Here is a 51,928-nt window from a genome sequence, read left to right as displayed (position 1 = left end):
CTAGCGGCCTCAATCTGGTAACGGCTGCCGTCGTGTTGTGGAACACGGTCTATCTGGAACGGGCTGCGCACGCGCTGCGTGGCAACGGCCATGCCGTTGATGACGCGCTGTTGCAGTACCTGTCGCCGCTCGGTTGGGAGCACATCAACCTCACCGGCGATTACCTCTGGCGCAGCAGCGCCAAGATCGGCGCGGGCAAGTTCAGGCCGCTACGACCGCTGCAACCGGCTTAGCGTGCTTTATTTTCCGTTTTCTGAGGCGACCCCCACATAGAGACCTTCCCGGTCATTCACTTTGTAGAGTTTGTCCCTGGGCTTGAGATTGCGCAGCTTGGTATCGGTCAGCATGTACCTTGTCCTTCTTCGTCTCCGATACCATGCTGAAAAAATCTCGAATTTATCGTATTTTTTCTTACGAAACAGTAACTTATAGAATATTAATACCATGAACACACAAAAGAACGCAGCATGGTATCGGCATCAATCATGGCATCGCCAAACCATAATACCAGCTTTAATGCCATGCTCAAACGGTGCTTGGCGCTTCCTCCCGTTGCCAGATCGTGCCAAACACAAACAAAAAAAAGCCCGCAATTACGCGGGCTTAGCGGCATTTCATGCCATCAGGTGCCTGGCTGTGCCAGACGCGGAATCATTCCCACTCAATCACCGGGGCCCAGTTAGGTGCTTGCGCCCAGACGGTGCTGTGGACCGGCCAGCCTTTCGTAGACATCCGGTTGCCATAATTGATGGCAATGACCGAGGTGTTTATGGGCAACAGCAAGCAGTACACGGATGAGTTCCGGGCCGAAGCGGTGAAGCAGGTGATCGAGCGTGGCTTCACGGTGGTGGACGTCGCCTCCCGGATCGGGATTCCCAAGCACACGTTGTATGGCTGGGTGCAGGCGGCCAAGAAGTCGATGCCGGCCGCTGGAGCCACGGTTGCGCCGAGCGACTCAGCCGAGATCCGCCGTCTCAAGGCCGAGCTGCGGCGGGTGACCGAGGAGCGCGACATCCTAAAAAAAGCCGCCGCGTACTTTGCCAAGGGGTAAGGGCGAAGTACGCGTTCATGCGCGCGCACATCCGCGAGTTCCGCCTGGTCGCGATGTGCCGGGTGCTGGGCGTGCACCGCAGCGGCTACTACGCCTGGTTGCGCCAAGGCGCCAGTGCCCGCGAGCGGGACGATCAGCGCCTGCTGGGGCTGATCAGGCACCACTGGCTGGCCAGCGGCGCGGTGTATGGCTATCGCAAGATCACCTTGGACCTGCGGGAAGCCGGCGAGCATTGCAGCCGGCACCGCGTCCGGCGGCTGATGAAGGCCGAGGGCCTGCGGGCGCAGGTGGGCTATGGCGGCAAGCCGCGCCACCGCGGCGGCCCGGTCGGTGCCGTGGCGAACGTGCTCAACCGGGACTTCACGCCGCACGCCCCGAACAAGGTCTGGGTCACGGACATCACCTACATCCGCACCTACGAGGGCTGGCTGTTCCTGGCGGCGGTGATGGACTTGTACTCGCGCCAGATCGTCGGTTGGGCAACCGCATCCACGATGACCAGCGACCTGGTGCTGCAGGCGCTGATGGCGGCGGCATGGCGACGCAAGCCCGGCCCGGGCGTGCTGGTCCACTCCGACCAGGGCTGCCAGTTCACCAGCAACGACTGGCAGTCGTTCCTGAAGGCGCACCGGATGGTGCCGAGCATGAGCCGTCGCGGGAACTGCCACGACAACGCCGTGGCCGAGAGCTTCTTCAGCGTCCTGAAGAAGGAGCGGATCAAGCGGCGGATCTACCCGACGCGAGCCACTGCTGCTTCGGACGTGTTCGACTACATCGAGATGTTCTACAACCCGATTCGCCGGCATGGTTCCGCTGGCGGCATGTCACCGGTAGAGTTCGAAAAGCGCTACGCGCAGAGCGGCGACTGAGTGTCTATGGAACTCTGGTCGGTCCACTGGCGAAGAATGTGCTGACGGCGACTAGGGCAAGGTGACAGCGAGTGAGGCGAAAAGCAGGTGTGTGCATGGGTCATCCAACTGTGATTTAATGGTGTATGGGCTTGAGTATACCGACATCTTCAGGCCGCGCCGATCCCCTCTAACCAAAAAGATTAAGCCATGCCGATACAGCCCACCTTACCGCTAGCGTTTTTACGCCATTTGAATTCAGATCAGCCTATTGAATGGCAGATGGATGAGGTTGGCCTCTCTAGCGCTCAAGTGTGGCGAGGGGCGTCGCAAAAAACGGCCGCGGTTTGGTATTTGAAACAGCAAGCAACGCCTTGTTTACCGAGCGATTCATTGTTATTAGAGGCGCAGAAGCTACAGTATTTTTCTGGGTTGCAGCTGGCTCCGCGTGCGGCGTTGGTGATGGCCGCAGCAGGCCAAGAGCATTTATTATTGCCATGTGCTGAAGGCGTGCTGTTGGAAGACATGGTGATGTCTGCTGCGGATACTGCGTCTCAAACCACCGCCATCCAAGCCTATGCCCTGATTTTGCGGCAGATTCATGCCTTGCCCATTGATGCTTGTCCGTTTAGTCAACGTTTGGCCGATAAAATACCGCTGGTGCAGGCCAGAATCGAGGCTGGTTTGGTCGATGCAGAAGACGTGGCGGCAGAAAATTCAGGTCATGATGTGGCCAGCCTGCAGCGTGAATGGCTGAGTTTGCGCCCTATGAATGAGGACTTAGTCGTGGTGCATGGAGACTACACGCTCAGCAATGTATTTTATGCGCCCAAAACCGGGCGCGGCCAAGTCATTGATGTGGGACGCTCGGGGGTGGGCGATCGCCATCAGGACTTGGCCATTGCTTTACGTGAGCTGGCGGATTTAGGGCCCGCAGCGCAGACGTTGTTTTTACAGGCTTATGCTTTGGCACCATTAGATGAAGCAAAACGACACTTTTATCATCTGATGGATGAATTTTTTTAAGCTTTGAGCTTCATCAGCCAGCGCCATTTGGCTCTTTAATAAGTGCTGCGGGGGCCTTTGGCTGCGCTGCTTTTGGGTTTTGGTGCGGCTGCTGGTTCGCGAACAAGCCAAGCCCTCTGCAGCATCTTCAATCCTTTACTTTAATCATCCATCAATGGCGGGGTTTTACTTTCGCCTTCTCGACGACCGATCTGCCAATAGGCGCAGGCATAGCACTCTTCACGCGTCCATCCTTGCTCCTTACGTAAGAAGTTGCGGCTGGCGCGTACGGTGGCGTGCTCGGCGGCAATGTGGGCAAAGCGGCTGTCTTGTAGCCGTGCTATGTCGGCATGGGCCTTTAAAGCCGTGGTGATGGCGCTGCCCTGGCTCGGGTCGGCATTGTGTAGCCACTGTATGTCTAGCTGGGCTGGACTACTGAGCGCTAACTCATCTTCTGGGCCATGTACTTCGGCGATCACATAGGCGTGGGCACTGGCTGATAGCCGCTCCAATAGGGCGGCGGTGGCGGGAAGGCCAGAGGCGTCGCATAAGAATACATAGTTTTGAACATTGTCTGGCACTAGGCTAATGGCTTCGGTGGCCATTACCACGCCTAACTCATCGCCGAGCTGGGCAGCATCAGCCCAGGCGCTGGCCGTACTGTGGCCGTCGTGTAGCGCAAAGTCTATGGTGAGGGTTTGTTTGTCGATGTCGATGCTGCGATGGGTGTAGGTTCGCACAATCGGGCGCTGGCGTTCGTCTTGCACCATCCACTTCATGGTGGTGAAGTCAAAATCAGGCAGTTCAAAGTCTTTTTGGCCTGGTGGCGGCAGGAAAATTTTATTGTTGCTGCCTAAGGTTGTGTGGGCAAAGCGGGCAACGTCATCGGCAGTAAACACGATGCTGACGTAGTGTGGCGTGAGGTGGTTTTTGGCCACCACGCGTAAACGGGTGAGTATAGGAAGAATAAACGCCGTTTTTCTCCAAGTCCAGCCACTGTAGACCGCGAATGACGGCCTGCTTTGCCAGTGGGTGATTCTGAATCCGGCCCGTGTAGCCATCGATCCCGCCGAAAATTTACCCGTTTTTCCCGACAGCCGGGGCCAACCCAAGCCGCCGGCATAACGCATCCCTGCCGCGGCTGAATTACCGCAGCATCGTGATCGGAATCGTTTGGGACGGGTCAGGTAAACAGACCCGGCGACAGGCCAGCCGGTGGTGCCCGGCTCTCGGGCAACGGGCTGGACTCGTTGGTTTCGGCTTTTTGCTTCAGATGGTCGAGGATCTGCTTGATCACTACCGGATCTTCAATACAGGCAATCACCTTCATGGCACCGCCGCATTCGCTGCAAGTCTCGATGTCGATTTGGAATACACGCTTGAGCCGCTGTGCCCATTTCATCGACGCTCGCCGCCCAGCGGGTGTTGGCGGCTCATCCGATACCTTGACCTTTTTGCTCCCCTTGCCCCTCATGGCAGGTGTAACCAGGGCGCGGTGCTTGCTGTTGGGCGCAAACACCCCATGAAACCGGGTAAGGTTCACACGTGGCTTCGGCACCAACGCCGACAGTCTTGCGATGAAGTCCAGCGGCTCAAAGATCACATGCGTGGTGCCGTCCCGGTACGGCGTCTTAAGCTGGTAGCGCACGTTGCCATTCTTCGTGAGCGACAGCCGTTTCTCAGACACCGCCGGGCGGCTGATGTAGTGGCACAGCCGTTCGAGTTTGCTGCGCTCATGGGCCTTGGCCGCTACGCCGGCATGTAGCGAGAAACCGGCAACCTTACCGGGCATGTCACCAAACTGATCTTCCGGGTCGCAGGCGGGCAGCGTCTGCAGGGTGAACACCTTGCGCCCTGCCTGTGGCCCCACGGCGATGCGATACGTGATGGAATGCCCCAGCAGTGGAGTCATCGCATCTTCATCCACCGCATCCAAGGCCAGGTAACTGTTTTCAGCATCCCGCTCCAGTAGGCCTTGCCGCTCCAAATAGCGGCCGACCCGATGGGCGATGGTGTGCGCCAGTTGGGTGAGTTCGGCGCTGGTCGGCGCCCTGACCCAGAGGAAGGGGTTTGGGGAGCAATGGAACCAAAAACCAACGTAAGCTCTGAATCCCACCGTAAAGGGGCTTTCCGATCTCCAGCTCACCCGCCAGGCATTACTCTCTGATCAGTGCCTCGATGATCGGGCAGATCGTTCCGCCGTCTCCCGCATCACATTGCTGCACCAGTTCGCCTAACAGTTGCTGCATGACGACCAAGTCGGCCATCTTCTGCTCGATCAACGCGAGCTTGCGTGCAGCCCGTGCTCGCGTTTCGGCACAGGCGCACGACTCATCCAGCGTCAGCAGTCCACCGACTTCCGAGAGCGTGAAACCCAGCGCCTGAGCCCGCTTGATGAAACGCAGTCGCTTCACCATGTCCACCGGATAGCGCCGATGGCCACCCAAGGGTTTGGCTGGTTCATCCAGCAGCCCGCGTCGCTGGTAGTAGCGGATCGTCTCGACGTTCACCCCGGCGGCGTCTGCCAGCTTGCCAATGGTCAGCTCTGTGGCCATCACTTTCTCCTTGATTCCGTACTTTGGTACGGAGTTTAGAATAGCACCTAGGCAATCAGGCTCAGGAGATGGGAATGGGGATGCAACTCACCGGGAAAGGCTCGCTGGTCGCGAGTTCGCTGACCGCCATCGGTGCGTCGGTGTGCTGTGTCGGGCCACTGGTGCTGTTGGCACTCGGTGTCGGCGGTACGTGGGTGGGCGCTCTGACCATGATGGAGCCACTACGCCCCCTCTTCATCGGGTTGACTCTACTGTTCCTGGGATTGGCATTCCGCAAGCTCTACCTGGTGCCACAGGTTTGTACGCCAGGTACACCCTGCGCCGATCCGCGCACGCTCGTGCGACAGCGACTCGTGTTCTGGATCGTCAGCGTGCTGCTGCTCGGCCTATTGGCCGTGCCGTGGCTCGCCCCGCTGTTCTACTGAAGGAGATTAACCATGCGCAAACTGCTGATCGCCGTGCTTTTCGCCTTGCCCTTCGTGGCGCTGGCGGCTCCCCCGAAAACCGTCACGCTCGACGTGCAGAAACCGACGTGCGGACTCTGTCCGATCACGGTCAAGAAGTCGCTGGAGAAGGTGTCCGGCGTGAGTGACGTCCAGGTCAATTTCGACCAGAAGACGGCGACCGTCACCTACGATCCCGATAAGGCCCAGCCCGAGGCACTGACTGAGGCGACCGCGAACGCGGGATACCCCTCCACAGTGCAGAAGTGAGGTCACGATGAGCGCCATTGTCCTTGAGTCCGTGCTGACTTGCCCGCGCTGCGGCTTCGCCAAGCCGGAAACCATGCCCACGGACGCCTGCCAGTTCTATTACGAGTGCAGCAACTGCAAGGCGCTGCTGCGCCCCAACCCAGGGGATTGCTGCGTTTTCTGTTCGTTCGGCTCGGTGAAGTGCCCGCCGATCCAGCAGCAGCTTGGGTGTTGCTCATAGCGTTTAGGGGGATCACAGGTCGTCGTCTGGATTACGCAGTGGCCGCAGCTCGCCGCGCGCAACTTCTTCCGGTACCGCAAAGGAATACCGCCCGAGCATGTTGATGTGCTCGTAGATCAGCGGCGATAGCCGGGCCAAATCCTCTTCCAGCACTGGATAGCCGTGCTGCTTGAGCCGTTCCACGGCCGCCGTCATGTAGAGGGTGTTCCACAGCACGATGATGTTCACCACCAGGCCCAGAGCACCGAGCTGGTCTTCCTGGCCTTCGCGGTAGCGCTGGCGGAGCTCGCCGCGTTTGCCGTGGAACACGGCGCGGGCCAGGCTGTGCCGGCCTTCGCCTCGGTTCAACTGGGTCAGGGTGGCGCGGCGCTTGGACTCGTCGTCGATATAGGTCAACGTGTGCAGAGTCTTTTCGATCCGCCCGAATTCGGCCAGCGCCTGGGCCAGCCGGGTGGGTCTATCTCCCGTTTGCAGCGTGCGCATGATGCCAGTCGCCGGCACCCGGCCGAGTTTGAGCGAGCCGGCCAGGCGCAGCAGGTCGTCCCAGTGCTCGGCGATCAGGTCGAGTTTGACCGACTGGCGGGCCAGCCCGTTGAGCTTGCCGTAGTCCGCGTCCGGGCGCGTGCGCCAGAAGCGGGTACCGCCGACATCGGCCAGCCGCGGACTGAAGTGGTAGCCAAGTAGGCGGAAGAGCCCGAACACCACATCGCTGTAGGCCCCGGTGTCGGTCATGATTTGCGTCGGCTGCAACTCGGTCTGCTGTTCCAGCACGACCGCCAGCAACACCAGGCTGTCGCGCAGCGTGCCGGGCACGGTGATGGCGTTGAGGCCGGAGAATTGGTCGGAAATCAGGTTGTACCAGGTGACACCCCGGCCGGTGCCGAAATACTTCGGATTGGGGCCGGCATGCACGGTGCGCACCGGTACGACGAAGCGCATGCCATCGGCGGAGGCGACCTCGCCGCCACCCCAGACTTGGGCCAGTTCCAGTTGGCTTTGCGCTCCGACCAGGATGGCGTTAGCCGCTGACAGGGTGTCGTCGCGGATATAATTCTGGCTGACCCAGGACAGCCGGTCACGGCGCAGCGCCGGGTTGTCGGTGCGGATCAAGGGCTCCAGGCCGGTGTTGCAGGCCCCGCCCAACAGCACCGCGCAGAGGCTGGTGACCAGGTTGTCGGCGCGTGCATTGCGTTCGGAGACATGGGTGAAGGCCTCGGAAAAGCCAGTGCGGGCGGCGATTTCCAAGAGGATTTCCGGCAGATCGACACGCGGCATCAGGTCAGACACGGCCGCCCGCAGTTGCAGCAACGAGCAGGGCTCGTCCAGCTTGTCCAGCGCCCCGAGCGACAGTTCGGTCTTGCCCTCGGTGTTCTCGCTCAGTTGAATCGCCGGGTTGTCGGGCAGGCGCGCGGCTACTGCCAGCCAGGTTGCATCCAGCTCGACGGACAAGGCGTCCAGGGTGGTTTTGGCGTCGATGGTCAGGCCCAGTGACCGGCAGATGATCGGTCGCGCCGCCAGCCATTCGGCACCGTCGAGCAGGCCAAGGCGCGGGTCGGCATAGCGCCAACTGGGCGAGACGAAGACATCGCGGCGGCGCAGGGCCGTGCGCAGCGCATCGAGCGTGCAGAACACATAGGCACCCATGTCGAGGGAGCCATCTTCGCGGGTGATGTGCTTCTGCCAAGCCTTGGCCACGATCTCCTGCGGCGCGTCATCCTCTGGCTTCCGGCGCGGCAGGTTCAGTTGCAGCCACTCCAGACTAGCCGCCACGCCCTTGCCGGCCGGGCTGAAGCCGAAGCGGATGTGCTTGAGCAGGTCGGGCAGGAAGCGGCGCACGCTGCGGTAGCGCGCTTCCAATGCAAGAAAATAGACGTCATCTACCGGGCGGATCAGCGCGTTGACCTCTTCCAGGGCCTTTTCCAGGGTGGTCCTCGGCAGGTCGTTGAACAGCCGGGCGCGCACGTTGTCATCGCTGATCGAGCTGTCCAGCACGACCTTGCACGCGGCGGCGAGCGTCGCGGCCGACCGATCCAGGTCTTTCAGGCTGCGCATGCGGGCTTTCTTGTCGGCCTTCTCCGCGTTGCTGAACAGGTCGCGCAGCAAGGCCTCCAGGACTTCCAGTGCGTCGTCGTGCGCAGTCGCCTCCAGGCAGAGTGCGAAGGCCACCAGTGTCGCCATCCGCCGCGACGCCGGCAGCCGATTAATCGCGGTGACCTTGGCCGTGTTGGCGAAGCGGGCCAGGGCGGCGATACGGCTGGGAGGGATGTGCGCCGCCGCCGGCAAGGTGATGCCGATGCCGCGCACGTCATCGAGCCGGCGCAGTGCCCGAATCAACGCGGGGCCACTGACCATGACCGGGCCGGAGCGCAATTGATCCAGCCGGGAGCTGCGGTTGCCTTCGGCCACCGTCAGCAAGTCTTGCAGTTGCAATCGCTGTTCCTCAGTCACGCTGCGGCCCAGCGTAAACCAGAGGCGTTCTTCGACCCGACTGCGCAACTGGGCGATAAAGCGCTCTAGTTGAGACACACCAGGCAGGAGGACTTTCTGTGTGAACAGCCACGAGGTGGCTCGCTCAAACAGCACTCCCGGCCGGTCGGTGCCCGTCCAGCAGAGGGCATACAGCCAGCGGCTCAAGCGAAAGCCGATGCCCGGATCGGTGAAATGACGATAGCCAAAGCGGTTCTGAATATCGGTGGCATGTATCCAGCGGCGATGATCGCTATAGCGCTGGAGGCAGTCGGGGTCTGGAATCGCCAGTTGTCGGCAAAGCACCTGCAGGACTTCCACCGGCACGGCGGCGGGCTTGTCCGGCAGAACGCCAACGAAGCGGACGGTGGTCAGCAGAACGGCATAACCCAGACGGTTATGGTTACCCCGCAGCACCTGGATGGCTTCACGGTCTTCATCGCTCAGGTGGAAGTAACGTTCCAGCTCTTCACGGCTGGGCGAATCAACATAGCGGCCAAAACCGTCGCGTTGCTCTTGAGTCAGAAAACCGACCGGCATTGATCACAGCACCTCGACGCAGAACACGGCGGGCGTGACGATCCGCGTGCGTTCGATGTGCCCGCGTTGCAGCAGGCCGGCGCGGCGATCACCGGTTACCAGGTAGTCCGCATCGCCCGCCAAGGCCATGGCCAGCAAAAACGAGTCATCCGGATCATCGGCTTCGACCTCGATGGTCAGGCGCTCCAGTACCACAGCCCGTTGCAGGTTATTGATCATGGCGCCCACCTTGGCGGGCTGTAGGATGGCCTGAAGCTTGGGATAGCGGCTGGCTCGACGAATTTCATCGAGTTGCATCCGCGAGGTCACCACCTCGAAACGCGCCGCCCGCCAGGCACGGTAGATCGCATCGGGCGCGCCATGTGGCGAGATCAGGGCGCTGAACAGGATGTTGGTATCCAACACGACCCGCATCAGCGCTTACGTGCCCAGTCGAGCGCTTCGTCAACCGCGTTGGTCAATTCTGCCTCACTCAGATGGGCGTTAGCGGCCTTGGCCTGCTCAGCGCTCAGCTCCAGGATGTGTGCCCGTACCGCTTCTTCGATGAAGCGCGACAGGTCGCCCTTACGGCCGCCGCCCTGGCTGGCCAGAAACATCCGAAGCGACTGGTCGGTGTCGGCCGAGACGGCGACATTCCAGCGAATGGTATTCATAGCGTTCTCCGCTAATAGGTGTTTGTGTGTTTATACGCCAATCACAAAGGGCGATGCAATGGTTCGACAAAACGAAGGTTTTGCCGAACTCTATCGAGGAATGGCTCGGTTCGTTAAGCTCCCCGCGCTACGGTTCAAATAACTGGTACGCTTAATCAAAGTTCAACTATTACTAACGTAGTCGAGTAAACAGTACTTTTGATGAAGATCGGTTATGCGCGAGTGAGCACTCGGGATCAGAAAGCCGACCTACAAGTCGATGCCCTGAAACAGGCCGGGTGCGAACGCATCTACCAAGACATCGCCAGCGGCGCGAAAAGCGCCCGGCCGGAGTTGGACAAACTGCTGGCCAACGTGCGGCCGGGTGATGCCGTGGTGATCTGGAAGCTGGATCGCCTTGGGCGTTCCCTCAAGCACCTGGTCGAGTTGGTCGGCGAGCTGGCAGAGCGCAAGGTCGGCTTACAGAGCCTGAATGACCCCATCGACACCACCCACGCCCAAGGCCGCCTGGTGTTCAACCTGTTCGCCTCGCTGGCGGAGTTCGAGCGCGAGCTGATCCGCGAGCGGACTCAGGCGGGTCTGTCGGCCGCACGGGCGCGTGGCCGGATCGGTGGCCGTCCCAAGGGCCTGCCAGCCAAGGCTGAGGCCACCGCCATGGCGGCCGAAACCCTCTACCGCGAAGGTCGCCTGAGCGTCAGCGCGATCGGCGAGAAGCTGCACATCTCCAAGAGCACGCTGTACAGCTACCTGCGCCACCGTGGTGTCGAGATCGGCGCGTACCAGAAGAGCGCCAGGTCACGCGACCAGCAGCCTTCGGCCGCGTCGCCGGCAGAGCCGCCCGCCGCCGAGCGGGTGGCCACCGTCACCCTGCGCCTCGCGGTGGTGAATAACAGCAAGTTCGTGCGCGGCCGGAAGCGGGCCACGGAGAACATTGAGCGCTACTGCCTGGAGCCCTATGGCATGAAGCGGCTGGATGCCGGCCACTATGAGTTGACCATTCCGTATCGGAGCGACGATGAGCTGGACAAGAGCGTGCATGACCTGCTGACCGAGATCAGCCAGGAGGCCGACATGCGCAACTGTTTTGTCGAGATGGGCGCCTGGGAAGAAGACACCGAAAAGCGTTGGTAGGGCTTACGTTGGTTTTTGGTTCCATTGCTCCCCAAACCCCAAGTTCAGGCCGCTACGACCGCTGCAACCGGCTTAGCGTGCTTTATTTTCCGTTTTCTGAGGCGACCCCTAGTGGCCTCTCGGCAAAACCAGCCTGTCGTAGAGCTTGTCCATAACATCCCCCTGAACAATGCGTGCCATAGGTTTTGGGCATATGGGCCAATCATTGCTCCCAGCATTGTTGTCGTACTGGCCAGCCTCATTCTCTCACAGCCGGTCCAAACCAGTGCCCAGACGAGGATGCCAGGCTGCTAACGGCTAGCGGGGGCGCAATACCCAGACGTGCGAAACAAGTCTGACAGGGAGGGGAAGCCTCAAGTCACAGGGAGCAGCCTAGCTGCCGCTCTAGGACGGTCTTTATAGTCAATTATAGAGTGATTATAGAATCATTCATTCCGGCTGCCTGATTTGCCGCGACCGGTTCAACTGAAGGATCTTCTGAGGTTGTTAATCGACCTCATTCCTAAGCATCAGGGAACTGTTTGTTCCTACACCTGTAACCCACGTCGGCACCAACCATGTTTTCCTCGCCGTGTAGCAGCGATCGACCTGGGTGACACACGTCAGAATCGCCGCATCGCGATACCCATGTGGTTTTTTAAAATTGTGATATTAATCATATGGATAGAGGGGAAGTGAGTGAATTTTCCCCTTATCTCGGCATGACCCCGACAGTAGGCGATGCCGCAACGCGCTTCATCGACCTATGTAAAACGACTCCTTTATCGAAATAGTGCACTCATCGCTCTCCACGGCGATCCCTTCATCGCGAATTGCACCGCCCAAGACGATCTGCACTGAAATCAATACTTTCTGATGCCTCTTGATTAGAGATGCCAGCCATAATAATCTCATCGCCAACGCATACGGCGTTCGGCAGCCAACACACTCTCACTCACTACTGGAAGCTCAGACATGAAAACCATAGGCATTGAAAACTCGAAGTCCAGCGTACAGGCCCACTTAACGCTTGGAACCAAAACTATGGGGCTAGGTATCTATGGCGCGTACTTGGCTCTCGCTATTATTTACTTCTGGTTCGGCGGCATGAAATTTACCCACTACGAGGCCGAGGGCCTGGTTCCACTGGTGAGCAACAGCCCGCTTTTGGGATGGGTGTATAGCATTTTTTCGGTCGACATGTTCTCCAGCCTGCTCGGCATACTAGAGATTTCGATCGGCACTCTGATCGCAGGCCGCATGCTGTCGCCCAAACTATCCGTGGTAGGAGGCGCTCTGTCTGCAGGCCTGTTCTTCACAACCCTTAGCTTTATGTTTTCCACTCCGGGCGTCATTGAGCCTAGTTTAGGGTTTCCGGCGATTTCCGTTGCGCCAGGTCAGTTTCTGCTTAAAGACTTAGGGTTGCTTGCTGTTTCGATATTTGTGGCAGGCCATTCGCTGGTTGAACTGGAAAAACGTAAAATTAATGCATAATTTTTTCAATGGCTTAAGGCAGTAATGCCTTAGGCCTTTTTGCCATCATTTTCCCCCGCCAGATCTTTCAACCAGTCACGAGGGCTCAACCCCGTCTTGCGTCTAAATGCGCGAGACAGCGCCGAAGGACTTTCGTAGCCGACTTGAGCTGCAATCAGCGTAATCGAGCGCCCTTCTCGCATCAGCTTCTGAGCCAGGCTAACTCGCCAACTCAACAAATAATCAGCAGGCGTCTGTCCGATGACACTCTTGAAATGCACGGCATACGCAGCGCGTGACATATTTGACTCACTGGCCAGCTCTGCTATTGACCAGGCATGTTCCGGGGAGTTGTGCATCTGTAAAAGCGATCGGGCAAGCCGCATGTCGGCCAGTCCAGCCATCATTCCGGTGCGCAACTGGTGATGATCGAGCAGGTAACGGAGCAACAGAATGATTAGGAGCTCAAATAAGCGCTCAAGCGCGGCTTCCCTTCCACAATGCACATTTGCCGCCTCGGCAAACATCCACTCCAACGTGTCTGCCAGCATGGGCAGATCATCGAGTGCGAGCACCAAACAGTCCGGTAATGAAGCCGACAAAGGATTATCAATTCCGCCCTCAAACTCCATGGAAGCACACAACAACTTTGCGCCATCGGACTCACCCGCAAACAATTGATGCTTGGCGGGGCGTGGCATAAAAATCAAGCTAGGGCGAGTGAGCTGCAAATCCTTGCGATCGGGACCAAGCAACGTCACGCTGCCGGCCTGAAGCAGATGGATATAACCTCGCCGCTCGGCGCCATCGTAAGATGCAGAGCCGCATAGGTCGCCGTCATAGAACAGATTGGCCCGCACGCCGAACCGCGAGAGCAAATTAGACAAACGATCCATTGGCCGATCCTTGACGAGTCAGAACGCACAGACCATACCATCTGCGTTGTCGTTCAGTGCCTGTAGCGAACATGCCGGCGTAAATCAGCCAACGGATAAAGTGATCACTGAGCAGCTCAGCCTCCCTTTCCAGTTCGGCTGTTAAAAAAACAACACCGTTGTTTGAAAGCACCAGCAAATCAAGTGCTCACTCTTCTATTTTACGGGGTTGTACGCCGGAATCCCAGAAATTTCCGTCAGCCCAGCTCCAGTCCCGCCACGAGCGCATCCAGGTCGATGAACTTGCCGTCAGTCTGGAAGGTGTAATGCCCGTTCAGCAGGATGTGCCGCCAGGCCGCTGGCGACATCTGCGTGATCAACGCCAGCGCCTTGGCATTGCCAGCTGCCTCCTACTTCGTCAGCAGCAGGGACAGGATCGCCGAGTTGTAGAAGATGATCGCGTTGCCGATCAGCCTGGCGCACTGGTTGCTGATCTCGATTTCGATGTCGGTGCGGCCGGTCAATTCCTTCTTCCCACCGACTTGGGCGATGGTCGAGCGTAGCTGGTGATAGGACTCAATGCGGTTCTGCGAGCGGTGAACATTACGCTCCAGTTGCGGGTCGCGCAGGTAGCGCAGTGTGTAGATACTGCGGATGAGCTTGTCGAACTCGAAGATTGCGCGCCGCGTCGGGTTCGGCGCCGTATAGGTGCACAGCTTGCGGATCAGCGTGCCCTGCGTCATTTCCTTCAGGCCCAGTGTGGCGACGATTCGGTCGATGTTCGCCTTCTCACCGACGATGAGTTGCCGGTCGATCTGGCCAGCCGGCCGGATCAGGCATTTCTCGTACAATGCCAGATCATCGGCGCAATACAGCTCCTGCAACTGGTCGTCGAGGTCGGTGAAGCGCGGCTCGAAACGAAGTCCGAACCAGTGCAGGATGGCGAAGTTGGCCTTGTTGATGCTGTGCATGTCGCCGGTGATCGCGCTCGGCACGATGTCCGACGTGTTGCGGTACCAGATGTCGAACACGTGGTGAGCCTCGTACTCGTGTGCGCCTATCAGGTAGCCGTTCAACGGCACGTGATTGCACAGCAGCGTGTAGGCGACGACGCCCTTGCCGCGGCCGAAATATTTGCGCGAGTAGCGCGCCTTCACAGTTGGTCGCTCGACGCCGAATTTCTGCCCATCAACGGCACCGTACAACGAATCGAGGTCGAACGAGTAATGCGGGAAGATCGGCAGTGCGGCGATGGCGTTGCTGATGCAATCGTTGGCCACATGTAGCGTCGCCTGGCGCAGGTACTGCTGGTAGGTACTCTCCAGGACGTGGTACGGGATGTCGCTGGTACGTGCCATAACCTGGTTGCCGTGGTTCATGGCTTGGGCAATGATCACCGCCATCAGACTGTCGGCGTCGGCTACCTTCTTCGCATAGCGTGGCTGCAATGGTGTCAGCGCCGACAGGAACTGGCACTGGCCGTTGACGAAGCGAAACACGTCGGCGACATCGCAGTATGGCAGTTGCTCGTAGAGAGCTTGCTCGCGCGCCTTCTGGTTCTCCCCCTTGGGCTTGCGCCAGGTCAGTCTCTGCGTGTCCTTGTCGTATTCCAGGTGCGTCAGCTTGCCCTGTTTCAGCTCGCGATTGAACGCCACCCATTGCGCACGCAACTCGGTCGCCAGTGCATCGAGCTGGGCACTGACCGGCTGCCGCAGGAAGGGGATGTCCATCTGCGCGAGCACGGCGGCTTTCTCGTCCATCGAAACCAACTCGTCGGACAAATGCCGGTGCTGCAAGCTATCGTCAATGTAGAGCTCGCCCGCCTGGAAGCGTTTCCTGACCTGACGGTAAAGCCAGAATTCGTAACGATCGGCATGCAGGCCTGTCGGCGTGCCTTCGGCATCGAACATCAGCAGGTACGGACGCAAGCGTTTCGGCAGCGTTGCCGCCGGACATTCGTCGAGTGGCCGTTGTGATAGGCGCTGCTGCTTGGCGAACACGCTCTTGGCCCAAGTCAGCGCCGCGAGCCATGGGTTATCGGGGGCCGTGCCGGCGAAGTCGAGCGCGACGTACAGCGGCCGTAGATGGCGTCGAATGCGTTCGGCCAGGCCGTCCACCGCCTGCCAGTGCAGCGCCAGTTTGTTCAGTGGCTTGACGCTCATGCGCTGCGCCGTGTTTTGCAGCAATTCCCTGGACATGATTTTGTAGGCGCGTTGGCGCACCTCGCCGAACGGCGTCGGATCGGCCACGCTGTCGTCCACGTACAGCGACAGCAGGCGGCCAACCTGCGGCGTTTCCTGATGGCGTCGCAGCTGTTCGGCGACAAAGGACTGTTTCGCACCCGTGCGGCTCTCGTCCTCAAGTTTTTTCATGTGGAAGGCCATCGCGTCGACCAGGTTGTCGGTGAGCTGCCGGTAACGTACCCAGGCATAGCACAGCAGGTAGAGCCGGGTCTGCTCCGCCTTCAGGTGGCGCAGGTCATGGACGGTATAGAAGTTCGCCAGGCTCGCGTAGTACAGCAGGTTCTGCTGCGAGATGCCGAGCTTGGGCAGCAGCGCCTTGGCGATCCCGTGCAAGGACTTCAGCGTGGCGCGCTTCTCGCGCTCCCCTGCCATCTGACGCCAGCCGAAATCTTTAGCGTCCTGCTTGAGCGCTGCCAGTTGAGACAGGGTGTCGTCACGCACCAGGAGCTGGCCCAGCGCAGCTTTGGCCGATTCGTCCAACACTTCTGCCAGCAAGCCGCCCAAGCGCCTGCGTTCGGTGGACAGGGCTTCACTGACCAGCTCTTGTAAGGTGGTGTGGCCGGGCCGGATGATTTTGTGCTCGCTGAGCCAAACGATCAGTTCGGCGGCCACGAATCCTGGCATTACGTCGCGCCGCACGATCTGTTCAGCCTGCTGTGCCAGTTGCGGCAGGAAGCTAGCCGCCCACGACCGGTAGCCGAACAGTTCGGCGATCTGACCCCTCTGGCTGTAGTGCTCATGCTTGGTGATCGCCTTGCGTTCGAACGCTTCGCCGTGGAAATAGCGACTCAGCACGAAGGCGCAATCGTCCTCGACCTCATGCCAATCGAAGCGGAAGAAAGCATGCTTGGCCTTGAAGTAGCCGATCTGCAAGACGCAATAGACTTGGGCCTGCAGGCTAGGCCGGCTGCTGGCGAACGCCAGTTCAGATTCGGCCAACGCCAGGTATTCCAGCCGCTGAGCATCGTCGAAGTCCGGTAGGCCGTACAAGGCTTCCTGCTCTGCGTCAGAAAAGACGGTGAGTAGCTTATTCTTGTTGCTCATCGACCGTCCTTCCCGCACCACGCCAACCTGCTCGCGTCAATGTTTCGATCAACGTAGTGCGCTTGACATTGAAGTTGCGGCACACCGCCGCCTTAGACATGCCGCCATCGAGCGCGGCGACGATGGCGTCCAGCTTCTCACCAGTGATCGCCTGCGGCCGGCCGCCGATCCGGCCGCGTTTGCGTGCGGCGGCCAAGCCCGCGACGACGCGCTCCTGAATCAAGGCGCGCTCGTACTGCGCGAGCGCACCGAACACCTGGAACAGGAATTCGCCCGAGGGCGTCGTAGTGTCCAGGTTCTCTGTCAGCGAGCGGAACGCCACCCGCTTGTCCTTGAGCGAAGTCACAATGGCGAGCAGGTGCGACAGCGAGCGACCGAGCCGGTCGAGTTTCCACACCACCAGCACATCGCCGGCTCGAACGAACTCAAGCGCCCGCGCCAAGCCGGCACGGTCATCCTTCGCGCCAGAGGCACGATCCTCAAACAGGTGACGCGGATCGACGCCGGCGGCGAGCAGCGCGTCGCGCTGCAAGTCCGTGCTCTGGCGGTCGGAGTCCGACGACACGCGCATGTAGCCAACCAACATAGGCGGATAACCATCAAAAACAGGTTTCCGCATAATAGTGAATAGCGATAGAGTTTTCCGTACATTTTTGAGGGGGTGTTGCACAGGTAGCACAGCGGCGGCTGACAGCCTGTCGCAAAACAAATGTTTTACGACACCTCCTTGAGGTTGCCGCGTTTACATCATTACCTGAACAGGTATAAAATTCCGTCATGACAAACAAAGAAAAACCGCTCGAATGGATCGCGAGCAGCCACAAGGATTTGATGGCGTTGCCGTCCGACGTGCGTCGCCGTTTCGGTTACGCGCTCTCGTTGGCGCAGATAGGCGATCAGGATGACGCAGCAAAGGTGCTCAAGGGGTTCGGTGGTGCCGGCGTGCTGGAGGTCGTCGAAGACGATGCCGGCGGCACCTATCGAGCGGTATACACGGTCAAGTTTGCGGAAGCGGTGTTCGTCCTGCACTGCTTCCAGAAGAAGAGCAAGAGCGGAATCGCCACGCCAAAGGCCGACATGGACATCATCCGCGCTCGGCTGAAGGTGGCCGAGGTATTGGCACAGGAGCTACGAAATGCAAAAACGAATCATTGAAGGCGTCGAGGTTCAGCGCAGCTCGGGCAACGTCTTTGCCGACCTTGGACTGCCTGACGCTGAAAAGCTCAAGATCAAGACCGGCCTGGTGGTCGAGATCAGGAGGGCCATGCGCGCCCTTGGGCTGACTCAACAAGCGGCGGCCAAACGCATGGGCATCCCGCAACCGAAGGTGTCGGGCATGATGCGCGGCGACTTCACCAATCTATCCGAACGCAAGCTGATGGATTGTCTGAATCGCCTCGGCTACGACATCGAAATCAAGGTACGGCCAGCAGCCGAGCCGATCGGGCATCTAACGCTCGCAACCGCTTAATCGGAGCTCTCCTGATGGCAGCCCGCATCACCGACGACGAATGGGACGAACTGACTCCCGAGAATTTCGATACCACGGCACTGCTGCGTGCAGTCGATGCCGTGGACGTGCTGCGCGGCGATTTGAATGACAGCGCAGACGGCGCACCTCCGCAACTGCGCACCGACCTGTTGAAGCTGCATCAACTGGCAATGGCCGCGTTCAACGAGGGATCACGCAGCCGAGTGGCTGAGCTATTTGATCTCGCCGTGGATCTTCAGGATCAGGTTGATCATCTGATGACCTCGCTGGAACAAGTGCAAGAAACCCTGTCCCGGTGACGGCGCTCTACCCAGAAAGCCTGTCCTGAATGTTCTTGGAGACAACCACATCATGAGCCGCAGCCGCCGCAAAACGCCCATCGTTGGGCACACGACCTGCCGTAGCGAGCGCGAGGACAAGAAACTCTGGCATCAGCGCTGGCGAACCCACGAGCGCACCGCGCTGGCCAGCGCGTCGCCGGAAGCTCTATGCGCCCATCTGCCTCTACTGGAAAACCAGGTCAGCAACGTCTGGTCGATGGGTAAGGATGGCCGCTCCTACTGGCCCATCAAGCGCCAGGCCGCCACGGCGGATCGCATTGCCAACCACAAGGGACGCAATCCGCAAGAGCGCGCCTCCCTGAAAAAGCGTCTGCTGCGCAAGTGGATGAGCAAATGAACCTGTCCACCATCGAGGCGCTGGCTATCGCTTGGGCGCGAATCGCTGAAGAAGCAGAACTCCCAGCCGGCTACGAGGGCACGGCGACGCCAGAGGCGCATCGGGCCTGCGAGGTGATCCAGGAGCGGATTCGAGAGCACGTCGTCGCCACCAATGACATGCGGCTGTTCGGCCTGCTGCACCTGCTTGGGCAGGCGTCGCTGCGCATGGAGCAAGCGCTGTGGCCGGAAGAATATGCGCGGATGACCCGCGAGGTCGAGGAAGCTCTCCGAGAGGCCGACGACCCCAACGCCAAGTCGTACACCCACGAAGAAGTCATGCAGGCGATGCAGGAACGCATCGACCGAGCGCGAGACAAAGCCATGTTGATCGGCTGACGGAAATTTCGGCGGTTCCGGCTGATCCAAGAATCTTGGCGTGACCTTACCTCCGCTCTACCGCTGGGTGCCAGCCTCGGCGCACGCCTAACCACCCAACTCAGAAAGGAAAATAAGTTGGTAAAACGCATTCCCGTATCCGAGCTTCGTCTCGGCATGTACATCCACAAGCTCGCCTGCTCTTGGGTTCGACACCCATTCTGGCGCGGCAGCTTCCTGCTGACCGAGCCTCAGGATCTCTCTGCCATTCGAGAATGTGGCGTCGGGGAGGTCTGGGTCGACTTGGCCAAAAGCCAAGTCGACCCAGAGAGCCCAGAGAGCCCAGAGAGCCCAGAGAGCCCAGAGCCCAGAGCCCAGAGCCCAGAGCCCAGAGCCCAGAGCCCAGAGAATTGTCGGAGGAGCAATCTCTGCCGTCTAGTCCACTAAGCAAGAAAAGTGACGGCGCAACCTCAATGGAGAGCGAAATGTGTTATGCACGGAAACTCTGTCTTGCGGCCAAGTCCCAAGTCATGGACATGTTCCAGGAAGCCCGGCTTGGCAAGGCCGTCGACCCAAGCACGACGTTGCCGCTGGTCGGAGAAATCGCTGCCTCGGTGCTGCGCCAACCTCATGCCCTCATCAGCGTCGCACGCATCAAAACGCACGACGATTACACCTACCTGCACTCGGTTGCCGTCTGCGCCCTGATGCTATCGCTGGCCCGGCATCTCGATCTAGACGAGGAGCAAACGCGCCTGGCTGGCATCGGCGGACTGATGCACGACCTAGGCAAGGCCGCGATGCCGCTGGAAGTGCTTAACAAACCAGGCAAGCTCACCGATGCCGAGTTCGCCATCATGAAGCGCCACCCTGTGGAGGGCGCAAAGATGCTGCGCGCAGGCGGGGCCGAGCCCGGGGTGGTGGACATTGCCCTGCACCATCACGAGAAGATCGACGGAACCGGCTACCCGGATCGCTTGGCCGGTGACGCCATTTCACTCCTGGCCCGCATGGGCGCAATCTGCGACGTCTATGATGCCGTGACGTCGGAGCGAGCCTACAAAAAGCCGTGGGACCCGTCCGCGGCGATGCGGCAGATGGCCAAGTGGGAGGGCCATTTCGACAAACGCATCTTCCACGCCTTCGTCAAGGCCGTGGGCATCTACCCCGTCGGCTCCTTGGTTCGCCTGTCCTCTCAGCGTCTGGCCGTTGTCGTTGAGCCGGGAATGGAATCACTGCTGACTCCCAAGGTTCGCGTGTTCTTCTCGCTACGCTCGAGAGAGCCGATCCCGATGCAGACCATCGACCTGGCGGCCACGAGTTGCAAGGACAGTATCACTGGCCCCGAAGACCCGACGCTCTGGAACTTCAAGAACCTCGACGACTTGTGGATGGAATAGCCCCCACAAAACGACGGCCCCGTGAGGGAGCCGTTGAACATCGTCGAGCGATGCCCGTCCAGGGAGGGATGGCCGAGCTCGATTCTCCAGAAGGTAGCTGGTGACACGAGTGTTGAGCCCACCCAACTAGGGTGACGGAAATTTCTGGGGTTCCGGCTTACATCCCCGCGTACGCCGATTTAACGTCGTTCTCATACAACTGCAGCAAGTCGTCGCGTGACGGTATGTACATGGGATGTGATCTCCTGCTGGATCGAAGCCCTAACACATATATACGTTAGGGCCTCCCTCGCAACAAGTCGCCTTGCCGGCAGCGGCCAGGCGGGGGCAACTGACGCCCTTCGGTTCTCAGTCGTCCCCGCCCGGCTGGGCATCAGGGTCGTGCGGCACTTCCACCAGCTCGCCGGCCTCAAGGAAACGTACGTCGCAGTCCACACAGAGCAACCGCCCGCTCAGGCCTGGCTTGCCCCACACGTTCAACTTGCAGCTGGGGCAGGTGTACTTGCGCTTGTTCTTCGGATCCTCAGCCGGCGTTGCCGGCTGAATCAGGCCCGCGACAGTCAGCGCCGGTAAGTCGATGGTCGGATCTTCGGGCTGGGGTAAAGGCTCCCCACCTGGCCCGTACAACTGCGTTGCGGACATTGGCACCCGCTGGGTGACGATATCGATCCAGGAAATCATGGCGCCGGTTGCGAGCAATTCATCGCATGCCACATCGAAGGGGCCGCCCTCGATGATGTAGTGCGTCATCTGCTGCCCGCACCGGCGCCCGCCAGGTTCACCCGTGTGCGAAGGCATCAGCCCGATGGCCTCCATTTTGTCGGCCCACTCGCGGTTGTGGTACCCGCCGCGAGACTTCTTCCCGTAGCGATCCTGCCACTGATGCGCCTGTTCATGCACCAGCGTGGACAGTGTTTGCTTGATGCTGCGATGCGCGAAGTAGGCGCAGTTCAGCGCGATTTCATCGCTCTTACCCGAGCCATTCCGGCGCAGGAAGCGCGATGGCGAGTAATAGCCGAAAGTGTTGGCCTTGCGCTGCAGGGTGAAGATGCAGCCCGGCAGCTGGCCACCGTACAACCGATCATTGAACCAATCGTAGGCTCCCTCAATTTCGTCATAGAGCAGCTGGCTAGGGGTTGCGGACATGCGGCCTCCATTTCTCGCACGCGAGAATCCCCCTGCTGATCACTCTGCGTCAGGGGGGTGTGAACGTTAGAGACATAGTAACCTGTATCGTACGATACAGGTTACACACCAAAAAAAGGGGGCAAGCCCCCTCACCGACCTACTAAGTAGGCGACGTACACGATGGCGGCGCCAAGCGCCGCACCAATCGATAGCAGAGCTACCGAGTACCCAACCGCCCGGCGCTCAGCCTGTGCTGTCACCAGGCTGGCCGCACTGCGGTTGATCTCATTCCCGATCCGCGCTGCCGCTTCGCGTCCTGCCTGCACCAGTGCGTTGCGCTGTTCTTCCATCATCGACTCGAAGTTCAGCTGCGTCTGCAGCAGGACTTTGCCTGCTGCATCGCGTACGGCTTCGGAGGTCTTCGCCGCCAGGTCGGCGTCGACCTGTTCCAGGCGCCGCACGATGGCATCAAAGTCTTCCATCATTTGCGCGACCATCGCTTCGCGGGCCGTCGTCGGGTCCTTGGCCATCGATCACTTCCCCTTGCCGAACAGCGAGGCATACACCTGATCAAGGTTGCGCGATGCCGACTTGGCCAGGCGCTGCGCGGAGATCATGCGAAGCGCGTGATCCTTCTCGGTTTCGTCCTTGGCATCGCGCAACTGGGCGCGATAGTCCGTGGAGTCCTCCAGTACCTGCGTGACATTCATTTTCAGCGGGCGCAAGCGCTCGAAAATCTCGTTCGCGTACACCACGGCATCGCGCTTGAGGGTGAATTTCTTCTCGACTTCGTGGAAGCCGAACAGCGCCGCGAACGTCTGCGGGATATCGTCGGCATCATCGATCTGGACCTTGTTGAAGACGACCAGGATCTTTTTTGCCGGCACGCCGAGCGCGGCCAGGGTCTTGATGGTGTTGATGGTATCGACCTGCTGCTTTTTCTCCGGTACTGCCGGCACCAGGAAGTAATCGATATCTTCGTGGGAGCCGTCGTACTGGCCCATGAACTTGAAGAAGTCTTCAACGTTGGATGCGCCAACGTCGACCACAACCTTGTCCTCGGTCAGCAGTACCTCGGACAGTTCGCCAAACTGCTTGCCCTTGAGGCGTTCAATTTCGGCTGCGGTGTCCGACGCACCGGCGTTGATGGTTTCAATTGCAAACCGCAGACCGCCGATACGGGGCCAAAGCAGGTTATCGGAGAGTGTGGTTTTACCGGAGTTGCCGGTGAAATTCACGGTGACGGTTCTCATGTGCGTTTCCTTCTGCTGCGCGCTGCGCTTTCATATCGATCCAAGTCCGAGGCGTTTTGATCGTCCCCGGGATTCATGAGCCTGCTCAACTCAGCCGGCCCCAAATGTGGCCGTTCGTCCGCATCATGGCTCGGTTCTGTATCGTACGATACACCTCCTTCTTGTTCCGGCTCGACCTGCCGCGCTGGTTCCAAATGTTGTGGCGCTGGTGCAGGGCTTGCAGTGTTCGCCTGGTTTCCACGTTGGGCCTTGCGGTATCGGTACAGGTAGCTCTTGAGCGTATCCATGCTGACCTCGATACCTTGCTCCTTGAGCACATCCAGAATCGCCTGGCGTCGTACACCTGCCCTCAGCTGCTTCTCGATCACTGGCATGACCTGGCGTATTTTCGCTGCCTTGGTCACTGGCTCAACCGCCATCAGTGCCTTCTCAATATCCTTGCCTGCCATTTTGCACCCTACCTGCACCTATATTGCATTTACCCTGTATCCTACTCACCCCCTACCTGTAGTCAAGTTTTACCCCTTCTGCACTCAATCTACAGCCATACAGCACCCTTTCTGCCTACCCTTGTCCTCCGCTCGCTACGGCCTTCGGCCTAGGCACTAAAAACGCCCTTAACAAGAGCATCAATTTCGACCCTTAACAGGGTCAAAATCTCAATACACAACACGCACCTCCCTGGCGGGAGGTGGAAGCCGCGTCAGCCTTGGGCCTGAGCGGTTTTTTCAGAATTTACTATGTGATACGTTTGTATTACAAAGTATGCTTGTAATGCAGATAAATCAAGGTTTTTGCGTGATACATTTGCATTACAGAGAATGTGCGGTACCTTTGGGCATGTCAAACCCCAATTTTCAAGGTGCATTTGAGGGAGCAACGTGGGCAAAACAGTACCCATTCGATTCAACGACGAGCAGCTGTCCAGGGTTGAAGAAGCAGCAGCACTCGCTGGCTATAAGCACCTATCGAGCTACATCCGCGACCGGGTGCTGGCCACAGACAAAGGTGGCCGGCAGGTGGATATGGACAGCTGGGCCGAGCAGCAACAGATCCTTGGCTTGCTCGAAACCATCACCCAGGAACAGGCACGGAGCAGAACCATTCAGGCCATCGTGGTCTATCTGCTGCGTCAAGGAACGGCACAGGGCAAGGTCAATGAGCTGCGCGCTCAACTCAAGCACCTGGTCAGCAGCGAGGATGCACTCGCAGCACTTTTGCCCGACCTGGCCGAGGACATTGAACGTCTATCAGGAGAGGACTGATGCACAAACAAGAGGTTGATTCAGCCGCCATGACGGCGGGCTTTGGTTTGCCGATCGCTGGCTGGCTGGCCGGTACACAATTGGCCCAGCTGCCCCTGGCCCCATTCCCGGCAGCATTCAAAGAGACTCTGCACAACGGCTGGCAGGAACCTATGGTGCTGGGCATGACCATCGCTGCGTCCGTCGCGGCTGCCGGGCTCTGCTATTACCTGTACGAATATTGCGACGACGGGTTCCGAGGTGAACGTTTCCAGCAATGGCTGCGTGGCTCGCGGATCCGCAACTGGCATTTCGTGGAACGGAAAGTAAGTGCCCGCAATGCCAAGACCAACCGTGAACGCCGCAAAAAAGGGCAGGAAAAGGCCGAGCCAATCATGATCGGCAAGCTGCCGATGCCTCTGCACTTGGAAGACCGCAACACAATGATCTGTGCATCCATCGGCGCCGGTAAGTCCGTGACGATGGAAGGCATGATTGCCTCGGCACTTCGACGCAATGACCGCATGGCAGTGGTCGACCCGAACGGTACGTTTTATTCAAAGTTCAGTTTCAAGGGCGATTACATCCTCAATCCGTTCGACGCTCGATCCGCAGGGTGGACGATCTTCAACGAGATCCGTGGCGTCCACGATTTCAACCGGATGGCCAAGTCGATCATTCCGCCGCAGGTGGACCCCAGTGATGAGCAGTGGTGCGCGTACGCAAGAGACGTGCTTTCCGACACCATGCGCAAGCTGATGGAGACAAACAACGCCAATCAGGACACGCTGGTAAACCTGCTGGTTCGTGAAGACGGCGACACCATCCGAGCTTTCCTGGCAAATACCGACTCCGAAGGCTATTTCCGCGATAACGCGGAAAAGGCCATCGCCAGCATCCAGTTCATGATGAACAAGTACATCCGGCCCTTGCGCTACATGGGCAAAGGCGACTTTTCCATCTATCGCTGGGTGAATGATCCCGACGCCGGCAACCTGTTTATCACTTGGCGGGAAGACATGCGCGACACCATGCGCCCGCTGGTGGCCACCTGGATCGACACCATCTGCGCAACCATCCTCAGCTCTGAACCGATGACAGGTAAGCGTCTCTGGCTGTTCCTCGATGAACTGCAGTCGCTGGGCAAGCTGGAAAGCTTTGTTCCTGCAGCGACCAAGGGGCGGAAACACGGCCTGCGCATGGTCGGCAGTCTGCAGGACTGGTCCCAGCTCAACGCCAGCTATGGCCGCGACGATGCCGAAACCCTGCTTTCCTGCTTCCGTAACTACGTCATCTTGGCAGCGGCGAACGCCAAGAACGCCGATATGGCCAAGGAGATTTTGGGCAACCAAGAGGTCAAGCGCTTCCGTAAGTCGTGGACCGCAGGGCGGATGACACGTGCCGAGGAAATCAAGCTTGAACCGGTCGTGATGGATTCGGAGATCTCGAACCTCAATGACTTGGAAGCCTACGTCAAGTTTGCCGAGGACTTCCCCATTACCAAGATCAAGACGCCTTACGTCGATTACAAAGAGCGGGCGCCGGCAATCGTCATTGGCCAAGCAGCTTGACGAGGTAAGCGATGTTCAACGTGACGCTGATCAAGGGTGACAACCAGTACGCGGCGGCGGGCTACTTTTCCAACGCCGATGACTACTACGCCAAGGAAGCCCCCGGCGAGTGGCAAGGTATCGGGGCCGAGTTGCTGGGTTTGGAGGGGCCTATCGACCAGAAGGAACTGGCCCGTCTGTTCGACGGCAAGCTCCCGAATGGCGAACGAATGGCTAAGACCTTCGACAAGGAAACAGGCTCCCGTCGCATGGGCTTAGACCTAACGTTCTCGGCGCCTAAGTCCGTCTCCATGCAGGCGCTGATCGCCGGCGACAAGGATGTGATGGCAGCGCACGACCGCGCAGTGACCAAGAGCATGGAGGAAGTCGAGCGCCTGGCCCAAACACGATTGAAGGTGAACGGCAAAACCATGCTCGAGCGCTCGGGCAACCTGGTGATAGGCAAGTTTCGTCATGAAATGAGCCGGGCCAAGGATCCGCAGATGCACACGCATGCCGTGGTCATGAACATGACCAGGCGGTCGGATGGCAAATGGCGCGCTTTGCGCAACGACGATATCTACAAAATCCAGCCGCAAGTCGATGCCATGTACAAGGGCATCCTTGCCCAGGAACTGCGTGCGCTGGGATATGAGATCCGGGTTCTGGATAACCAGGGCAACTTCGAGCTGGCCCACATATCGCGTGACCAGATCGAGGCGTTTTCCAGCCGTTCCAAAGTGATCGAAGACGCGCTGGCCAAGGACGGAAAAACCCGCGCCGATGCCACCCCGCTCGAAAAGCAGATCATTGCGATGGCCACACGGCCACGCAAGGACGAGCGCGACCGCCACCTGGTCAAAGAATATTGGGTAACCAAAGCCCGCGAGCTGGGCATTGATTTTGGCGCTCGCAGCCACCTGGACAATCGTGAATACGCGCCTCGCAAGGGCAGCCCTGCAGAATACAGCCTGCCCGAAGGCATCACGCCAGGGCAGGCCGTTGTCCAGTACGCCATCAATCACCTGACCGAACGTGAGCAAGTAGTCGGGGAAAATGACCTGCGCACCGTCGCCTTGCGACGTGCTGTCGGCCTTGCTACCCCTGATCAGGTAAACGAGGAAATCAAGCGCCTGGTCAAGCAAGGGACGCTGATCGAATCACCGCCGACCTACCGCATGCCCAACGGCGACTTAGATTCGCCGGTACTGTCGCCTGCTGGCTGGCGGGCACACCTGCAGGAGCTGAAAGGCTGGAGTGAGAAACAGGCCCGTCAGTATGTGGACAAGGCTATCAAGCGCGGCTCGCTAGAGCCTGCAGAAAAGCGCTATACGACGCAGAAGGCCTTGAAGCGCGAGAAAGCCATTCTGGCTATCGAGCGGACAGGCCGTGGCCAGGTCACCCCGTTGATGACCAAGGAACAGGTGGCCAAGGCGCTGGAAGGGTCCACCTTGTCGGCTGGCCAATACCAGGCCGTTGAGGTGATCGTCAGCACCAACAATCGATTTGTAGGCATCCAGGGTGATGCGGGTACCGGCAAAACCTACTCGGTAGACCGTGCCGTCAAACTGATCGATTCCGTGAACGCCGCGATGGCCAGCCGGGATTCCCAACCGGGATCAGGGTACAGAGTTGTTGCCCTGGCTCCGTACGGCAACCAGGTCACCGCCTTGAAGAACGAAGGGTTGGATGCGCACACGCTGGCCAGCTTCTTCCACACCAAGAACAAGGGGTTGGATGCCAAGACCATCGTTATTCTCGATGAGGCCGGCGTGGTGGGCGCCCGCCAGATGGAACGGCTGATGCGGGAGATCGAGCAATCCGGCGCCCGCTTGATCCAGCTGGGTGACACCAAGCAAACCGAGGCCATCGAGGCAGGCAAGCCATTTGCTCAGCTGCAGCAAAACGGCATGCAGACCGCACGTATCAAGGAGATCCAGCGGCAGAAGGATCCCGAGTTGAAACTGGCAGTGCAGCATGCGGCCGAGGGGAAGCCCACCAAGTCCCTGGATCACCTGAAACACGTTGAAGAATTGCGAACTGCCACTGAGCGGCACCAGGCCATTGTCCGCGACTACATGGCACTAACCCCCGACCAACGCAAAGAGGTGTTGATCGTTGCCGGCACCAACAAGGACCGGAAGGAAATCAACCAGATGGCCCGCCAGGCACTCGGGCTGCTGGGGAAGGGTAAACAGTTCGAAACGTTGAACCGGGTCGATTCCACTGATGCAGAACGGCGGTACGCCCCCAGCTACAAGCAGGGCATGATCATTCAGCCGGAAAAGGACTATAAGCGGGCTGGCCTGGTACGAGGCGAGTTGTATGTAGTTGACCAGGCGCTGCCCGGTAATGTGCTTGTGGTCAAGGATCGTAGCGGCAACCGCTACGAGTTCAACCCGAGACAGGCCACCAAGCTCAGTGTCTACAAGCTGGAGAAACCCGAGCTGTCTGTGGGTGACCTCATTCGCATCAACCGCCAGGATCCCAAGCTCGACCTCACCAACGGCGACCGCATGCGCGTAGTCAGCATCGAGGGCGGCGTGGTGCAGCTGGCTTCGCTCAAGGAGATCAACGGCCAGCCCGAACGCACCGTGAGCTTGCCGACCAACAAGCCGTTGCACCTGGAACATGCCTATTCCGCGACCGTCCACAGCGCTCAGGGTCTGACCAATGATCGCGTCATGATCTCGCTCAACACCAAGAGCCGCACCACCTCGCAGAACCTTTGGTATGTGGCCATCAGCCGGGCACGGCATGAAGCCCGCGTCTATGCGGACTCCATCAAAGATCTGCCGGCAGCAATCGCCAAGCGCTACGACAAAACCACGGCGTTGTCGCTACAGCAAGAACGCGAGCGGCAGCGTAGGGAGTCGATTCAACCGCGGAATGTTGCGGACGGCCAGGCGCTGGAGCGCAAGCAACGTACTCACTTGGAAGGCCCGAGCAGCGGGCATCCCAGGATGTGAGTCAAACGCCTTTGGTAGTGCTGGCCAGCTTCCCACTATGCCCCGCCTTGTGCGGGGTTTTCAGTTGCGGGGTATCGGATCGTGGACGGTACGTGGTGATTCCAAGTTTACGCCGGCGCTTGAGAACTGCACTCGGACTTCTGCCGGCGAGTTGAGCAATCGCGGCATCGCTCAACACCCCTAGCAGGGGATCGAACACTTCGAGCGGATTGGTCTGCTGGTCACGGTGCGACGGAATGCCCAGGGATGACCGCCTGACCGTTATCGTTTGCTTGGCCACCCCTGCCAGCTGGGCCACATGCTCATCCGTGAACAGACCCAAGATGGAATCATAGGCCTGCAGATGGCTCCCAATGCCAAGGCGTCTGCGCCGGCCTGCCACCGCGTGGATGCTAACACCCGCTGCAGTGGCGATCTGTGCGTCCGACCAGCGACCGAATAGCGGCTCGAATGGCCACAGCAGCTGATCGATTTCGTCATGAGTCATATCGAATATCGGGCAAAAAGAAAGGAGCCTACCGGCTCCTTTCTCCTTTTTCAGCTACTACTCAAAAACCTTTGCCGCCGTAGCCTTTCGGTTGATGTGAGGGGGTTTTTAGTTCGTGCTGCAGCTGGCGTTCTTGCACGATGCCAACGCCCGAGAAGGGGTAACGAATCGACAGATCCTTGCCCTGGTGCAACAACCCAGCCTTGGCACTGCTCAAGGCCGCTCGCTCATGGGCAATATGGATAGTCTTCTGTCCGTCAGTGACGGCCTGAATCACCTGGTTGTTGTGGAAGGCGACTATCTTGCCGTCGTAGGTCTTACCCTGCTCAGCTGCCTTGATGGCCGGCATATCCATTGGCTTGGAAATTGCCATCGCTTCACCGGGTTTACCAGAGGCCGCGCCGGATTGCTCAGCCTTGCGCAGCTCCAGCGCATCCTTGAACGAGGCTTTGAAGTCTGCAGCGCCTGGCATATTGTCGAAGGGCAGATCCTTGTAATACTGCGTGCCCTCCTTGCCAACCTGCGCAAAGACACGGGCGGCTTGCCCGCCCTGTTGAACAGTCATCACGGATTTGTCGGACAGCTCGGCCTTGAACCAGGCTGCGCCCGCCAGCTTTGCGTCGGTGAACGTTTCCGGTTCCCTGCCCTTTTGGAACAGCTGGTAAGTGGTGGTCTGATCAGTTTGCTTGTCCATGTGCGTGCCCTCTCAGTAGCTTGGTTTGAATGCTTGGCCCTTCTCCCACCGGCTCTGCCAGTGGTTCAGGTACTGCTCAGCGAGATCGGCGTCGTTCCAGACGACCAATGCGTTCTCACTATTGTTTCTGGCAGCTGCAGCGGTGTAGTTGTAGCTGCCGGTTTCAACTGCCTTGCCGTCAATCACCATGAACTTGTCATGGTGGATCGCGTAGGCCTTCACCGTACGGGTTGGGATGCCGGCACGGGCCAGCAATGTCAGCGCATGTTGGCCAGCGCGGGCAGCGCCGCCTTGCAGATTGCCTTGATGGTCAGCCACCACCGCCACATCGACACCGCGCTGTTTGGCCGAGATCAAGGCCTTGGTCACATCGGGGCTGGTCAGCATGTACGCCGAAAGGCGAATCGAGCTTTTCGCCGCGCCTATGGTGCGCAGTACCAGGTCCTGTGCCGAGCCTTCCGGCGAGAAGCCGACTTCAATGCGGCGCGCGCCATCGACCAGTACCGGTGCGGCTACAGGCTCCGACGAAGCAGGCGCTTGGTCAGCCCAAACCAGGGAGCTGGCCACCATCGCTACGGCCAAGGAAAGGGACCTTACTGCAGTGAACTTAGAAGCCACGTTGTACGGTCCCCCATTTGTCATTGGCCGCTTTAGCACGGTCCTGGTCCTCAGCACATTGGGCAACAAAGTCACCCCGAGCCTCGGCAGTTCTGGACGGGCTGAATTTTCCTTTTTTCGTTCGAATGATGCTGAAGTACTTGGTGACGTACTTGTCACAATCACCGTCGCGGATCATGCCCAGCAGACACAGGGTGGCCCCACAAGCTTCTGAATCGCTTTTAGAGCCGTAGTCGTAATTAGTTGGTGGCTGCGGCAATTCATTCGCCTGCACGGTACCGGCAAATGCCAGCGCAGCGAGGAAAGTCATGATTGGGGTGCGCATACGAACTCCTTTTCTCGCGTGCGAGAAATCAATTGATGATCTGGACAAATGACGGGGTGGCTTGCTGCTGTTCGGCAACAGGCTGCGCCTCGGCTTGTTCAAAGTGTTGTGGCGCAGGTTGATCGAAGCGCTTGAATTCCCGCTTCGGAATATCAGCCTCGGCATCGGTGTTGAGGTGGACTTGGATCTGCGGCTTGCTGGCCGTCTCAGTCTTCGCGGCAGCAACGGCTTGACCATTGTCGTCAGTGAAGGTCAGCCATGGACCTTCCTGCTGTTCAGAGGCCCTACGAGCGCGCTGCGGCGCTTTTCGGGCAGGGGCGCTAGCTGCAACCACGGAAATCGGCTCAGCGCCTTCTGCACCCTCTACAGCCGGCACAATCGGATCCTCAGCAGTGGGGTTCAGGGCGCGGTGAACCACTTTCTCGACGTAAGACATTTCGCCAGGTCGATCCGGGCGGAAGCCACGCAGCTCGTTGCCGCTGTAGTACATCGAAAAGGCCTTCAACAGCGCCTCTTGCTTGTCGCTACTGGTCGTAAGCGCCTGCTTGTAATACTCCACCAGCAAGTTGCTGATGGCCTGCAAGTTGCGGCATGGCTCGAACACATCCTGATAGCTCAGCCCGCGTGCACGCATGTTGGTGACTAGCAACTGGCCAAGGCCCATGGCATAACGCTTGCCGTCCCGTTCCAACTGCTCGGCAGTGGCGATGGCTTCGCTCAAGGACTGCGGTTGCCGCTGCAGGTGAGTGCCAACCACGCCGATTGCGTAAGGGTTGAAGGTAGACTCGTTGCCGATCAACGCCTTGAGCGTGGACGGGTGAACGGTCGGCGCGCACTTGGCGGCAAGTTCGGAAAACCGGGTCGGCTGTGCATCTTCGGCATGAACCATGGCAGACGCGCAGACACTGGCCAGCAGCGCCAGGGTGAACTTAGGCAGCTTTCGCATAGTGAACCTCCGTGATGATGCGTCGGCCATCGAAGCCGTATTCCCACTGGATAACGACATCGATCAGATGCCGGGAGAACTCGATCAGCTGGTTTTTGCTCATGTCAGCACCGCCACGCGATGCCATTGATGCCAGGCGGTCGAACATGAGATCCGGCGAGTCGGCGTGGATAGAACTCATCGTGCCGCTGTGACCGGTGTTCATCAGTTCAAGGAAGGGGAACGCCTCGCCGCCACGCAGCTCGCCCATAATTGCCCGGTCTGGGGTCAGGCGAAGAATCGATTCCAGGTGATCGAATGGCGTAACACGGGCCTTGCCCTGGCCACCTCGCGAATAGATCAGGTTCACCACGTTCCCGCCCGCTGGGCGCAGTTCGCGGGTGTCCTCAATGGTGATTACTCGCTCGCCATTGTTGCCGTCCACATGCTGCAGCAACTCGTTGAGGAAAGTGGTTTTGCCGGCATTGGTACCGGCAGAAACCATGATGTTCTTGCGCGCCTTGACGATGCCCTTGAAGAACTCTTTCCAGCGCTTGGCCCGATACAGTTCAACCAGGTGATCATCGCTGTACTGGCCATGATCACGTGGCTGGTTGATGAAGTCGAAAGCACCGGAAGCCTCGTATTGATCGAGAGTGATTTGCTTCCGCCCTGGTTTACGGATACAGACGATACCGCCGATGTGCTGCTCAACAGCCGGGGCCAGGACGATCTGGACGCGGTAGTCGCCCCGCTCGTTGTCCGGCACGTTGTCGTCCAGATTGATTGGGATACGCCCCGACAGGATTGGCGTGTAGGCGCTCACTTCCTGGTCAGTGTGGGCGGCAATCAGGCTGGCCAGCGATTTGATCAGGGGAAGCGTTACACCTTGAACCGGAACCGGACGCATGAACCGGCTACTGCGGTAGCCGGCCCATACGTTGTCTGGACCGTTGATAGCGATCTCTGTCACTTCCGGGTCATCCAACATGCCAGCAAGCGGACCCAGTTTTGTGCGAAAGGATGCAATCTCAGACATATCCGGTCCTCAGTTGATGAAGGTAACGCCGCCGCTTTCGGCGCGTTCGGCCTGCTTGGCGAATGCCTTGGTAAAGTCCAGGTCGCGCTGCAGATAAATCACGACACGCGAGCCATGCGGGACAGTCACGGTCGGCTGAATGTTGGCGTAGCGGCCCAAAATGGTCTGTGCCGAATCGGCGGCGGCTTCCTGTACTTCGCTGCGGTAGCGGGACGAGGAATTCTCCTGATCGCTCGACGAAACACCGCTGTTCGAGGCACCGGCGCCGATGATCGATACCGCAGCCGCGACACCGAAAATCTGCGCCCAGTGGTTGTCGACCACGCCACCCTGGCCAGCGGTACCCAACTGGTCGGTACCGGCACTGTTGAGCGGGATTTCCATCGGAGGGCGCCCGTCCAGGCGCGGGATTCGCACAAAGTTCCAGATGGTAAACAAGCGCTCTTGGCCCGGCTTCAAGCTGGCGTTGTAGCTCCCACACACCAAGGAACCCCACGGGAGCATTACCCGGCGCCCTTCGGCGGCGTATACATCCTGTGCAATCGACGCGCAGATTTGACCAGGCAGTTGGCTTTGAGCGCGGGGCTGCAGGGTTGCCTCGATGACAGCCCCCTGCAGCACTTTGTATCCCAGGTTCTCCATCACACGGGCTTCGGTGAACGGCACGCTATCGCTGTAGGTAGACGCGGCGAAAGCATCGTTTGCATTCATCGGGCCTTGTGAAGAACGACCACCGCCACCCAGTAGAGAGCCACCGTTGGCCTGCTGGCCATCGGCGCCCTGCCCTGCCCCTTGGTCAAAACCTTCGTCCTTGGCCGTCGCGAAAATGGCCGAGCGCTGCCGTGCCGCGAGCATTTTCTCCCGCTCCAGTTGGGCCTGCATTTCCAGCTGCTGCCGGCGTCGTTCTTCATCGCTCACGGCGCCTTGCTGCTGCCGGTCAACGACCGAACGTGGCGTATCTGCCGGCGCGCCCGGCTCATTGCTCACCGGCGCGACCTTCGCAGCCTCCCGACGAGGTGGCGGATCCATCACTTTGCGCGGGCTGGCCGCGACCAGTTCTTCTTTTTTCAGCGTGTCTTTATTCTCGGTTTCGTCATCGCCATGGGTAACCATGTACGCGAAGCCACAGGCGACCACTGCGGCTACCGCAATGGCAATACCACTGCGCTTGCTGTTGCCTGCCTTGCCCTTGAGCATCGAGTTGGACTCGTTCCACTCGCGGATCTCTTCGTCACGGGTCTTTTCTTGAGGTTGAGTAGGTTCGGTGGCCATCTTTATGCCCCCCCGCCGTCACGGGCACCACGGGTTACGGTGCGCTTGTAGGGATTGGCCAGGTTTTCAACGCAGACGTAGGCATTACCACTGCGCAAGACGAACATGCTGGCCAGGCGCTTGACGACCATGTACTCACCTTCACGGCGAGCATCGACCATCGCCTCGGTACCATCCGGCAGTACGCGGTAGAACTGCGGCAGATCGGCGCCTTTCTTGATCAGGAACTTGGTGAACTGACCGTCGTCCATCACACCCTGCACGCCGATGGCTTCCTTGTCCCCCGAGTAGCCGTAATTGATGTTCGGCGATGCCGGAGTGCCCGAGCTGGTGACCGGGGTACTGCCAGCAGGGGTTTCCCCCTCGGGGTTGTACGAGGTGATGCGAGCGTTCGGGTAAACGAATCGCACCAGGTACGACTGGCCCGACTTGACCTTGGTGCTGTTCAGCTGGAAGTAGTAGGTACGCTTGGAGGTGATCACCGTCATGTTGGTGTCGGCGTTGTCTTCTACCGGCTTGAGAAACACACGGTTGCGAAATGGCATGCTCTGCCAGGCGATGGTGTCGCCCAGGGCCACGACCTTCACCATTTCATCAGCTTCAAACTCGATGGAAGTCTGGTAGCCATAAGTGCCCACCAACTCATAAACCTGGTTGGGATCGTACGGCACTTGTTTTACGCGATTATCACTGGAAAGCGGCTTCGGCAACTTCGCGGCATGGGTGCTAAATGCGCAAAGAGACAAACTCAAAGCAATAGCAGTCGGCAAAACAAACTGTTTTTTCATGATTAGTTTCCTTGTCAGTTCAGCGAATTACCGGCGGCTCAGTTCTTCGCTCTTGCGATACACAGTGGCCAGCGTGCCAAAAGGGTTCTCCCAACGATCCCCAAGGGCACGGGGTACCAAAGTATGCGCAATCTTGATGGTTGCAAGGTAACGACGTTCTACCGGTTCCTTGTCTCCCCATTTATGCGTAATCGACTTGAACGCAACTTGATATTCATCACCAACTTTGTTCATCAAGTACGGCTGCCCTTCGATCCAATCGTTTTCACCCAGCAGAACATAGGGGTTTTGTGGGTTCTCTGGATTGGTGACTTCCTCATATTCCCTGGCGACTTGCTGCGTCTGGTAGGTATGACAGGTATCCGACAGCTGCTGCTTGCGTTTGGGGTCAAAGGTTTCACAGGCGCGGATCATGTCGAACAGGGTTTTCTCGATAATCGCCTGCTCCTGATCGACGTTATCTTGATCGATAACACGCTGTTTCAGAACCTCGCCGTCAGCTCCCAGTACCGTAACCACTGGAATATAGGTCTTGGAATTCGCCAGGCTTGCCACGGCGAAGCCAAGCCCCAGGATCGCGATAGCCTGCACCCCTTGGAAGAACAGCGAGCGATTGCGCTCTTGTCGGGTCTTGTTGCCTTCGACTTCACGCTTACGACGGGCTTTTTCAGCCTTATCAAATTGCTTGTCTTGTTTGTCCATTATTTACGAACCCCTAAAGTACGCAGTGCCATCAGCACCAGCGATGAACCACCAACAGCCGCGCCCGATGACAATGCTGCTGCCCAACCGCGCACCTGCAGCATGCAAATGATCATGACACCCTCAACAATCACCAACTGGCCCCATTGCTGCGCAGTGATCAGGGCGGCATCTGTAACAGTTGCCGTTGCGGCCACTTCTTTGATTGCATCCCCGAACACGGAATAACCAAAACGGACAACAGCAATCGACAGGATGTAGATCAATGAGAAGTTCAGCATCTTGCTAAACCAGTTCATTGCCCACTGGCGCACCGCATCAAAGAAGATAAAGCCAATCATGATCGGTAGTATCGCCATGACGATTGCTGCACCAAACTTGGCAATCAGCATGTTCAGCACAGCCGCGATAAACAGGATGCAGTTCAGCACAAACAGGCCGGTCCCCATCAAGATCATCGCTGCCTGCCGCCAGCTGACATTCATCAGCGTACTGGCGACCTTGCCAATATCGACGTAAAGCGCATCGAGCATGGAGTTCGTGCTTACGCCGCCGCTCATGATCTTTGACGCGATACTTTCGGTCCAAGCGCCCCAGGCCTGATAAAGAACCGTCCCGCCTGCGGACCAGTTCAGGCAGGTAAACACCAGGGCGGTCAACATGGCCCGCTTGACGATATCCCAGCCTTTGACTGAAACATGGCCGTTGTACATCTGCAGACCCAAAGCGACCCAGTAGCCCACCGCCAGAGTCCATACCAGCGGCTCTACCATGCTGGCCAGGTTGGGGAAGACCTCACTGACAAAGGAAGTGGTTACTTCGTCAGTGGCCCCAACCAGGCCTTGTAACGTCAGCTGCGCCATGGATTCCCGGCCCCGTATACGGTCTTGAAGTGGGAGATCACTTCGGGCGACCGGAAGTCCTCAGCACTCAAGGCAGCTCCGGTTTGGGCCTTGATCTCCTGCGCGGTTTTGTCGATGCAGCCTTTCACCAGACCGCCGTTGTACGACGGGTTTTGCATGTAGATCTCGGCAAAGCAGGTGCCAGGGAACCAGCCTGCTACATCGTCTTTGGTTGCTTTCAGCAAAGGATTGCCGGTTTGCACCTCGACTACCGGCGCCGCTTCGTCCTCCGGCGTAGAGCTGAAATTGATGTTGGTGACATTGACGTAGATGATCGACGCCGCCGCAAAGCCGACCACGCCCACGCAGATGATGTTGGTCAGGGTGAAGAACTTACGCATTGCGGGACTCCTTGTGCTGGATGACAAATGGGGTGAATTCACAGGCGCATGGCGACTTGTCGATGGTGCCGCTGTTGGTTACGCAACCCGAGGCGGCGGACACCAGCACCAGAACCAGCAGAAACTTGCCAAGCTTCCAGGTCAACCAGAGCGGTGCCCATGCCGGGAAGGTGATTACCTTGAGGATCAGCCAGAGCGCTTTCATAGGGTTTCTCCTTTCTCGCACGCGAGAATCAGTTTTCGTCCTTCCAGCGGAAGAACTGTTCGTTCTGTGCCGTAGCCTGGTTTTCCTGGTTGGCCAGGTTCGCTTGCAGGTTCATGTTCAGGGCCTGCAGCTTCGATTGGGCCGAGGTCAACATGCCGTTTTCAGTGGCGATGCGGTTCTGCAGGTCGGCAGCATCCTTGGCGTTGGTCGTCAGGTCCACTTGCTGGGACAGGGTGGCCAAGTTGTTCAGATGGACCTGCACTTCGCTGTAAAGCGCATCACCTGCGGACAGCGCAGCCACAACCGAGTTAGAACTGAGCTGGTAGTCCTTGGCACGATTGCTTTCCGGTGCGGTGAACAGCTCCTGCGGCAAAGTGTTGATCAACTGCTCGTAGTAGCTCTGCTTGCTTCCGTAAGCGCCGCTGTTCTGCCGAGACACCACCTCTTGCCAAGAGCCAGGTACGACCGAGGCCGAGTTAATCGACTCGTTCAGGCCAATCGCGCCGCGACCGTATGCACCCTGCAGGTTGTTCAGGATGTTGCCCTGCGTCTCGTACTGGTCTTTCAGCGTCTGGTACTGCTGTTGCAGCACAGCCAGGTTCTGCGCCAGAGCCGCCCAGGTGCCAGCGTCACCAGTAGGCACACCGGTTGCGGAGGCCTGGCCGGATATAGCCACGGAAACGGCGATTGCCAAGCCGAGTTTCTTGATAGTTGTCATCATCGAACCGCCTTCAAGTTGTGGGTGTTTTTGGCCTTGGCTTCCTGCATGAACACAGGTACCCAGACCGATGGATCGTCGGTGCCAAGGCGCTCGATGATCTGATCCATCAGGGCGACACCAACGTCATTCGAGGACAGGACCGGGATAAAGTCGGACAGGTCCTCATCAGGGTTATCCGACGAGAGATCGAAACAAGCCCGCACCGATTCCCGACCACGACGGATCAAGAATTTGTGTTCCTTCGGGTTGAGCTTGCGTAGCCATTCCCGCTCGGCCACCGTCAGGTTTTCATGGTCTTCATCTTTCACCTGGTCGCTGGCCAGGTAGATCTTGGTGACGGTCTGCTTATCGATGGAGTCCGTTTCGCTGCGGAAATACTTGGCATCCGGCGTCACGAAGATAATCAGCCCGTTCTTACGGCGGATCTGCATGATGAAGTTGTCGATTTTCTTGCGCCAAAACTCGTTCTTGACCAGGTTCTGGCCTTCTTCCAGTACCAGGATGAACGGGCGGCCATTCATGGCCTGCTCGATCCGATGCAGCGGGTAGCTCATCACGACAGGCAGCTCGGGACGGGCTTCACCCCCCTTGAGCAGCTCCATCATTTCAAAGCAGTAGTGCCGCGCTTGCGAGAAGTCGATGGAGTCCTCGGCATTGTCGAACACACCCGCATTAGCGCCGGTAACACCTTTGGCGCCATGCCAGATGGCCATAATGTCGGCCAGTTCGCCCTGGCCGTAGGTCCAGACCACATTACGCAGACGGCGATCAGCAAGCGGCAGACCGTAGTTCTCCTCCACTGCTGCCTTGAACCGGGTAATGTCTTCGGCACTGGTCGGCGTCGAGGCGTAGCACTCGCGCATCTGCACTTGCCAATCGACCAGGTACGCACGGTTCTCCGGCGTATCGGGCAGCTTGAGCGGGTTCCAGCGCATGTTGCTGTGCGGGGAAAGCGTGGTGTGAACGCCGCCCATAGCCTTCATGAACACCTTTGCCCCAAAGCGGTTGTCGAACCAGAACACCAGCGGCTCAGCCTTGTCTGCCTCGGAGATCAGCAGGGTCAGCAGCGTGGTTTTACCCATGCCGGTATCAGCCGCCATGCCTAAATGGCCCGCTACCATGCCTTCCATTTCACGGTGGAAATTGAAGTTGTATTGCGTGTAGCTCTCCGTCTCAAAGGCGGTGATCGCAGGCCCCCACAGGTTGCCATCGCGACGGCCCCGGGCGTAGTTGTGCAAGGATGCAAACCCGGCGAAGTTGCTGGACTTGATCTTGCCGCGTCGACCGATCAGCGCTTCTTTCTGGCCCGGTAGTTGCGACCAGAAGAAGGTTTCCAGAGCGAACCATTCACGCACTGGCTTGACCAGCATTTCAACAAAGCAACCTTCCACCAGCCCAACCGCATGATCCAGGCGCTTGCGGTTGATCTCCCGGTTTGCCTCGGTATTCATTGGCAGCGATGGCACATGCACGAAAATGGTCAGGTGATGCGCACCATTGACCGCATTGCCACGGCGGAGGTCGCTGATACCTTGTTTCAGTTCCTTCTGGTCGTCCTCAGAAATGTTGTGCTTGTCGTCCACGGTCATGCGACGGGTTTCATCCAGCATCCCCTGCTCAGCCTCAATCCGGTTCTGGAAGGTGAACGACTGGGTGATGATGAACTCCACCGGCTGCTGCAGGAACTTGTCGAGCATGCGCGACGGTGTACGGCGCGGCCACTCGCCCATGCTTAGCATCGCGCCGATTTTCGACTCGGTGCTGCCACGGATCTCGCACATGTTGGCCAGGACCCGGAAATTCAGCCGGGCGTATGGCAGCGACTCTCTGATCAGCAGGTCCGACACGGGCACCTTGCGGTTGTCGAGGTTGATCAGGTAGTTGAAGAAACTGCTCAGCTCGCAGAATTCCTCACCCAGGAAGTCATGCACGGCTTCCGCTTCGTAGACTTCGTGATCACCAACCGTTGCCTTGAAGTCATGCCACTGCAGCTGGAAACGCTGCACGGCGTTGAACGCGGTTTCACGATCAATACGGCCCATACGCGGCTCAGGATGACGCTGCACCCGTAGCCGGCGAGTACCGTAGTCAGCCAGGCTACGCAGCACCAGGTTGGAGGCCTTGTAGAGCGAGTCGGCCATCGCATCCAGCGATTCCGCTTCATTCTTGGTGGCCTCGGTACCGGTCATCAGCGCGATAGCCCGATCCATCAGACCAGGCATACCCGCACGAAAACGCCTTCTTACCAACGAAATGTAGATATCGTTGATGTAGAAACCACGGCTCTCGTAGCGCTGGCGAAGACGCTTGTTGAACTGCTGGGAGAACCAGGTACCGCCTACGCCATCAGGAAAGTCGGTCACCTTGCGGCGCACGAACGTGACGTAGACAGTCAGGTCACTGCTTGCGATGGTGCGGAACACAGTGTTGCGCTGCTGCTCGAAGCGCTTGATCTGCTCGGCAGAAAGCGAGTCGAACAAGAGGCCGTCCACTTTGATGACTTGGACCAGCGCTTCCTCGCTGGTGATAACGGTTTCGTCATCGTAGTGGACGTCATACGGCACCATTGCGCTCACCAGCATTTCATCATCATCCAGTGCCGCAGCTTCTGGATGCTGAACACCAAGCGAAAGATCCATATTTCGCGTCAGCTTTTTGAATGCCTTATCAACGAGGCGCATAACTGCGATACCCCCAAAGTTTGCGTAACCGCGATGCCTTCAAGTTACTTGCTGCCTGTAAAACTCCGAATAGATATACGTCTTTACTGCATATCCAATACGAAATGACAAACAAGACTGGGATAAGACCCAACGGGTACAGTGATCGAATCAACAGTGCTAACAGCACAGGTGCTATCAGACTTATAAGAATGCTCGACAATGTGAATGGTCCGACCATTGAAGGCCGGGCCATTGCCAATACGAGCACTTCACCTTCTTCAAGGTCGTCGTACTCGGCCATCGCTTACCTCACTTCAGTGCGGTTTGCGCACCGGTTTTGATGGTATCGACCAGGTTTGGCGAGAAGAACACCAGGAACACGCCGGCAACAGCCCAGCCGAACTGGCCCCACGACATACGGCCCGACTTGGCCTGGAAACCGCAGAACGCAATGGCTGCGATGCCCAGGTAGTAGCCGATATCAAAGATGAGGAAGGACACTACGTCCTTGGCCAGGTTTTTCAGGCCGCTGAAATCCATTGCCGCGTTGGCGATTTCAGGGAGGATTGCGAAGGAGAACAGCGACCCCAACACTGCGATCTTGGTGGCCTTGGCCATCCAGTCATCGCGCATCAATGCCTTGTGCGATGGAGTCTTTTGCGAGAGAACTTGTTTCAGAGTTGCAGTGGCTTTGTCCTTGAGCCAGGTCCGCCAGGTTTGTTTGTCGTTGATACCTACGTTGCGTTGAGTTTTGCGAGCAGAGAGTTGCATACCATTGCCTCTTTGATCATGACGGGGAACCCCCGTACGTTACGGTTATTGCCTTATTAGGATTGTTAGGGCAGGTATCCTTTATGAAGTCGATAGCAGTATCGGCATTCTTAAATAACCGTGTTTTCCCTAACGAGGTTACTACGTTGAAGCGTTGTCCCGTTGAAGGGCTCTCAATGATTAATTCCCATTTCCGACCGTCGCTTTCCTGCCTTTCATTAAGGATTACTCGGTAATCCGGCTGGGCGACGGCGAAAACCGCCAGATCTTTCTTCTCTAGGCTCTGCATCTCTTCCCCTGGGCAGCTCTTGGCCAAATACAGGGGCGATACTGGAGTCCTCTTCGATTTTGTTCTAGATCCCACCTCGCATTTCTTCCCTCTTTCGAGTTTTGATCCATGAAATCCGTGTTTCGTGGTTTAAGATATGCCTTTCATTTCACGAAATCAATGTTTCACTGTGAGAAATATCGGATCCATCACATTCGGCGACGAACGGCCAAGCCCCTGGCTAACGCCTGGTAAGGGTGTGATTTGAATAGGTCTTTGATTTGAAAAGGAAATATCCATATTTCTGGCATCTGCAATGCACGGACGCCGGCTTCGTGCCGGGTAACAAGGTGTTTCGGGGATGAGACACCTCGCGCAGAAGACAACGAGAAATACGTTTTGCTCAGATTGCCCGACGAACGGTCTAGGACGGGCTTTGGAGGGTGGTCAGGTGGCAGCTGGGAGCCGCCCCGAACTGCCACCCTGGCCAACAGGATCTGTACGCAAGGAAACCATCCCGTACGACACATGTTGACGTGCGCGCAGTGTAGCAACTCCCTTCCTTACCTTTCTCGCATGCGAGAAAGCCACAGCGCTGATCCGTGACCCTTATCAATTTCCCGCATGCGAGAAAATCTAGTAAACCCTTTTTAGGGGTTGACTATGGGGTTTACTGATGCAAGCATGATCCCACGTTCAATCCACTGCTCCACCGGAGATCATAGGAAGGTCACCATGAAACGCACTGCCGTTGCGAACCAAAAGGGTGGCGTTGGCAAAACCACCCTTGAAGCCCACCTGGCCTGCTATGCAGCAGAACAAGGTAAACGTGTGCTTGTACTCGACCTGGACGAAAGCGACCTGTCGCAGTTCTTCCCCCCTATCGAGGATGGCGACGATACGCCCTACCTCATGGCCAGTCAGCTTTTCACTGACGAGCACGCCGGCTTCGTCCCGCGCCAGGTTGCGCCCAACATCTGGCTGATCGAGGCCGACGTAGCGCTGCTGGATGTGGATGATATGGAGCTGGACGTTGTAACCAATCTCGCCAAGGCTCTGGACCGCTTCAATGACGAGTTCGACCTTTGCTTGATCGATACTCCGCCGAACCTGCAGCGCCGCATGATTGCCGCCCTAGCGGCTTCTGACTCAGTTGTCACTCCGTTCAACATCAGCGCATTCACGCTGGCTCGCATGCCGAAGCTGATGGCCACAATTGAAACTGTGCAGGATCAATACAACCCGGGCCTGCGTTTCCTAGGTTTCTTGCCGAACCTCATCAATAGCCGCTCAAGCGAAGAACTGGAGATCTTGCCGAGCCTTCGCGAGGAACACGGCGAGGCCATGTTCAACGAACAAATCACCCACCGCCCCTGCATCAACAAATCTCTGGCAGCCGGCAACCCTGTGTGGCGTAAAGCTCGCAGCGGGAGTCAGCGGGATGCGGGTAAAGAAATGAAACGGGCCTGCGCAGCGGTGCTTAGCAAGGTCTTTGCGGAGTGAGGATTGAATCATGACGGAGAAGAAAAACTCCTTTGGTCGTGCAGTTGCGGCGACGGCCAAAAAGCTTTCCGACTTTCAAAAGCGCCCGGCCAACGAAGGTGCGCTGATTGAAAAGGTCAACCCTGGCGAAATCGAGTGTGTGAAGCAGATCCGTAGCCAAGACAACCCAGGATTCTCTGAGGAATCGCTGCGGGAACTGGCGGACGACATTCTGGTAAACGGCCAGATCGAACCCTGCGTAATACGACTGCACCCAAACCCTGAGTCAGGCTTCAAGTACCTGATGGTTGCCGGTGAACGCCGTTATAGGGCGTGCATCATTGCGGGTGTGCTGGTCGAAGTGACGGTGAAAGACCTCACCGATGCTCAAGCGAAGCGCATTCAGCGGTCCGAAAACGTTCACAGCGAAAACCTCACTCAGCTGGAACTGGCACTTGCCCTGCAGGAAGACAAGGACAGGCTCGGCACCCTGGAGAAGGTCGCTGCTGAATGGTCCAAAGGGATAAACTGGGTGGCTGAACGCCTTTCCTATCTGGTGAACGTCACCAAGGAAGGCGCAGGCCGCGAGGCGGTCGCCCGTGGCATCACTGCGGATATCTCGACGGTCAACGATATCAGCCGCCTCGATAAACTGGACCCGCAAGCTGCTGCGGATCTACTGGAGCGCGCAGAGGGCAATGAAGACCTGAACCTCCGCCAGGAGGTCCGCACCACATTGCGCAACACCAAAGCCCTCCGCGTACATAACGGCGGATCCAAGAAAGGATCCGATAAAGGCGCACCGGCGAACTCGACCCAGCAAACCCTGCTCGATGACCAGTTGGGCAAACTGCGCGAGGCAAACGCTGTGCTGTCAGCACAGGTGGAAACCCTCACCTCGGAAAACACCTACCTCAAGGCCGAGTTGGAGAAAGCCCGTGCGCAGCTGGCCGAGCGATGGAAAGACTCTGAATGACCGCCCGGCATCCTGACCAGGACCTGCGGATCCCCCGAGAGGAATTCGAGCGGATCCGCACCAAGTCGAAAATGCACTCACGCAGCCTCGACGTAGCCTTCGAGATCCTGGTCGAAGGCAAGGGCCTTGTCGCGGTCGCCAATGCGCACGGACTTACCAAGCAGCGCGCCTTGGCCATCCGCGACAAGATCTATTCCAGTTACCTGACACAGACCCCGGAGGGCTGGCGGTGCGCGCAGATCTGCGCACCTGCCGAAATGATTGATCGCTTCGTGCTGGAGGCCGACGCCGAACGGCTTCGGTACTGGCAGACACATTCCATGACCACCAAGGACGTTGAACCATGACCACCCCAACCGATAAGGATCTCGCCCAGCTGCTGCAGCCATTGCAGGAAAGCTTGGCGGGTATCAACCGTTCACTGCGTACGTTGGCCGATACCCGGCTGCTCGAAATCTTCGGCCCTGAGCTGTCAGACCGAAAGAAATGGACTGAGCAGTTGAAGCACGCGCACCAGGAGGATGACCAGGCGCTGTTTGATCTGCGTCAGGCCGGAGAACAGGGCCGATACCCAGGCGGATATGACCAATGGGTCAAAGACTTCGGCGAGGAAGAAGCCAAGAAGCTGGCAGCACCCGTGGTAAGCGCTTTGGAACGTCGAAAAGTTACCTCGGCAGAACTGGCCGAGTTGGAAGCCGCTCAACCTCTCTTGGCGCGGTTGTATCGCGAATTCAGCAAACTGCAAGGCTGATCCAGGTCCCTGGAGTGACGAATGGACCGGTCCCTAAAGTGACGAATTGACTGACATTGCGCCCACGGGCTAGGCGGCTGGCCAGGCGCCCAACCCTCGCATTCGTCACTTCGGGGACCGGGAAACTATATCGTCACAAATGGGTATACCCCATATGATACAGGGATGCCCTGCCCTGCCCCTTCGGCTCGGAAACAAAAAATACACCAATTCTGATACACTGATTTGAGTACACCCATACTGATACGGTATTCCCAATGTTCATCCGCGCTTACCTACGAGCTTCGACCGATGATCAGGACGCTAGCCGCGCCCGTGATCAGCTGGAAGCATTCGTCGCCGGCTTCGGCCTCGCCATTGCGGCCAGTTACATGGAGAACGCCAGCGGCTCCCATGCCAACCGGCCAGAACTCATCCGCTTGCTGAAAGACGCCAAGCGAGGCGATGTGTTGCTGGTGGAGAGCATTGATCGACTATCGCGCATGGGTGATCAGGATTGGCGGGAACTCAGGGCCGCGATTGACCAGCGCGGTCTGCGTATCGTCGCTATCGACCTCCCTACCAGTCACCAGGGCATGACCCTGCCCACCAACGATGAATTCACAGACAGGATGCTGTCGGCTATCAACTACATGATGATCGACATGATGGCGGCAATTGCCCGCAAGGATTATCAGCAGCGGCGGGAGCGGCAGAGTCAGGGCATCGTCAAAGCGAAAGCAGCTGGTGTGTACAAGGGCAGACCAGTGAACGAGGACCTGCGCAAGCGGGTGCGTGAGCTACTGGGCGCGAACCTCGGGATTCGCGCTACTGCCAGGCACGCGAACTGTTCAACCACCACCGTGATGCGTATTCGTGATGAGCTGTCAGTCGAGCCGGGCGGGAATGGGTGACTAGCGCAGGCGCAGCCGGAGTCTGTCAGCCATTCACGACTGGCCGCCGCCGGCAGGCGACTTTGAGGCCCTAACAGCCAAAGCAAATGCAGCTGGGGTTAGGAGATCATAAGAACGACGACTTGCCGGGCCTTGTAATTCGCGGCCTGCAGGGCAGCACCTCGCTCATACTATGCACGAACCTCCGATCATGATCTGTGAGCGACCATCGCTCACTATCTATGACCTACCCCTAGCTCATCATCCGTGAGCTAGGTTAGCTCACAGTATGAGCTACCCCCCTCGATGAGCTACCCCTAGCTCATGTGTGAGAGATATCTCACAAGATTTGGAAGATAACGTGCAAGGATGAGCTACCCATCGCTCACCAGATGAGCTAGGGTATGCGTGACTCATGAACGATATCTAACAAATCTGGAAGATATCGATCACGTAACGACACCGTAGGAGGCTTAATGGCCAGTGACAATAACGAGATCCGCGCCTATGCGCAGCCGGCCCAGCGCGGTACTTGGGTACAGACTGAACGCGCTGGCCATGAAGCGTGGGCTGCGTTGACAGCACAAGCGCCCCGCGCTGCTCAACTGATGCACATCCTCGTGCAACACATGGACAAGCAAGGTGCGCTGATCATCAGTCAGGCCACTCTGGCCAAGCTGATGGAAACGTCTGTCGCTACCACCAAACGAGCCATTGCCATTCTGACCAAGCATAACTGGATACAGACCATCAGCGTCGGTGGCCAACGTGGCGGGACGCTCGCTTATGTAGTGAACAGCCGAATTGCATGGGCGGATAAAAGGGACAACCTGCAGTTCGCCCTGTTTAACGCTCGGGTACTGGTATCGACCGAGGACCAGGCCGATTTGGGCGATGCCAAGCTCAAGCAGCTGCCGACAATGGAAGACGGCGACATTCAGCTACCTGCAGGGCCAGGTATGGATCCACCCGCGCAGGAATCACTGGAAGGAATGTTGCCGGATATGCCTTCTATCCCCCACGGCAACTGACGCCAGAAACGCCAAGGAGGGACTATGTGGAAAATCACATTCAGCAAAGAGGACCTAGGAATCGGTCAATTCGGCGGCAGCGTACGGATGAACGATCCTGCGTTGTGGCCGGTATTGCCGGACACTAAGGTTCCTCTGACCCCGCTCTGTACGATCACCGAGGCCTTATTGCCAGTTAGTTTCCTGCCGCCTGGCATGGCCATGACGGTGTTCATTGCGCCGAACCGTAAGGCCAACGGTTTCAACCTGTCGACCATGCGGCGATACACGGTGCATCAGCAATCAGAGCTGCAAGCTGCACGGGATAGCGGGTATGCGAGGGTGATTCTCCACACCCTCACCGATCATGAGCTGTCGCCACCCGACTCGGCCTTCATTCTCGACCGTGCATTCATCCGCAAGGAGGAATTCACCGAGGCAGAGGAAGATGCCGAGCTGGAGGACGATGATTTCGGTCTGGAAATCAGCAAGGTGTCAGGCCGACCTGCTTTTCTGCAGGACCCGATTTATGAACCCAGCTCCCGCTACATGTGGCTGCTACAGCTAAACGCCTCAGAGCTGGAGGACATAGGGCCTCGGTACGAAGGCATCTTTGAGGATGGCATTGGCCACCTCATTCTTGATCAGCAGGCCCGTAAGGCACCGCAAGGCGCCGATGCGGGTTATTTCTTCATTCAATTCACCTAACACGCAAGGAAAGCCCGATGCCGAAGCCAACCACCATGAGCTTTGAACAGCAAGAGCTGCACGCCAAGGCCCAGTGCCACGACTGGAACACCACCTACAAGCATGGTGCCCTGGTCAGCTACGCCGAAATTTACGGGCAGGGTGAAACACATCGCGCCGAAACAAGGGGCAATGCGTGGGTGATGTGTGGCCAGGCCGTCATCTTCGTGGATGGTTTGTCAGGCGCTGTGTCGCTTGACCACTGCACCGTTGTCGCCGCTCTCGATGCGGCGCAGAAGTCAGCAACCGAGGAAACCGAAAATGTCTGATGAACGCTATGCGCGCCTGCAGCAGGCTCTTATCGAATCGGCCAAGCAACACCTGGTGGAATTGACCGGGGCTTTGGCATTGCCCAGTGGGGCAGACCGCAATGAAGGGATTTCTTCGGCCTGGTGGCAACTGACCGGACTGACCCAGCTGGTTCACTTTGACAGTGGCTTGGATGAGGCGACCAAGCAGGAGCTGGTGGCCATCGACCAGCTGGCCATCCAGGCCACAACCAAACCTGCAAACAAGGCATTGATGGCCAGCGAAGCAGACGCCGATATTGCGGCCGCATTGGCTGATCCAACCACTTCTTACTGGCTCAAACACAGCCTGCAGCAAGCGCTGCCGCGTGATCCAGTGGATGCGGTCAATGATGCGGAATGGCTTTTTGAGTTGCTGAATAAACGCTGCGTGGAGCAGCTGCAGCACGAAGCGCCACCGTCGATGGAAATGGAATTTCGCAGTGCTAACGGCACTACCACTCAGATCGATATTTCCCAGGTTGCGCCAGTCATCGAGCTGGGCGGCTTCAAAGCCTGAATGGCCGAGCGGCCATAAAAGACGAAACCCGCAGCACGGCAATGCTTGCGGGTTTCTAGGTTTTTGCGAAGGAGCAAAAATCCACGCGCTTATTGTACATCGAGCGCTGGAGATTTCACAGCGACACGGAGGAAGCAGCGATGGCCGATCAACGTTACCCGGTAAGCATCGGACAAGGCGAGAATGCCAAGCAGTATTCCGAGGCCTACCAGACCCAGCCAGGCTATGCGGTGCAGTGGAAAGGCATACTGCAGAAAGCACACGGCCAGGCCCTGGTGCGTTGCTTGTGCCCAGGCAAAGGCACTCGACGCTTGGCCGTACGGCACAGATCCGAACAGGATTCGTTTCACCTGTCCCGCTATCCGCACACCGGCGCCGAGCATGCGCTTGATTGCCTGTACTACTCGCCTGATCCCGACAAATCGGGATTAGGTGCCTACAGCAAGGGCGTGGTCGAAGAAACCAAGGATGGCGACCTCAAGATCAAGCTCACCCTTTCGCTTCGCAAGAAGGATCCGGCAGAAAACCAGCCGATGGAGGGTACTTCCCCTGCCCCATCGAGCAGCAAGCCTTCCAAACCGGCGATGACCTTGTGTGGCTTGCTCCACTTGCTCTGGAGCGAAGCAGGCCTCAACCAGTGGGTACCAGGTATGGCGGGCAAGCGCGGACTCGGCCTGATTCACAGCCGTCTGCAGCACGCTGCAGACCGCATGCTCGCTTCGCGCATGCGCATTGGTGACGCTCTGCTCATTGCTACGAGTTCGGCTGGCCTGCAGGCCGACGCCAACAGTCAAAAGGTGGCCAGCGCGATCAGAAACAAACGCCGCCTAATCGTCGTCGCCCCCTTGGCGGCGCACTCCGAAGAACGCGAACACGCAATGAGCGGCTATCTCGCCATCGCTGGCTTCCACGGAGTACCGCGGCTGCTCATGGACGAAGAACTATGGCAGAGGACCGCCAGGAGCTACGCCGCCGCGCTGCGTGGATGGCGCGAAGGACGCCGAGTGATTGCCATTGTCCAGACAGATCAACCCACAGTGCCCAGCAAAGCCCAAGCGCTCAATGTGGCCCTGATGGTTGTCAGTGACGAGTGGATACCCGTTGAGTCGGGTTATGAGGCGGTGATCGAGGCGTTGCTCCGCGATCAGGGGCGCAGATTCATCAAGCCGATGCGTTTTGATGCGGATCAGGAACAGGTGTTTCCCGATTTCTGGCTGATGGACGTAGGCGCCGGCAGGGAGCTACCGATGGAAGTTTACGGGCGTCAGGATCCGAAGTACCTGGCCCGCAAGGAAGTGAAGTGCGCCTACTACACGCGGCACTACGGGCCAACCGGATGGTGGTCGTGGGACGCCAGTGCGGACCCGCGAGGCTTGAGCATTCCCGCATTCCCCCCGGCTCGGCACCCCTAAGATGACCACCATTGACTGGGCGCTGTACGACTGCAAGTTGGGCCAGATCAAGGACGTTGAACTGGCCCGGTTGATCGGCTCGACCCCGCACCGCGTGCGCCGTCGCCGTGAGCAACTGGGGATTCCTCCATGGTCTGTCGGCAAAAAAATCGAACCCTTCAAAGATCTCTTAGGCTTTGTCGCAGACAGCTCGATAGCTGCCCGCTGCGGCGTGGACGCCAAAAGCGTCAAGGCCTACCGCGAGTCGTTGGGCATCTTGCCCTTTTTCCGGCCCGCGCCACGCAAGCAGGTGCTGCCCATCGGGCACGATCTGAGGCCCTATAAGCCGCTGTTTGGCTACGTCAGTGACCAGGAGATCGCCCAGCTCGCCGGCGTTGATTTGGACCTGGTGCAGGACGTACGTGAGGGGCTTGGCTTTGAACCCATCCCGCCGTTGCTAGGCAGTGCAACACCAGATCCAGTACCAGACTTTCACGGCCCGTTGCTGGGTTACGAATCATTGTTTGCGACCATGACGCCGACAGAGATCAGCCGGAAAACCGGCGTACCGTACCCTGTGATAATGCAGCGCTGCGCCTTCTTGGGCATTCAGCCCTACAAGCGTGTTTCGGTAGCGTCCCGCTACGATCACTTGCTGGGCAAGGTGCCTGATGCGCTGGTGGCGAAGCTGGCAGGCGTTTCGCGAGCCAGCATCGGCGCCCGGCGCAAGCGATTGTCGGCCCAGGCTAAAGCCGAGCTTTAGCTAATTCTCGCACGCGAGAATTACCGACACTGCACCGTCCACAACTGATCCCAGCTGGTCATGTAACTAGGGCTAAGCAGGGCACGACGCATGCCCCAGTCAGGCGTCAGTGGGACCGCTGCAGTACGCAAGCAGTCATGCCCCCATCGGCGGTTGATCTTGTCCATCGTTGCCATGAGCGCATCCGAGCGCTCCGGCTGGCTTGGGCTGAAAAGATCCTGCGTGTACTCTCCCCGCTTGCGCAGGTCCATCAGCAGCACCTCGGCCTTGCTATACGCAAAGCCAGGCCGGTAGATCTCTGCTGCCGCCTGCAGTGCAGATTTCGTCAGCTGCCGCACATCATCGGTTGGGAAAGCCGGAATGCACGTCGCTGCGTTCGCGTACTTGGGTCCGTCGCCATGAAACGAAGTCTGGATGCCAATGCGTAGAGCGCCGCATAGCGAACGCTGCATGCGCAGCTTTTCAGCGGCACGGTGAATGTAGGTCGCCAGTGCTTCCTGAAGCTCTCTGAGCGTGTGAACCCGCTTTCCAAACATCTTGCTGGAACAGATCGATTGCTTGGCCGGCGCGGTCTGTTCCAGGTCCATGCACGACTCGCCTGCCAGCTCACGAATGGTCCGCTCCAGTACGACACTGTATTTGCGACCCATGGCCCGCGCATCCGCTTGCGATAGTTCCCAAGCGGTGCTGATCCCGTCGCTGGCCAGGTTGTCGCGCATACGGCGCCCGATACCCCAAACCTCATCAACCGGCATTCGCCGGAGCAGCCATTCGACCGCCTCTGGTTTGCGTAGATCCACTACCCCGCCAGTCTTCTCACGCCACACTTTTGAGGCGTGCTGCGCGGCCTTGGCCAAAGTTTTCGTATGCCCAATGCCCACACCCACTGGCAGCGCCGTCCATTGCAGGACGCGGGCTTGAATGGCCCGGCCTACATCAATGATCGGCTCGGGAAGGCCATCTAGCCTGCAGAACAGTTCGTCAATGGAATAACGCTCCCAATCGGGTACCAGGGAGGCGATGGCTACGCCAACGCGGTAACTCAATTCGCCATAGAGCGTGTAATTGGAGCTGAACACCGCGACACCATTCTGTTCGAGGAAACCGCGTACCTTGAAATAGGGATCGCCCATCTTCAAGCCGAGGGCTTTAGCCTCGTTCGTACGGGCCACGATGCAGCCGTCCGAATTGCTTAAAACGACGACCGGGCGCTGCCGCAGCTCCGGTCTAAAAATGCGCTCGCAGCTGCAGTAAAACGAGTAACTACGAATGACATATCTATTGACCTGCTGTGAGCGCTTGCCAATCAATGGTTTTCGCGCTTTGCCCCATGTCCATGGGTAAAGGCAGTTTTAGGCCAAAAACCGGTAAATTTATGTCCATGATTATGGGGTCTTGAGGTCAGGACTCACAACCAGTACATGACAGTTGCGGCGATGCAGATGACTGAGAGGAACAGCTCACCACATCTGTCGTACCGCGTGGGGTGCGGCGACCAATCCTTAAAACGGGCGAAGAGGTTCTCGATGCGGTGCCGCTGCG

Annotated in this window: 57 protein-coding genes and 4 pseudogenes; 29 read left to right on the top strand and 32 right to left on the bottom strand. The window is 58.4% G+C overall.

Going from position 1 to position 51,928, the window contains the following annotated elements; all coding sequences use genetic code 11:
- Positions 1-233, top strand: a 233-nt coding sequence (locus APH25_RS23130; RefSeq protein ID WP_156333263.1) for a Tn3 family transposase, incomplete at its 5' end; no start/stop codon positions are given.
- A 27-nt stretch (positions 234-260) separates the two neighbouring features.
- On the opposite strand, the pseudogene APH25_RS25760 reads toward APH25_RS23130, so the two are convergent.
- Positions 261-347, bottom strand: a pseudogene (locus APH25_RS25760) (Arm DNA-binding domain-containing protein); the annotation flags it as partial.
- A gap of 422 nt (positions 348-769) precedes the next feature.
- Here APH25_RS25760 and APH25_RS23115 point away from each other — a divergent pair.
- Positions 770-1,920 (top strand): IS3 family transposase gene (locus tag APH25_RS23115; protein ID WP_256217609.1). Its coding sequence is split into 2 segments (ribosomal slippage): positions 770-1,016 and positions 1,016-1,920, totalling 1,152 coding nucleotides; the frame shifts between segments, so codons are not numbered across the junction.
- Between the two features lie 189 nt (positions 1,921-2,109).
- The gene (locus tag APH25_RS23110; RefSeq protein WP_082428419.1) at positions 2,110-2,925 is read left to right on the top strand and encodes an APH(3') family aminoglycoside O-phosphotransferase; all 816 of its coding nucleotides are present in this window, start codon (positions 2,110-2,112) and stop codon (positions 2,923-2,925) included.
- A 140-nt stretch (positions 2,926-3,065) separates the two neighbouring features.
- On the opposite strand, the gene APH25_RS23105 is transcribed toward APH25_RS23110, so the two are convergent.
- The 3 genes from APH25_RS23105 to merR are packed head-to-tail and all read right to left on the bottom strand — an operon-like array spanning position 3,066 to position 5,459.
- Complete coding sequence (locus tag APH25_RS23105; protein WP_082428418.1) at positions 3,066-4,034, bottom strand: siderophore-interacting protein; 969 nt, start codon at positions 4,032-4,034, stop codon at positions 3,066-3,068.
- Between the two features lie 53 nt (positions 4,035-4,087).
- Entirely contained in the window at positions 4,088-5,020 is a 933-nt protein-coding gene (locus tag APH25_RS23100) for a transposase (RefSeq protein ID WP_082428417.1), read from the bottom strand.
- A gap of 40 nt (positions 5,021-5,060) precedes the next feature.
- Complete coding sequence (gene merR, locus APH25_RS23095) at positions 5,061-5,459, bottom strand: Hg(II)-responsive transcriptional regulator (RefSeq protein WP_003089120.1); 399 nt, start codon at positions 5,457-5,459, stop codon at positions 5,061-5,063.
- 74 nt (positions 5,460-5,533) lie between these two features.
- Here merR and APH25_RS23090 point away from each other — a divergent pair, with 74 nt between their 5' ends.
- Genes APH25_RS23090 through APH25_RS23080 form a run of 3 tightly spaced genes read left to right on the top strand, consistent with a single transcriptional unit; the run spans position 5,534 to position 6,392 of the window.
- Positions 5,534-5,884 carry a mercuric transporter MerT family protein gene (locus APH25_RS23090; protein WP_003089115.1) on the top strand — a complete coding sequence of 117 codons (351 nt, stop codon included), beginning with the start codon at positions 5,534-5,536 and terminating at the stop codon, positions 5,882-5,884.
- A gap of 12 nt (positions 5,885-5,896) precedes the next feature.
- On the top strand, positions 5,897-6,172 hold the full coding sequence (gene merP / locus APH25_RS23085) for a mercury resistance system periplasmic binding protein MerP (protein ID WP_045889478.1): 276 nt from the start codon (positions 5,897-5,899) through the stop codon (positions 6,170-6,172).
- Positions 6,173-6,179: 7 nt separating this feature from the next.
- A complete protein-coding gene (locus APH25_RS23080) occupies positions 6,180-6,392 on the top strand; it encodes a GDCCVxC domain-containing (seleno)protein (RefSeq protein WP_003089113.1) in 213 nt (70 codons plus the stop codon).
- Positions 6,393-6,404: 12 nt separating this feature from the next.
- Here the strand turns inward: APH25_RS23080 and APH25_RS23075 are convergent, their stop codons facing one another.
- From APH25_RS23075 to APH25_RS23065, 3 genes are read right to left on the bottom strand one after another with little or no spacing between them, the layout of a single operon-like run.
- The gene (locus APH25_RS23075) at positions 6,405-9,398 is read right to left on the bottom strand and encodes a Tn3 family transposase (protein ID WP_003299771.1); all 2,994 of its coding nucleotides are present in this window, start codon (positions 9,396-9,398) and stop codon (positions 6,405-6,407) included.
- A 3-nt stretch (positions 9,399-9,401) separates the two neighbouring features.
- Positions 9,402-9,812 (bottom strand): putative toxin-antitoxin system toxin component, PIN family, encoded by a 411-nt coding sequence (locus APH25_RS23070; protein WP_003150546.1) that lies wholly within the window; start codon positions 9,810-9,812, stop codon positions 9,402-9,404.
- Positions 9,812-10,051 (bottom strand): ribbon-helix-helix domain-containing protein, encoded by a 240-nt coding sequence (locus APH25_RS23065; RefSeq protein ID WP_003089107.1) that lies wholly within the window; start codon positions 10,049-10,051, stop codon positions 9,812-9,814. Before APH25_RS23065 ends, APH25_RS23070 begins: the two co-directional genes overlap by 1 nt.
- A gap of 201 nt (positions 10,052-10,252) precedes the next feature.
- Between APH25_RS23065 and APH25_RS23060 the strand changes: the two genes are divergently transcribed.
- Positions 10,253-11,182 (top strand): recombinase family protein, encoded by a 930-nt coding sequence (locus APH25_RS23060; protein WP_003150544.1) that lies wholly within the window; start codon positions 10,253-10,255, stop codon positions 11,180-11,182.
- Positions 11,183-12,136: 954 nt separating this feature from the next.
- Entirely contained in the window at positions 12,137-12,655 is a 519-nt protein-coding gene (locus APH25_RS23055; RefSeq protein ID WP_003464991.1) for a YkgB family protein, read from the top strand.
- A gap of 29 nt (positions 12,656-12,684) precedes the next feature.
- Here APH25_RS23055 and APH25_RS23050 read toward each other — a convergent pair whose 3' ends face one another.
- From APH25_RS23050 to APH25_RS23040, 3 genes and pseudogenes are all read right to left on the bottom strand, one after another.
- Positions 12,685-13,530, bottom strand: a complete 846-nt coding sequence (locus APH25_RS23050; protein ID WP_003464995.1) for an AraC family transcriptional regulator — start codon at positions 13,528-13,530, stop codon at positions 12,685-12,687.
- Between the two features lie 236 nt (positions 13,531-13,766).
- Positions 13,767-16,796: pseudogene (locus tag APH25_RS23045) on the bottom strand (Tn3 family transposase).
- Positions 16,780-17,382, bottom strand: a complete 603-nt coding sequence (locus APH25_RS23040) for a recombinase family protein (protein ID WP_010465829.1) — start codon at positions 17,380-17,382, stop codon at positions 16,780-16,782. The pseudogene APH25_RS23045 and the gene APH25_RS23040 overlap by 17 nt, the downstream one beginning before the upstream one ends.
- 191 nt (positions 17,383-17,573) lie before the next feature.
- On the opposite strand from APH25_RS23040, the gene APH25_RS23035 reads away from it, so the two are divergent.
- From APH25_RS23035 to APH25_RS26120, 7 genes and pseudogenes are all read left to right on the top strand, one after another.
- Positions 17,574-17,951 carry a type II toxin-antitoxin system RelE/ParE family toxin gene (locus tag APH25_RS23035; RefSeq protein ID WP_003151133.1) on the top strand — a complete coding sequence of 126 codons (378 nt, stop codon included), beginning with the start codon at positions 17,574-17,576 and terminating at the stop codon, positions 17,949-17,951.
- Complete coding sequence (locus tag APH25_RS23030) at positions 17,932-18,267, top strand: helix-turn-helix domain-containing protein (RefSeq protein ID WP_001172026.1); 336 nt, start codon at positions 17,932-17,934, stop codon at positions 18,265-18,267. The genes APH25_RS23035 and APH25_RS23030 overlap by 20 nt, the downstream gene beginning before the upstream one ends.
- A gap of 14 nt (positions 18,268-18,281) precedes the next feature.
- A pseudogene (locus APH25_RS23025) lies at positions 18,282-18,616 on the top strand (transposase).
- A gap of 23 nt (positions 18,617-18,639) precedes the next feature.
- Positions 18,640-18,966 carry a hypothetical protein gene (locus APH25_RS23020; protein WP_000091614.1) on the top strand — a complete coding sequence of 109 codons (327 nt, stop codon included), beginning with the start codon at positions 18,640-18,642 and terminating at the stop codon, positions 18,964-18,966.
- A complete protein-coding gene (locus tag APH25_RS23015) occupies positions 18,963-19,343 on the top strand; it encodes a hypothetical protein (protein ID WP_001054412.1) in 381 nt (126 codons plus the stop codon). The genes APH25_RS23020 and APH25_RS23015 overlap by 4 nt, the downstream gene beginning before the upstream one ends.
- A gap of 156 nt (positions 19,344-19,499) precedes the next feature.
- Positions 19,500-19,769, top strand: a complete 270-nt coding sequence (locus APH25_RS26130; RefSeq protein ID WP_240214642.1) for a DUF3391 domain-containing protein — start codon at positions 19,500-19,502, stop codon at positions 19,767-19,769.
- A gap of 83 nt (positions 19,770-19,852) precedes the next feature.
- Positions 19,853-20,722 (top strand): HD-GYP domain-containing protein, encoded by an 870-nt coding sequence (locus APH25_RS26120; RefSeq protein ID WP_223198360.1) that lies wholly within the window; start codon positions 19,853-19,855, stop codon positions 20,720-20,722.
- A gap of 348 nt (positions 20,723-21,070) precedes the next feature.
- Here APH25_RS26120 and APH25_RS23005 read toward each other — a convergent pair whose 3' ends face one another.
- The 4 genes from APH25_RS23005 to APH25_RS22990 all read right to left on the bottom strand — a co-directional run bounded on the left by APH25_RS23005 (position 21,071) and on the right by APH25_RS22990 (position 23,552).
- Entirely contained in the window at positions 21,071-21,868 is a 798-nt protein-coding gene (locus APH25_RS23005; RefSeq protein ID WP_042857939.1) for a SprT-like domain-containing protein, read from the bottom strand.
- A 131-nt stretch (positions 21,869-21,999) separates the two neighbouring features.
- Positions 22,000-22,380 carry a hypothetical protein gene (locus tag APH25_RS23000; protein WP_028691951.1) on the bottom strand — a complete coding sequence of 127 codons (381 nt, stop codon included), beginning with the start codon at positions 22,378-22,380 and terminating at the stop codon, positions 22,000-22,002.
- A 3-nt stretch (positions 22,381-22,383) separates the two neighbouring features.
- On the bottom strand, positions 22,384-23,103 hold the full coding sequence (gene stbB, locus APH25_RS22995) for a StbB family protein (protein ID WP_028691950.1): 720 nt from the start codon (positions 23,101-23,103) through the stop codon (positions 22,384-22,386).
- Entirely contained in the window at positions 23,100-23,552 is a 453-nt protein-coding gene (locus tag APH25_RS22990; RefSeq protein WP_042857936.1) for a hypothetical protein, read from the bottom strand. Before APH25_RS22990 ends, stbB begins: the two co-directional genes overlap by 4 nt.
- Positions 23,553-23,984: 432 nt before the next feature.
- Between APH25_RS22990 and APH25_RS22985 the strand changes: the two genes are divergently transcribed.
- Genes APH25_RS22985 through mobF form a run of 3 tightly spaced genes read left to right on the top strand, consistent with a single transcriptional unit; the run spans position 23,985 to position 28,866 of the window.
- The gene (locus APH25_RS22985; RefSeq protein WP_042857934.1) at positions 23,985-24,368 is read left to right on the top strand and encodes a hypothetical protein; all 384 of its coding nucleotides are present in this window, start codon (positions 23,985-23,987) and stop codon (positions 24,366-24,368) included.
- Positions 24,368-25,918: a type IV secretion system DNA-binding domain-containing protein gene (locus tag APH25_RS22980; protein WP_042857739.1), complete on the top strand. Its 1,551-nt coding sequence runs from the start codon at positions 24,368-24,370 to the stop codon at positions 25,916-25,918. The genes APH25_RS22985 and APH25_RS22980 overlap by 1 nt, the downstream gene beginning before the upstream one ends.
- 11 nt (positions 25,919-25,929) lie before the next feature.
- A complete protein-coding gene (gene mobF / locus APH25_RS22975) occupies positions 25,930-28,866 on the top strand; it encodes a MobF family relaxase (protein WP_042857700.1) in 2,937 nt (978 codons plus the stop codon).
- A 1-nt stretch (position 28,867) separates the two neighbouring features.
- Here the strand turns inward: mobF and APH25_RS22970 are convergent, their stop codons facing one another.
- From APH25_RS22970 to APH25_RS22900, 16 genes are all read right to left on the bottom strand, one after another.
- Positions 28,868-29,353 (bottom strand): hypothetical protein, encoded by a 486-nt coding sequence (locus APH25_RS22970; protein WP_042857701.1) that lies wholly within the window; start codon positions 29,351-29,353, stop codon positions 28,868-28,870.
- Between the two features lie 61 nt (positions 29,354-29,414).
- A complete protein-coding gene (locus tag APH25_RS22965; protein ID WP_042857702.1) occupies positions 29,415-30,047 on the bottom strand; it encodes a hypothetical protein in 633 nt (210 codons plus the stop codon).
- Positions 30,048-30,059: 12 nt separating this feature from the next.
- On the bottom strand, positions 30,060-30,629 hold the full coding sequence (locus APH25_RS22960) for a phospholipase D family protein (protein ID WP_223625421.1): 570 nt from the start codon (positions 30,627-30,629) through the stop codon (positions 30,060-30,062).
- Between the two features lie 25 nt (positions 30,630-30,654).
- A complete protein-coding gene (locus tag APH25_RS22955) occupies positions 30,655-30,990 on the bottom strand; it encodes a TrbM/KikA/MpfK family conjugal transfer protein (RefSeq protein ID WP_028691942.1) in 336 nt (111 codons plus the stop codon).
- Between the two features lie 28 nt (positions 30,991-31,018).
- A complete protein-coding gene (locus APH25_RS22950; RefSeq protein WP_042857704.1) occupies positions 31,019-31,936 on the bottom strand; it encodes a lytic transglycosylase domain-containing protein in 918 nt (305 codons plus the stop codon).
- The gene (gene virB11 / locus APH25_RS22945) at positions 31,920-32,954 is read right to left on the bottom strand and encodes a P-type DNA transfer ATPase VirB11 (RefSeq protein ID WP_028691940.1); all 1,035 of its coding nucleotides are present in this window, start codon (positions 32,952-32,954) and stop codon (positions 31,920-31,922) included. Before virB11 ends, APH25_RS22950 begins: the two co-directional genes overlap by 17 nt.
- Before the next feature lie 9 nt (positions 32,955-32,963).
- The gene (locus APH25_RS22940; protein ID WP_028691939.1) at positions 32,964-34,226 is read right to left on the bottom strand and encodes a TrbI/VirB10 family protein; all 1,263 of its coding nucleotides are present in this window, start codon (positions 34,224-34,226) and stop codon (positions 32,964-32,966) included.
- A 2-nt stretch (positions 34,227-34,228) separates the two neighbouring features.
- Entirely contained in the window at positions 34,229-35,014 is a 786-nt protein-coding gene (locus APH25_RS22935; RefSeq protein ID WP_028691938.1) for a TrbG/VirB9 family P-type conjugative transfer protein, read from the bottom strand.
- A 27-nt stretch (positions 35,015-35,041) separates the two neighbouring features.
- Positions 35,042-35,716, bottom strand: coding sequence for a type IV secretion system protein (locus APH25_RS22930; RefSeq protein ID WP_042857705.1), 675 nt, complete (start codon positions 35,714-35,716; stop codon positions 35,042-35,044).
- Positions 35,716-36,579: a type IV secretion system protein gene (locus APH25_RS22925; RefSeq protein WP_028691936.1), complete on the bottom strand. Its 864-nt coding sequence runs from the start codon at positions 36,577-36,579 to the stop codon at positions 35,716-35,718. The genes APH25_RS22930 and APH25_RS22925 overlap by 1 nt, the downstream gene beginning before the upstream one ends.
- Positions 36,567-36,959: a hypothetical protein gene (locus tag APH25_RS22920; RefSeq protein ID WP_028691935.1), complete on the bottom strand. Its 393-nt coding sequence runs from the start codon at positions 36,957-36,959 to the stop codon at positions 36,567-36,569. Before APH25_RS22920 ends, APH25_RS22925 begins: the two co-directional genes overlap by 13 nt.
- Positions 36,952-37,164, bottom strand: coding sequence for a hypothetical protein (locus tag APH25_RS22915; RefSeq protein WP_042857706.1), 213 nt, complete (start codon positions 37,162-37,164; stop codon positions 36,952-36,954). Before APH25_RS22915 ends, APH25_RS22920 begins: the two co-directional genes overlap by 8 nt.
- Before the next feature lie 28 nt (positions 37,165-37,192).
- Positions 37,193-37,885, bottom strand: coding sequence for a type IV secretion system protein (locus APH25_RS22910; protein ID WP_042857707.1), 693 nt, complete (start codon positions 37,883-37,885; stop codon positions 37,193-37,195).
- A complete protein-coding gene (locus APH25_RS22905) occupies positions 37,882-40,524 on the bottom strand; it encodes a type VI secretion protein (protein ID WP_047710224.1) in 2,643 nt (880 codons plus the stop codon). The genes APH25_RS22910 and APH25_RS22905 overlap by 4 nt, the downstream gene beginning before the upstream one ends.
- Before the next feature lie 28 nt (positions 40,525-40,552).
- Positions 40,553-40,849: a VirB3 family type IV secretion system protein gene (locus APH25_RS26350; RefSeq protein ID WP_011005967.1), complete on the bottom strand. Its 297-nt coding sequence runs from the start codon at positions 40,847-40,849 to the stop codon at positions 40,553-40,555.
- An 8-nt stretch (positions 40,850-40,857) separates the two neighbouring features.
- Entirely contained in the window at positions 40,858-41,319 is a 462-nt protein-coding gene (locus APH25_RS22900) for a TrbC/VirB2 family protein (protein WP_047710201.1), read from the bottom strand.
- Positions 41,320-42,322: 1,003 nt separating this feature from the next.
- On the opposite strand from APH25_RS22900, the gene APH25_RS22895 reads away from it, so the two are divergent.
- The 11 genes from APH25_RS22895 (at position 42,323) to APH25_RS22845 (ending at position 50,386) form a co-directional block, all read left to right on the top strand.
- Positions 42,323-43,090, top strand: a complete 768-nt coding sequence (locus tag APH25_RS22895) for a ParA family protein (protein WP_028691931.1) — start codon at positions 42,323-42,325, stop codon at positions 43,088-43,090.
- Positions 43,091-43,100: 10 nt separating this feature from the next.
- The gene (locus tag APH25_RS22890) at positions 43,101-44,045 is read left to right on the top strand and encodes a ParB/RepB/Spo0J family partition protein (RefSeq protein ID WP_047710203.1); all 945 of its coding nucleotides are present in this window, start codon (positions 43,101-43,103) and stop codon (positions 44,043-44,045) included.
- Entirely contained in the window at positions 44,042-44,392 is a 351-nt protein-coding gene (locus APH25_RS22885; RefSeq protein WP_028691929.1) for a TrfB-related DNA-binding protein, read from the top strand. Before APH25_RS22890 ends, APH25_RS22885 begins: the two co-directional genes overlap by 4 nt.
- Entirely contained in the window at positions 44,389-44,796 is a 408-nt protein-coding gene (locus APH25_RS22880) for a hypothetical protein (RefSeq protein ID WP_042857711.1), read from the top strand. Before APH25_RS22885 ends, APH25_RS22880 begins: the two co-directional genes overlap by 4 nt.
- 257 nt (positions 44,797-45,053) lie before the next feature.
- Positions 45,054-45,689 carry a recombinase family protein gene (locus APH25_RS22875; protein ID WP_047710204.1) on the top strand — a complete coding sequence of 212 codons (636 nt, stop codon included), beginning with the start codon at positions 45,054-45,056 and terminating at the stop codon, positions 45,687-45,689.
- Between the two features lie 455 nt (positions 45,690-46,144).
- Positions 46,145-46,699, top strand: a complete 555-nt coding sequence (locus tag APH25_RS22870; protein ID WP_050516190.1) for a helix-turn-helix domain-containing protein — start codon at positions 46,145-46,147, stop codon at positions 46,697-46,699.
- A 24-nt stretch (positions 46,700-46,723) separates the two neighbouring features.
- On the top strand, positions 46,724-47,386 hold the full coding sequence (locus APH25_RS22865; RefSeq protein WP_047710205.1) for a hypothetical protein: 663 nt from the start codon (positions 46,724-46,726) through the stop codon (positions 47,384-47,386).
- Between the two features lie 17 nt (positions 47,387-47,403).
- Entirely contained in the window at positions 47,404-47,694 is a 291-nt protein-coding gene (locus tag APH25_RS22860) for a hypothetical protein (RefSeq protein WP_223625427.1), read from the top strand.
- The gene (locus APH25_RS22855; RefSeq protein WP_042857714.1) at positions 47,687-48,232 is read left to right on the top strand and encodes a hypothetical protein; all 546 of its coding nucleotides are present in this window, start codon (positions 47,687-47,689) and stop codon (positions 48,230-48,232) included. Before APH25_RS22860 ends, APH25_RS22855 begins: the two co-directional genes overlap by 8 nt.
- Positions 48,233-48,372: 140 nt before the next feature.
- Complete coding sequence (locus tag APH25_RS22850; protein WP_047710225.1) at positions 48,373-49,644, top strand: DUF1173 family protein; 1,272 nt, start codon at positions 48,373-48,375, stop codon at positions 49,642-49,644.
- Between the two features lies 1 nt (position 49,645).
- Positions 49,646-50,386: a hypothetical protein gene (locus tag APH25_RS22845; RefSeq protein ID WP_223625432.1), complete on the top strand. Its 741-nt coding sequence runs from the start codon at positions 49,646-49,648 to the stop codon at positions 50,384-50,386.
- A gap of 20 nt (positions 50,387-50,406) precedes the next feature.
- Here the strand turns inward: APH25_RS22845 and APH25_RS22840 are convergent, their stop codons facing one another.
- Both APH25_RS22840 and APH25_RS22835 read right to left on the bottom strand, forming a co-directional pair.
- On the bottom strand, positions 50,407-51,657 hold the full coding sequence (locus APH25_RS22840; RefSeq protein ID WP_156333265.1) for a Y-family DNA polymerase: 1,251 nt from the start codon (positions 51,655-51,657) through the stop codon (positions 50,407-50,409).
- A 137-nt stretch (positions 51,658-51,794) separates the two neighbouring features.
- Positions 51,795-51,928, bottom strand: a pseudogene (locus tag APH25_RS22835) (IS5/IS1182 family transposase); the annotation flags it as partial.

The organism is Pseudomonas sp. NBRC 111119, assembly GCF_001320125.1.
Lineage (GTDB): Bacteria > Pseudomonadota > Gammaproteobacteria > Pseudomonadales > Pseudomonadaceae > Aquipseudomonas > Aquipseudomonas parafulva.
Note: the sequence above shows the minus strand (reverse complement) of the source record. Positions and strands in the feature narration are given on the sequence as shown.

Bases quoted from the DNA above. Each gene is read 5' to 3' on its own strand.
- APH25_RS23110 (WP_082428419.1), top strand. From the start codon at position 2,110: ATGCCGATACAGCCCACCTTACCGCTAGCGTTTTTACGCCATTTGAAT.
- APH25_RS23105 (WP_082428418.1), bottom strand. From the start codon at position 4,034: ATGCGTTATGCCGGCGGCTTGGGTTGGCCCCGGCTGTCGGGAAAAACG.
- merR (WP_003089120.1), bottom strand. From the start codon at position 5,459: ATGGCCACAGAGCTGACCATTGGCAAGCTGGCAGACGCCGCCGGGGTG.
- APH25_RS23090 (WP_003089115.1), top strand. From the start codon at position 5,534: ATGGGGATGCAACTCACCGGGAAAGGCTCGCTGGTCGCGAGTTCGCTG.
- merP (WP_045889478.1), top strand. From the start codon at position 5,897: ATGCGCAAACTGCTGATCGCCGTGCTTTTCGCCTTGCCCTTCGTGGCG.
- APH25_RS23080 (WP_003089113.1), top strand. From the start codon at position 6,180: ATGAGCGCCATTGTCCTTGAGTCCGTGCTGACTTGCCCGCGCTGCGGC.
- APH25_RS23075 (WP_003299771.1), bottom strand. From the start codon at position 9,398: ATGCCGGTCGGTTTTCTGACTCAAGAGCAACGCGACGGTTTTGGCCGC.
- APH25_RS23070 (WP_003150546.1), bottom strand. From the start codon at position 9,812: ATGCGGGTCGTGTTGGATACCAACATCCTGTTCAGCGCCCTGATCTCG.
- APH25_RS23065 (WP_003089107.1), bottom strand. From the start codon at position 10,051: ATGAATACCATTCGCTGGAATGTCGCCGTCTCGGCCGACACCGACCAG.
- APH25_RS23060 (WP_003150544.1), top strand. From the start codon at position 10,253: ATGAAGATCGGTTATGCGCGAGTGAGCACTCGGGATCAGAAAGCCGAC.
- APH25_RS23055 (WP_003464991.1), top strand. From the start codon at position 12,137: ATGAAAACCATAGGCATTGAAAACTCGAAGTCCAGCGTACAGGCCCAC.
- APH25_RS23050 (WP_003464995.1), bottom strand. From the start codon at position 13,530: ATGGATCGTTTGTCTAATTTGCTCTCGCGGTTCGGCGTGCGGGCCAAT.
- APH25_RS23040 (WP_010465829.1), bottom strand. From the start codon at position 17,382: ATGTTGGTTGGCTACATGCGCGTGTCGTCGGACTCCGACCGCCAGAGC.
- APH25_RS23035 (WP_003151133.1), top strand. From the start codon at position 17,574: ATGACAAACAAAGAAAAACCGCTCGAATGGATCGCGAGCAGCCACAAG.
- APH25_RS23030 (WP_001172026.1), top strand. From the start codon at position 17,932: ATGCAAAAACGAATCATTGAAGGCGTCGAGGTTCAGCGCAGCTCGGGC.
- APH25_RS23020 (WP_000091614.1), top strand. From the start codon at position 18,640: ATGAGCCGCAGCCGCCGCAAAACGCCCATCGTTGGGCACACGACCTGC.
- APH25_RS23015 (WP_001054412.1), top strand. From the start codon at position 18,963: ATGAACCTGTCCACCATCGAGGCGCTGGCTATCGCTTGGGCGCGAATC.
- APH25_RS26130 (WP_240214642.1), top strand. From the start codon at position 19,500: ATGTACATCCACAAGCTCGCCTGCTCTTGGGTTCGACACCCATTCTGG.
- APH25_RS26120 (WP_223198360.1), top strand. From the start codon at position 19,853: ATGGACATGTTCCAGGAAGCCCGGCTTGGCAAGGCCGTCGACCCAAGC.
- APH25_RS23005 (WP_042857939.1), bottom strand. From the start codon at position 21,868: ATGTCCGCAACCCCTAGCCAGCTGCTCTATGACGAAATTGAGGGAGCC.
- APH25_RS23000 (WP_028691951.1), bottom strand. From the start codon at position 22,380: ATGGCCAAGGACCCGACGACGGCCCGCGAAGCGATGGTCGCGCAAATG.
- stbB (WP_028691950.1), bottom strand. From the start codon at position 23,103: ATGAGAACCGTCACCGTGAATTTCACCGGCAACTCCGGTAAAACCACA.
- APH25_RS22990 (WP_042857936.1), bottom strand. From the start codon at position 23,552: ATGGCAGGCAAGGATATTGAGAAGGCACTGATGGCGGTTGAGCCAGTG.
- APH25_RS22980 (WP_042857739.1), top strand. From the start codon at position 24,368: ATGCACAAACAAGAGGTTGATTCAGCCGCCATGACGGCGGGCTTTGGT.
- mobF (WP_042857700.1), top strand. From the start codon at position 25,930: ATGTTCAACGTGACGCTGATCAAGGGTGACAACCAGTACGCGGCGGCG.
- APH25_RS22970 (WP_042857701.1), bottom strand. From the start codon at position 29,353: ATGACTCATGACGAAATCGATCAGCTGCTGTGGCCATTCGAGCCGCTA.
- APH25_RS22965 (WP_042857702.1), bottom strand. From the start codon at position 30,047: ATGGACAAGCAAACTGATCAGACCACCACTTACCAGCTGTTCCAAAAG.
- APH25_RS22955 (WP_028691942.1), bottom strand. From the start codon at position 30,990: ATGCGCACCCCAATCATGACTTTCCTCGCTGCGCTGGCATTTGCCGGT.
- APH25_RS22950 (WP_042857704.1), bottom strand. From the start codon at position 31,936: ATGCGAAAGCTGCCTAAGTTCACCCTGGCGCTGCTGGCCAGTGTCTGC.
- virB11 (WP_028691940.1), bottom strand. From the start codon at position 32,954: ATGTCTGAGATTGCATCCTTTCGCACAAAACTGGGTCCGCTTGCTGGC.
- APH25_RS22940 (WP_028691939.1), bottom strand. From the start codon at position 34,226: ATGGCCACCGAACCTACTCAACCTCAAGAAAAGACCCGTGACGAAGAG.
- APH25_RS22935 (WP_028691938.1), bottom strand. From the start codon at position 35,014: ATGAAAAAACAGTTTGTTTTGCCGACTGCTATTGCTTTGAGTTTGTCT.
- APH25_RS22930 (WP_042857705.1), bottom strand. From the start codon at position 35,716: ATGGACAAACAAGACAAGCAATTTGATAAGGCTGAAAAAGCCCGTCGT.
- APH25_RS22925 (WP_028691936.1), bottom strand. From the start codon at position 36,579: ATGGCGCAGCTGACGTTACAAGGCCTGGTTGGGGCCACTGACGAAGTA.
- APH25_RS22920 (WP_028691935.1), bottom strand. From the start codon at position 36,959: ATGCGTAAGTTCTTCACCCTGACCAACATCATCTGCGTGGGCGTGGTC.
- APH25_RS22915 (WP_042857706.1), bottom strand. From the start codon at position 37,164: ATGAAAGCGCTCTGGCTGATCCTCAAGGTAATCACCTTCCCGGCATGG.
- APH25_RS22910 (WP_042857707.1), bottom strand. From the start codon at position 37,885: ATGATGACAACTATCAAGAAACTCGGCTTGGCAATCGCCGTTTCCGTG.
- APH25_RS22905 (WP_047710224.1), bottom strand. From the start codon at position 40,524: ATGGATCTTTCGCTTGGTGTTCAGCATCCAGAAGCTGCGGCACTGGAT.
- APH25_RS26350 (WP_011005967.1), bottom strand. From the start codon at position 40,849: ATGGCCGAGTACGACGACCTTGAAGAAGGTGAAGTGCTCGTATTGGCA.
- APH25_RS22900 (WP_047710201.1), bottom strand. From the start codon at position 41,319: ATGCAACTCTCTGCTCGCAAAACTCAACGCAACGTAGGTATCAACGAC.
- APH25_RS22895 (WP_028691931.1), top strand. From the start codon at position 42,323: ATGAAACGCACTGCCGTTGCGAACCAAAAGGGTGGCGTTGGCAAAACC.
- APH25_RS22890 (WP_047710203.1), top strand. From the start codon at position 43,101: ATGACGGAGAAGAAAAACTCCTTTGGTCGTGCAGTTGCGGCGACGGCC.
- APH25_RS22885 (WP_028691929.1), top strand. From the start codon at position 44,042: ATGACCGCCCGGCATCCTGACCAGGACCTGCGGATCCCCCGAGAGGAA.
- APH25_RS22880 (WP_042857711.1), top strand. From the start codon at position 44,389: ATGACCACCCCAACCGATAAGGATCTCGCCCAGCTGCTGCAGCCATTG.
- APH25_RS22875 (WP_047710204.1), top strand. From the start codon at position 45,054: ATGTTCATCCGCGCTTACCTACGAGCTTCGACCGATGATCAGGACGCT.
- APH25_RS22870 (WP_050516190.1), top strand. From the start codon at position 46,145: ATGGCCAGTGACAATAACGAGATCCGCGCCTATGCGCAGCCGGCCCAG.
- APH25_RS22865 (WP_047710205.1), top strand. From the start codon at position 46,724: ATGTGGAAAATCACATTCAGCAAAGAGGACCTAGGAATCGGTCAATTC.
- APH25_RS22860 (WP_223625427.1), top strand. From the start codon at position 47,404: ATGCCGAAGCCAACCACCATGAGCTTTGAACAGCAAGAGCTGCACGCC.
- APH25_RS22855 (WP_042857714.1), top strand. From the start codon at position 47,687: ATGTCTGATGAACGCTATGCGCGCCTGCAGCAGGCTCTTATCGAATCG.
- APH25_RS22850 (WP_047710225.1), top strand. From the start codon at position 48,373: ATGGCCGATCAACGTTACCCGGTAAGCATCGGACAAGGCGAGAATGCC.
- APH25_RS22845 (WP_223625432.1), top strand. From the start codon at position 49,646: ATGACCACCATTGACTGGGCGCTGTACGACTGCAAGTTGGGCCAGATC.